The 56762-nt window shown below is 61.4% G+C and carries 52 protein-coding genes (1 of these 52 running past the window's edge); 30 read left to right on the top strand and 22 right to left on the bottom strand.

What is annotated here, in order from left to right:
- Nucleotides 1–144 precede the first annotated feature (144 nt).
- Complete coding sequence (xylA, locus tag AMK00_RS18830; protein ID WP_064811379.1) at nt 145–1455, top strand: xylose isomerase; 1311 nt, start codon at nt 145–147, stop codon at nt 1453–1455.
- A 56-nt stretch (nt 1456–1511) separates the two neighbouring features.
- Here xylA and AMK00_RS18825 read toward each other — a convergent pair whose 3' ends face one another.
- Complete coding sequence (locus AMK00_RS18825; protein WP_064805054.1) at nt 1512–2543, bottom strand: LacI family DNA-binding transcriptional regulator; 1032 nt, start codon at nt 2541–2543, stop codon at nt 1512–1514.
- Nucleotides 2544–2801: 258 nt separating this feature from the next.
- Here AMK00_RS18825 and AMK00_RS18820 point away from each other — a divergent pair, with 258 nt between their 5' ends.
- The 5 genes from AMK00_RS18820 (at nt 2802) to AMK00_RS18800 (ending at nt 9128) form a co-directional block, all read left to right on the top strand.
- Complete coding sequence (locus tag AMK00_RS18820) at nt 2802–4328, top strand: sugar ABC transporter ATP-binding protein (RefSeq protein WP_064811378.1); 1527 nt, start codon at nt 2802–2804, stop codon at nt 4326–4328.
- A 77-nt stretch (nt 4329–4405) separates the two neighbouring features.
- A complete protein-coding gene (locus tag AMK00_RS18815) occupies nt 4406–5410 on the top strand; it encodes an ABC transporter permease (protein ID WP_064805050.1) in 1005 nt (334 codons plus the stop codon).
- 86 nt (nt 5411–5496) lie between these two features.
- Nucleotides 5497–6444 carry a substrate-binding domain-containing protein gene (locus tag AMK00_RS18810; protein ID WP_011426857.1) on the top strand — a complete coding sequence of 316 codons (948 nt, stop codon included), beginning with the start codon at nt 5497–5499 and terminating at the stop codon, nt 6442–6444.
- Between the two features lie 249 nt (nt 6445–6693).
- A complete protein-coding gene (locus AMK00_RS18805; RefSeq protein ID WP_064811377.1) occupies nt 6694–7746 on the top strand; it encodes a sugar phosphate isomerase/epimerase family protein in 1053 nt (350 codons plus the stop codon).
- 194 nt (nt 7747–7940) lie between these two features.
- Entirely contained in the window at nt 7941–9128 is a 1188-nt protein-coding gene (locus AMK00_RS18800) for a Gfo/Idh/MocA family protein (RefSeq protein ID WP_064805046.1), read from the top strand.
- Between the two features lie 83 nt (nt 9129–9211).
- Here AMK00_RS18800 and AMK00_RS18795 read toward each other — a convergent pair whose 3' ends face one another.
- On the bottom strand, nt 9212–9613 hold the full coding sequence (locus AMK00_RS18795; RefSeq protein WP_064811376.1) for a DoxX family protein: 402 nt from the start codon (nt 9611–9613) through the stop codon (nt 9212–9214).
- 264 nt (nt 9614–9877) lie between these two features.
- Here AMK00_RS18795 and AMK00_RS18790 point away from each other — a divergent pair, with 264 nt between their 5' ends.
- Both AMK00_RS18790 and AMK00_RS18785 read left to right on the top strand, forming a co-directional pair.
- The gene (locus tag AMK00_RS18790; protein WP_064811375.1) at nt 9878–11272 is read left to right on the top strand and encodes a GH1 family beta-glucosidase; all 1395 of its coding nucleotides are present in this window, start codon (nt 9878–9880) and stop codon (nt 11270–11272) included.
- 81 nt (nt 11273–11353) lie between these two features.
- A complete protein-coding gene (locus AMK00_RS18785) occupies nt 11354–13567 on the top strand; it encodes a bifunctional diguanylate cyclase/phosphodiesterase (RefSeq protein ID WP_064805040.1) in 2214 nt (737 codons plus the stop codon).
- 27 nt (nt 13568–13594) lie between these two features.
- On the opposite strand, the gene trhO is transcribed toward AMK00_RS18785, so the two are convergent.
- The 3 genes from trhO to AMK00_RS18770 form a co-directional block, all read right to left on the bottom strand.
- Nucleotides 13595–14524, bottom strand: a complete 930-nt coding sequence (trhO, locus tag AMK00_RS18780) for an oxygen-dependent tRNA uridine(34) hydroxylase TrhO (protein WP_064811374.1) — start codon at nt 14522–14524, stop codon at nt 13595–13597.
- A gap of 85 nt (nt 14525–14609) precedes the next feature.
- Nucleotides 14610–15518 carry a CHAD domain-containing protein gene (locus tag AMK00_RS18775; protein WP_064811373.1) on the bottom strand — a complete coding sequence of 303 codons (909 nt, stop codon included), beginning with the start codon at nt 15516–15518 and terminating at the stop codon, nt 14610–14612.
- A complete protein-coding gene (locus AMK00_RS18770; protein WP_064806347.1) occupies nt 15496–15984 on the bottom strand; it encodes a CYTH domain-containing protein in 489 nt (162 codons plus the stop codon). The genes AMK00_RS18775 and AMK00_RS18770 overlap by 23 nt, the downstream gene beginning before the upstream one ends.
- Before the next feature lie 155 nt (nt 15985–16139).
- Here AMK00_RS18770 and AMK00_RS18765 point away from each other — a divergent pair, with 155 nt between their 5' ends.
- The 4 genes from AMK00_RS18765 to AMK00_RS18750 all read left to right on the top strand — a co-directional run bounded on the left by AMK00_RS18765 (nt 16140) and on the right by AMK00_RS18750 (nt 18623).
- On the top strand, nt 16140–16778 hold the full coding sequence (locus AMK00_RS18765) for a 2-dehydro-3-deoxy-phosphogluconate aldolase (RefSeq protein WP_064805034.1): 639 nt from the start codon (nt 16140–16142) through the stop codon (nt 16776–16778).
- Between the two features lie 109 nt (nt 16779–16887).
- Complete coding sequence (locus AMK00_RS18760; RefSeq protein WP_064811372.1) at nt 16888–17607, top strand: tellurite resistance TerB family protein; 720 nt, start codon at nt 16888–16890, stop codon at nt 17605–17607.
- 117 nt (nt 17608–17724) lie between these two features.
- Nucleotides 17725–18420, top strand: coding sequence for a GNAT family N-acetyltransferase (locus AMK00_RS18755; protein ID WP_064811371.1), 696 nt, complete (start codon nt 17725–17727; stop codon nt 18418–18420).
- Complete coding sequence (locus AMK00_RS18750) at nt 18417–18623, top strand: hypothetical protein (RefSeq protein WP_064805028.1); 207 nt, start codon at nt 18417–18419, stop codon at nt 18621–18623. The genes AMK00_RS18755 and AMK00_RS18750 overlap by 4 nt, the downstream gene beginning before the upstream one ends.
- 1 nt (nt 18624) lies before the next feature.
- Here the strand turns inward: AMK00_RS18750 and AMK00_RS18745 are convergent, their stop codons facing one another.
- The 3 genes from AMK00_RS18745 to AMK00_RS18735 form a co-directional block, all read right to left on the bottom strand.
- Complete coding sequence (locus AMK00_RS18745; protein WP_064811370.1) at nt 18625–19701, bottom strand: nickel/cobalt transporter; 1077 nt, start codon at nt 19699–19701, stop codon at nt 18625–18627.
- Entirely contained in the window at nt 19695–20336 is a 642-nt protein-coding gene (locus tag AMK00_RS18740; RefSeq protein ID WP_064811369.1) for a DUF1007 family protein, read from the bottom strand. Before AMK00_RS18740 ends, AMK00_RS18745 begins: the two co-directional genes overlap by 7 nt.
- A gap of 131 nt (nt 20337–20467) precedes the next feature.
- Entirely contained in the window at nt 20468–21361 is an 894-nt protein-coding gene (locus AMK00_RS18735; RefSeq protein ID WP_064811368.1) for a LysR family transcriptional regulator, read from the bottom strand.
- Between the two features lie 528 nt (nt 21362–21889).
- On the opposite strand from AMK00_RS18735, the gene odc2 reads away from it, so the two are divergent.
- The 4 genes from odc2 (at nt 21890) to AMK00_RS18715 (ending at nt 26220) form a co-directional block, all read left to right on the top strand.
- The gene (gene odc2 / locus AMK00_RS18730; protein WP_064811367.1) at nt 21890–23023 is read left to right on the top strand and encodes an ornithine/lysine decarboxylase; all 1134 of its coding nucleotides are present in this window, start codon (nt 21890–21892) and stop codon (nt 23021–23023) included.
- Nucleotides 23024–23119: 96 nt separating this feature from the next.
- Nucleotides 23120–23710 carry a GNAT family N-acetyltransferase gene (locus tag AMK00_RS18725; RefSeq protein ID WP_064811366.1) on the top strand — a complete coding sequence of 197 codons (591 nt, stop codon included), beginning with the start codon at nt 23120–23122 and terminating at the stop codon, nt 23708–23710.
- A gap of 220 nt (nt 23711–23930) precedes the next feature.
- A complete protein-coding gene (locus tag AMK00_RS18720) occupies nt 23931–24956 on the top strand; it encodes a serine hydrolase domain-containing protein (protein ID WP_064806345.1) in 1026 nt (341 codons plus the stop codon).
- Nucleotides 24957–25065: 109 nt separating this feature from the next.
- Complete coding sequence (locus tag AMK00_RS18715; RefSeq protein ID WP_064811365.1) at nt 25066–26220, top strand: GGDEF domain-containing protein; 1155 nt, start codon at nt 25066–25068, stop codon at nt 26218–26220.
- 28 nt (nt 26221–26248) lie between these two features.
- On the opposite strand, the gene cysE is transcribed toward AMK00_RS18715, so the two are convergent.
- From cysE to AMK00_RS18690, 5 genes are all read right to left on the bottom strand, one after another.
- The gene (gene cysE / locus AMK00_RS18710) at nt 26249–27067 is read right to left on the bottom strand and encodes a serine O-acetyltransferase (protein WP_064811364.1); all 819 of its coding nucleotides are present in this window, start codon (nt 27065–27067) and stop codon (nt 26249–26251) included.
- An 89-nt stretch (nt 27068–27156) separates the two neighbouring features.
- Entirely contained in the window at nt 27157–27651 is a 495-nt protein-coding gene (locus AMK00_RS18705; RefSeq protein ID WP_064811363.1) for a GNAT family N-acetyltransferase, read from the bottom strand.
- A 16-nt stretch (nt 27652–27667) separates the two neighbouring features.
- Nucleotides 27668–28657 carry a WD40 repeat domain-containing protein gene (locus tag AMK00_RS18700; RefSeq protein WP_064811362.1) on the bottom strand — a complete coding sequence of 330 codons (990 nt, stop codon included), beginning with the start codon at nt 28655–28657 and terminating at the stop codon, nt 27668–27670.
- Entirely contained in the window at nt 28657–29751 is a 1095-nt protein-coding gene (locus AMK00_RS18695) for a CobW family GTP-binding protein (RefSeq protein ID WP_064811361.1), read from the bottom strand. The genes AMK00_RS18700 and AMK00_RS18695 overlap by 1 nt, the downstream gene beginning before the upstream one ends.
- Nucleotides 29752–29896: 145 nt before the next feature.
- Nucleotides 29897–30685, bottom strand: coding sequence for a creatininase family protein (locus AMK00_RS18690; protein WP_064811360.1), 789 nt, complete (start codon nt 30683–30685; stop codon nt 29897–29899).
- An 85-nt stretch (nt 30686–30770) separates the two neighbouring features.
- Between AMK00_RS18690 and AMK00_RS18685 the strand changes: the two genes are divergently transcribed.
- The 3 genes from AMK00_RS18685 (at nt 30771) to AMK00_RS18675 (ending at nt 33416) form a co-directional block, all read left to right on the top strand.
- Nucleotides 30771–31283 carry a MarR family winged helix-turn-helix transcriptional regulator gene (locus AMK00_RS18685; protein WP_064811359.1) on the top strand — a complete coding sequence of 171 codons (513 nt, stop codon included), beginning with the start codon at nt 30771–30773 and terminating at the stop codon, nt 31281–31283.
- Nucleotides 31284–31401: 118 nt separating this feature from the next.
- Entirely contained in the window at nt 31402–32424 is a 1023-nt protein-coding gene (locus AMK00_RS18680; protein ID WP_064805004.1) for a LacI family DNA-binding transcriptional regulator, read from the top strand.
- 26 nt (nt 32425–32450) lie between these two features.
- Nucleotides 32451–33416 (top strand): 2-hydroxyacid dehydrogenase, encoded by a 966-nt coding sequence (locus tag AMK00_RS18675; RefSeq protein ID WP_064811358.1) that lies wholly within the window; start codon nt 32451–32453, stop codon nt 33414–33416.
- Between the two features lie 89 nt (nt 33417–33505).
- Here the strand turns inward: AMK00_RS18675 and AMK00_RS18670 are convergent, their stop codons facing one another.
- Nucleotides 33506–34285, bottom strand: a complete 780-nt coding sequence (locus AMK00_RS18670) for a gamma-glutamyl-gamma-aminobutyrate hydrolase family protein (RefSeq protein WP_064805000.1) — start codon at nt 34283–34285, stop codon at nt 33506–33508.
- Nucleotides 34286–34576: 291 nt separating this feature from the next.
- Here AMK00_RS18670 and AMK00_RS18665 point away from each other — a divergent pair, with 291 nt between their 5' ends.
- Nucleotides 34577–35683 carry a TRAP transporter substrate-binding protein gene (locus AMK00_RS18665; RefSeq protein ID WP_064804998.1) on the top strand — a complete coding sequence of 369 codons (1107 nt, stop codon included), beginning with the start codon at nt 34577–34579 and terminating at the stop codon, nt 35681–35683.
- A gap of 80 nt (nt 35684–35763) precedes the next feature.
- On the opposite strand, the gene AMK00_RS18660 is transcribed toward AMK00_RS18665, so the two are convergent.
- Together AMK00_RS18660 and AMK00_RS18655 are read right to left on the bottom strand one after the other, a co-directional pair.
- The gene (locus AMK00_RS18660) at nt 35764–37254 is read right to left on the bottom strand and encodes a TRAP transporter large permease (RefSeq protein ID WP_064811357.1); all 1491 of its coding nucleotides are present in this window, start codon (nt 37252–37254) and stop codon (nt 35764–35766) included.
- Between the two features lie 20 nt (nt 37255–37274).
- Complete coding sequence (locus AMK00_RS18655; protein ID WP_064811356.1) at nt 37275–37814, bottom strand: TRAP transporter small permease subunit; 540 nt, start codon at nt 37812–37814, stop codon at nt 37275–37277.
- A gap of 327 nt (nt 37815–38141) precedes the next feature.
- Between AMK00_RS18655 and AMK00_RS18650 the strand changes: the two genes are divergently transcribed.
- The 6 genes from AMK00_RS18650 to AMK00_RS18625 all read left to right on the top strand — a co-directional run bounded on the left by AMK00_RS18650 (nt 38142) and on the right by AMK00_RS18625 (nt 44941).
- Nucleotides 38142–40445 carry a putative bifunctional diguanylate cyclase/phosphodiesterase gene (locus tag AMK00_RS18650; RefSeq protein WP_064811355.1) on the top strand — a complete coding sequence of 768 codons (2304 nt, stop codon included), beginning with the start codon at nt 38142–38144 and terminating at the stop codon, nt 40443–40445.
- Nucleotides 40446–40584: 139 nt separating this feature from the next.
- On the top strand, nt 40585–41337 hold the full coding sequence (locus tag AMK00_RS18645) for an N-acyl amino acid synthase FeeM domain-containing protein (protein ID WP_064811354.1): 753 nt from the start codon (nt 40585–40587) through the stop codon (nt 41335–41337).
- Nucleotides 41338–41563: 226 nt separating this feature from the next.
- The gene (locus AMK00_RS18640; RefSeq protein WP_011426827.1) at nt 41564–41788 is read left to right on the top strand and encodes an aa3-type cytochrome c oxidase subunit IV; all 225 of its coding nucleotides are present in this window, start codon (nt 41564–41566) and stop codon (nt 41786–41788) included.
- Nucleotides 41789–41992: 204 nt separating this feature from the next.
- Nucleotides 41993–43141, top strand: coding sequence for a Re/Si-specific NAD(P)(+) transhydrogenase subunit alpha (locus AMK00_RS18635; protein ID WP_064811353.1), 1149 nt, complete (start codon nt 41993–41995; stop codon nt 43139–43141).
- Complete coding sequence (locus tag AMK00_RS18630) at nt 43141–43539, top strand: proton-translocating transhydrogenase family protein (RefSeq protein ID WP_003582338.1); 399 nt, start codon at nt 43141–43143, stop codon at nt 43537–43539. The genes AMK00_RS18635 and AMK00_RS18630 overlap by 1 nt, the downstream gene beginning before the upstream one ends.
- Nucleotides 43540–43546: 7 nt before the next feature.
- Nucleotides 43547–44941, top strand: a complete 1395-nt coding sequence (locus AMK00_RS18625) for an NAD(P)(+) transhydrogenase (Re/Si-specific) subunit beta (protein WP_064811352.1) — start codon at nt 43547–43549, stop codon at nt 44939–44941.
- Nucleotides 44942–44974: 33 nt separating this feature from the next.
- On the opposite strand, the gene AMK00_RS18620 is transcribed toward AMK00_RS18625, so the two are convergent.
- From AMK00_RS18620 to AMK00_RS18600, 5 genes are all read right to left on the bottom strand, one after another.
- A complete protein-coding gene (locus AMK00_RS18620) occupies nt 44975–45457 on the bottom strand; it encodes a DUF992 domain-containing protein (RefSeq protein WP_064804982.1) in 483 nt (160 codons plus the stop codon).
- A 58-nt stretch (nt 45458–45515) separates the two neighbouring features.
- Nucleotides 45516–47168 (bottom strand): sensor histidine kinase, encoded by a 1653-nt coding sequence (locus tag AMK00_RS18615; RefSeq protein WP_064811351.1) that lies wholly within the window; start codon nt 47166–47168, stop codon nt 45516–45518.
- Between the two features lie 426 nt (nt 47169–47594).
- Nucleotides 47595–48461: a tetratricopeptide repeat protein gene (locus AMK00_RS18610; RefSeq protein ID WP_064804978.1), complete on the bottom strand. Its 867-nt coding sequence runs from the start codon at nt 48459–48461 to the stop codon at nt 47595–47597.
- A gap of 135 nt (nt 48462–48596) precedes the next feature.
- Entirely contained in the window at nt 48597–48809 is a 213-nt protein-coding gene (rpsU, locus tag AMK00_RS18605) for a 30S ribosomal protein S21 (protein ID WP_003585885.1), read from the bottom strand.
- 156 nt (nt 48810–48965) lie between these two features.
- On the bottom strand, nt 48966–50516 hold the full coding sequence (locus AMK00_RS18600) for an adenylate/guanylate cyclase domain-containing protein (RefSeq protein WP_237350483.1): 1551 nt from the start codon (nt 50514–50516) through the stop codon (nt 48966–48968).
- Nucleotides 50517–50848: 332 nt separating this feature from the next.
- Here AMK00_RS18600 and AMK00_RS18590 point away from each other — a divergent pair, with 332 nt between their 5' ends.
- Entirely contained in the window at nt 50849–53020 is a 2172-nt protein-coding gene (locus AMK00_RS18590) for a CHASE2 domain-containing protein (protein ID WP_064811766.1), read from the top strand.
- A 5-nt stretch (nt 53021–53025) separates the two neighbouring features.
- Here the strand turns inward: AMK00_RS18590 and AMK00_RS18585 are convergent, their stop codons facing one another.
- Nucleotides 53026–54039 carry a FecR family protein gene (locus tag AMK00_RS18585; protein WP_064811348.1) on the bottom strand — a complete coding sequence of 338 codons (1014 nt, stop codon included), beginning with the start codon at nt 54037–54039 and terminating at the stop codon, nt 53026–53028.
- A gap of 289 nt (nt 54040–54328) precedes the next feature.
- Between AMK00_RS18585 and AMK00_RS18580 the strand changes: the two genes are divergently transcribed.
- From AMK00_RS18580 to AMK00_RS18570, 3 genes are all read left to right on the top strand, one after another.
- Nucleotides 54329–55582, top strand: a complete 1254-nt coding sequence (locus tag AMK00_RS18580; RefSeq protein ID WP_011426818.1) for a sarcosine oxidase subunit beta family protein — start codon at nt 54329–54331, stop codon at nt 55580–55582.
- Between the two features lie 109 nt (nt 55583–55691).
- Entirely contained in the window at nt 55692–56033 is a 342-nt protein-coding gene (locus AMK00_RS18575; RefSeq protein WP_064804970.1) for a sarcosine oxidase subunit delta, read from the top strand.
- Nucleotides 56030–56762: the 5' end (the start) of a sarcosine oxidase subunit alpha gene (locus tag AMK00_RS18570; protein WP_064811347.1), read on the top strand. It continues 2261 nt past the right edge of the window; only the first 733 of its 2994 coding nucleotides appear in the window; it begins with the start codon at nt 56030–56032; its stop codon lies beyond the right edge, outside the window. Before AMK00_RS18575 ends, AMK00_RS18570 begins: the two co-directional genes overlap by 4 nt.

Genomic DNA, 56762 nt, shown 5'->3' with positions numbered 1-56762 from the left:
CACCCTCTCCCCGAGGGGAGAAGAGACTCGCTGGAGCGCCCCATTCCCCTTCTCCCCTCAGGGAGAAGGTGGCCCGAAGGGTCGGATGAGGGGGCTGGTGGCACGAACGATAAGACTGAACGACGAACCCAAGGAGACCCCAACATGAGCACCGGATTTTTCGGCGATATCCAGAAGATCAAATATGAGGGCCCGGACAGCACCAATCCGCTGGCCTTCCGCTATTACAAGCCGGACGAGATCGTCCTCGGCAAGCGGATGGAAGACCATTTGCGTTTTGCGGTAGCCTACTGGCACACCTTCACCTGGCCGGGTGGCGACCCCTTCGGCGGCCAGACCTTCCTGCGTCCCTGGTTCGAAGATACGATGAAGGCGGCCAAACTCAAAGCCGATGTCGCTTTCGAATTCTTTTCGCTGCTGGGCGCACCCTACTATTGCTTCCATGACGCCGATGTGCGCCCGGAGGGCAAGAATTTTGCCGAAAACACCAGGAACCTCAATGAGATCGTCGATTATTTCGCCGAGAAGCAGGCGGCGACCGGCGCCAAGCTGCTCTGGGGTACGGCGAACCTGTTCTCCAACCGCCGCTACATGTCGGGTGCGGCGACCAACCCCGATCCAGACGTCTTTGCCTTCGCCGCTGCAACGGTCAAGACCTGCATCGACGCCACGCAGAAGCTCGGCGGCGAGAACTACGTGCTTTGGGGCGGCCGCGAAGGTTACGAGACGCTGCTCAACACCGATCTCAAGCGCGAGCTCGACCAGCTCGGCCGCTTCCTCAACCTCGTCGTCGAATACAAGCACAAGATCGGCTTCAAGGGCACGATCCTGATCGAGCCGAAGCCGCAGGAGCCGACCAAGCACCAGTATGATTACGACGTCGCGACCGTCTACGGCTTCCTCAAGAAGCACGGTCTCGAAAACGAGGTGAAGGTCAATATCGAGCAGGGCCATGCAATCCTTGCCGGCCATTCCTTCGAGCACGAGCTGGCGCTTGCCAATGCGCTTGGCATCTTCGGCTCGATCGACATGAACCGCAACGACTACCAGTCCGGCTGGGACACCGACCAGTTCCCGAACAATGTTCCGGAAATGGCGCTTGCCTATTACCACGTTCTGGCAGGCGGTGGCTTCAAGACCGGCGGCACCAACTTCGATGCGAAGCTGCGCCGCCAGTCACTCGACCCGGCGGACCTCCTGATCGGTCATATCGGCGGCATGGATTGCTGTGCCCGCGGCCTGAAGGCGGCTGCCAAGATGATCGAGGACAAGGCCCTGTCGCAGCCGCTCGCCGATCGTTACGCCGGCTGGGAATCGGCCGAGGCGCAGAAGCTCTTCCGCGGTGAGTATTCGCTGGATGAGATCACCAACTGGGTCGAGAGCCACGACGTGAACCCGCAGCCGAAATCCGGCAAGCAGGAACTGCTCGAAAACGTCGTCAACCGTTACGTTTGATAAAACGCGCCGGCGGCCAGCGGTCGCCGGCGTCACCCCTCTAAATTATTCCCGGCTCAGCGCTTCAACCAGTTGCGTGAGGGCGCGGAGACGGAGTTTCGCACCACCAGATCCGGCCTCAGCAGGATTTCCGTCTCGGCCGGGCGGCCGTCGGACAGAAGTTCCAATAGCAGCGCCATCGCCTGTTTGCCGATCGCGGTTCTCGGCTGGCGGATCGTCGTCAGCGATGGGGATATGAAGACGGCCTGCGGCACGTCGTCGAAGCCGGTCACCGAGAAATCTCGCGGAATATCATAGCCTCGCGCGCCGAGCCCGATCATGACGCCGATCGCCGTCTGATCGTTCACGCACATGAAGGCTGTGGGAAGCGTGTCGCGCATGAAAAGCTGCTCGACCGCGTGCCGGCCGCTTTCGATCGTGCCGTCGCCCTCGAGCACGATCCGCAAGTCGGGCGGAATGCCAGCAGCATCGAGACCGGCGTCGTACCCCATGCGGCGCCTGGCATAGGCGAGCCGGGTGCGGGAATCGCCGATGAAGGCGATCTTGCGATGCCCTTCCGCCAGCAGCAGGTCCACCGCTTTCCGAGCGCCCTCGGTATCGTCGACGCCGACATAGGGAATGCCCCCGTTGAAGACCGGTTCGAAAACCCCGACGCTCGGCGGCAGCCGCGCCGTCATGGTCTGATGACCGAAGGGCAGGATGCCGGTGAAGAGGATGAGTCCGGCCGCCTGGTTCGAGTTGAAGAATTTCAGATATTCCAGGCCGCGCTGGGCATCGTTCTGGGTGTGGCCGATCAGGACGCCGTAGCCGTGGGCGCGGGCCTCGTTCTCCAGTCCGACGAGAATATTGGAAAAATTGGGATCGCCGATATCGGGCGCCACCACGAGGATCATGTTGGAGCGGCCGAGCCTCAGGCTGCGCGCCATGGCATTGGTCGTATAACCGGTGATGGCGATCGCCTGGTTGACCTTGAGCCGCGTCGAGTTGGCGACCTTCTCCGGCGTGTGGATTGCCCGGGAAACCGTCGCGATGGAGACCTCGGCGATCCGGGCGACGTCTTCGATGGTTGCGGGCGTGGAATTCGACACTGCGCTCTGCCTTGGGGCTGTCTTCGCCGCGACACTACACAGACTTGCCGAGAGGTCAAAGGCAAGCGTCAACTGATCTGTGTTAATCCACGATGTAAACCTTTACATGCCTTATGTAAAGGTTTACATAAGGCTCGAAGCGGACGGGAGCCGCGTGCGCGTGCCTGTTTGAGGGCCTGAGGCGGTTTTCAGAAGGAAAATGTGCGCTAGTTCAAAACGGAGCGTTGCCGGAGTGCGGCGCTCTAGGGGGAGGGCATAATGACCGTGGAGATCGCCGACACCGCACCCGTGGTGCTGTCCGCCAGGCGCATATGCAAATCCTTCAGCGGCGTGCAGGTCCTCTTCAGCGTCAACTTCGATCTCCGCGCCGGCGAAATCCATGCGCTCATGGGTGAAAACGGCGCTGGCAAATCGACGCTCGTCAAGGTGCTCTCAGGTTTCGAACAGCCGAGTTCCGGCGAGATCCTGCTCGACGGCAAGCCTGTGGTGCTGCCGCCGAATGGTGCTGCGGAAGCGCTCGGCATCGTCATCATTCACCAGGAATTCAACCTCGCCGAACATCTGACCGTGACGGAGAGCCTTTTCCTCGGTCGCGAAGTGACGCGTCTCGGCGTGCTCGACCGCAAATATATGCGCGCCGAGACGCGCAAGGTTCTCGACGTGCTCGGTTCGCATGTCGATGAGAATGCTTTGATCAGCACGCTTTCCATCGCCGACAAACAAATGGTCGAGATCGCCAAGGCGATCAGCCGCGATGCGCGCGTCGTGTTCATGGACGAGCCGACCGCCGTGTTGTCGCGGGAAGAGACCAATATGCTGTTCAAGCAGGTCCGCAAACTGCGCGACCAGGGCACGAGCTTCGTCTTCGTGTCCCACAAGCTCGACGAGGTGATGGAACTGACCGATCGGGTGACGGTGCTGCGCGACGGCCAGTGGATCAAGACGTCGCCGACCTCCATTCTCGATGGGGAATCGATCGCACAGCTGATGGTCGGCCGCGAACTTTCCAGCCTCTATCCCGCCAAAGTCGAGCCCGATGTCGACGAGGAGGTCGTCTTGAGCGTTTCCTCGGTGTCGACGGGTTATGTCAGGGATGCAAGCTTCGAAGTACGCAAGGGCGAGATCATCGGGTTTTCCGGCCTGATCGGCTCCGGCCGTACCGAGTTGATGGAGGCGATTGCCGGGCTGCGGCCCCGCCTCGAGGGCGAGGTGGTCATCAAGGGGCAAGCGGTCCACTCCGGCGACGTGCACGCGGCCAATCGCTGCGGTCTTGCCTACATGACCAAGGATCGCAAGTCGAAGGGTCTATTGCTGCGCTCCGGCATGGCGACCAATCTGACGCTGCAATCGCTCGGAAGACATTCGCGCCACGGCTATCTCAGCCCGAGCAGCGAGGCGGCCGCACTGGCGAAAGCCAAGCGTCGTTTCGACATCAGAGTTCGCGACACCAATATCGTCGCCGGTCGCATGTCGGGCGGAAACCAGCAGAAGCTGCTGCTCGCCAAAGTCATGGAGACAGATCCTGACATCATCATCATCGACGAGCCCACGCGCGGCATCGACGTCGGCACCAAGCAGCAGATCTATCATTTCATCTCGGCGCTCGCCCGGGACGGCCGGTCAATCATCGTCGTTTCGTCGGAAATGCCCGAAGTTATCGGTCTCTGCACAAGAGTGGCCGTGATGCGCGAAGGACGGATTGTCGGCGTGCTCGAGGGCGACGAGATTTCTGAGCAGGAGATCATGCGTTACGCCGCCGGGCTCAAAAAGAAGGTGGCTGCGTGAGGCCGGAGCGAGACTTCGCCGACGCGGACAATAGATAGGATGCCCAGACGAACTGGGACGGGAGGTTGGTTTTGGACATGAGCATTAACGAGGAGACCAGGGCGATCCGGCGCAGGTCCTGGCGTGACGTTGATCTGCGCGCGGTTGCACCGTTTGCCGCCTTGGCCTTGCTCCTGATTGTCGGCGCACTGGTCAACCCTAATTTCATCGGCATCACCAATCTTGCCAACGTCGCGACACGCTGCGCTTTCATCGCCATTATCGCGGTCGGCGCCACCTTCGTGATCTCGGCCGGAGATCTCGATCTTTCCGTTGGCTCGATGGTCGCCTTCGTCGCCAGCCTGATGATCCTGCTCATCAATTCGGGCGTCATTGCCGATCCGGTGCTGATGCTGACGGCCGCGGTGGTGTTTACGGTGATTGCGGGGGCTCTTTGCGGCCTCGCAAACGGCCTCATCACCACCGTCGGCAAGATCGAGCCTTTCATCGCCACACTCGGTACAATGGGCATTTATCGCGGCTTGACCACCTGGCTGTCGCAGGGGGGCGCGATCACCTTGCGCTCGACTGAAATCCAGACGCTCTACCGTCCAGCCTATTTCGGCAATATTCTCGGTATTCCCGTGCCGATCGTGGTGATCCTCGTCGTCACCGCGATTGCAGCCTTCATCCTCTACCGCACCCGTTACGGCCGCCACGTCGTGGCTGTCGGTTCGAACAGTGACGTCGCGCGCTATTCGGGCATTGCCGTCAACCGCGTGCGCACCATTGCCTTCGTCATCCAGGGCCTCTGTGTGGCGATTGCCGTGCTGCTCTATGTGCCGCGTCTCGGATCCACTTCGGCAACGACCGGCATCCTGTGGGAGTTGCAGGCTATCACCGCCGTCGTCGTCGGCGGCACGGCTCTCAAGGGTGGCGCCGGCCGGGTCTGGGGCACCATCTGCGGCGCCTTCATTCTCGAACTCGTCGGCAACATCATGCTGCTTTCGAACTTCATCAGCGAATATCTCATCGGCGCGATCCAGGGTGCAATCATCATCATCGCCATGCTGGTGCAGCGGTCGCTGGTTCGCAAATCCTAAGGCAAAAAACTTCTCGGATTGGCCGGGCTTGACAGGGCACCCGGTTCGGATTGGACAAGTCCCTGATATTTTTGGGAGGAAATAGCATGCGCAAGCTCATGTTGGGTCTGGCGGTTGCGGGGGTGGCTTTTGCCGGTGCAGCCTACGCCCAGGACAAGAACTACACGATCGGTGTGTCCATTCCGGCCGCCGATCACGGCTGGACCTCCGGCGTCGTGTTCCATGCCGAGCGTATTGCCAAGAAGCTGATGGCCGAGCATCCGGGCCTGAACGTCATCGTCAAGACCTCGCCGGATGCCGCGACGCAGGCAAACGCCGTGCAGGACCTCGATACGCAAGGCATCGATGCACTCGTCATCCTGCCGTCGGATCCGGATCCGCTTGTCAACGCCATCAAGGAAGTCAAGGACAAGGGCAAGTTCGTCGCGCTTGTCGACCGCGCCCCGTCGAACAACGACAATTCCGTGCGCGATCTTTACGTTGCCGGCAACAACCCGGCGCTCGGCGAAGTCGCCGGCAAATATATTGCCGAAAAGACGCCGGAAGCCGAAGTTGTCGTTATCCGCGGTCTGCCGATCCCGATCGATCAGCAGCGCCAGGACGGCTTCGACAAGGGTATTGCCGGCTCCAAGGTCAAGGTTCTCGACCGCCAGTATGGCAACTGGAACCGCGACGACGCCTTCAAGGTGATGCAGGACTATCTGACGAAGTACCCGAAGATCGACGTCGTCTGGTGCCAGGACGATGATATGGCCGTCGGCGTTCTTCAAGCGATCGAGCAGGCCAAGCGCACCGACATTCAGTATGTCGTCGCCGGCGCCGGCTCCAAGGACATGGTCAAGAAGGTCATGGATGGCGACAAGCTGATCCCGGTCGACGTTCTCTATCCGCCGGCGATGGTCGGTACGGCAATGGAGTTGACAGCAGCGGCGCTCTACGACCAGGTCCCGGTTCACGGCAACTACATTCTCGACGCGACGCTCGTCACCAAAGAGAATGCCAAGAACTTCTACTTCCCGGATTCTCCGTTCTGATCACCCGATCAAGAGGGTGCGCCCATTCGCAAGGATGGGCGCATTTTTATGCCCTCACGCGGCGGACGGCGAAAATGCTGCACGTACCTCTTGCCCGCCACAGCCCATCATGATTAGGTCGCAGCCATACCGCATCTGGCCTCGCGCCAAATCCGGCCGCAAGTGCGAGGAGGCACCTTGCTCCCGCCGAAATGCGTGCTACAAGTTCTTCAGAAACGTTTACGGTCGATATTCAGGGAGGAATCTGACATGAAGACGATCAAGGGTCCCGGCCTTTTCCTTGGCCAGTTTGCAGGCGATACCGCGCCTTTCAATTCTTGGGACGCGATCACCAAATGGGCGGCCGACATCGGCTACAAGGGCGTTCAGGTTCCGACCTGGGCGAGCCAGCTGATCGATCTGAAAAAGGCCGCGACCTCCAAGGATTATTGCGACGAGTTCGCCGGCAAGGCCCGCGAAAACGGCATCGAAATCACCGAACTTTCGACCCATCTGCAAGGCCAGCTGGTTGCCGTTCACCCCGCCTATGACGAAGCATTCGACGGATTTGCGGCGCCCGAGGTGCGCGGCAATCCGAAAGCCCGTCAGGAGTGGGCGGTCGAGCAGGTCAAGATGGCGCTGACGGCATCGAAAAACCTCGGCCTCAAGGCGCATGCGACCTTCTCCGGCGCGCTTGCCTGGCCCTTCATCTATCCCTGGCCGCAGCGTCCCGCCGGTCTGGTGGAGACGGCCTTCGACGAGCTTGCCCGCCGCTGGACGCCGATCCTCAACCATGCCGATGAGAACGGCATCGATGTCTGCTACGAGATCCATCCGGGCGAGGACCTGCATGACGGCATCACCTTCGAGATGTTCCTGGAGCGCGTGAAGAACCATTCGCGCGCCAACATGCTCTACGATCCCTCGCATTACATCCTGCAATGCCTCGACTATCTCGAGAACATCGACATCTACAAGGACCGCATCAAGATGTTCCACGTCAAGGATGCTGAGTTCAATCCGACCGGGCGCCAGGGCGTCTACGGTGGTTACCAGGGCTGGGTGGAACGCGCCGGCCGCTTCCGATCGCTCGGTGACGGTCAGGTCGATTTCGGTGCGGTCTTCTCGAAGATGACGGCCAATAATTTCGACGGCTGGGCCGTGGTCGAATGGGAATGCGCGCTGAAACATCCGGAGGACGGCGCCCGCGAGGGGGCCGAATTCGTCGCCGCCCATATCATCCGCGTCACGGAAAAGGCTTTCGACGATTTTGCCGGCAGCGGCACCGATCAGGCGGCCAATCGGCGGATGCTCGGGCTTTAAATAAAAGGCGTGCCGTGAGGCTGCCCCTCACCCTAACCCTCTCCCCGTTTTGACGGGGAGAGGAACTTGCCACGCCGGGCGACGGAGTTGGCATCGACGTCGCCGCATATGCCTTCTCCCCGCGAGCGGGGAGAAGGTGGCGGCAGTCGGATGAGGGGCGCATCCGCGCCAAGATCAAATTCCAGGAGGACAAAATGGCAATCGAAGCATCATCCGAACAGACCCGCGAGCCGCGCATTCGGCTCGGCATGGTGGGCGGCGGCGCGGGCGCGTTCATCGGTGCGGTGCACCGCATCGCGGCCCGCATCGACGATCAGTACGATCTTATTGCAGGCGCGCTGTCGTCGACACCTGAGAAGGCGGTTCAGTCCGGACGCGATCTCGGGCTAGACCCGTCGCGGACCTATTCCAGCTATCGCGAGATGGCGATCCGGGAGGCGAAGCTGAAGAACGGCATCGAGGCGGTGGCGATCGTTACCCCGAACCATGTGCATTACGACGCGGCCAAGGAATTCCTGAAGCGCGGCATTCATGTCATCTGCGACAAGCCGCTGACGTCAAACCTGGCGGATGCGAAGAAGCTGAAAAAGGTGGCCGACGAGAGCGGCGCGCTGTTCGTGTTGACGCATAATTACACCGGTTACCCGATGGTTCGTCAGGCGCGCGAGATGATCGCGAACGGCGAACTTGGGGATATAAGAGTCGTCCAGGCCGAATATCCGCAGGATTGGCTGACGGAAGCGGTCGAGCAGACCGGCCAGAAACAGGCTGCCTGGCGCACTGATCCGGCCCAGTCCGGCGTCGGCGGGTCCACAGGCGATATCGGCACGCATGCGTATAATCTCGCCTCCTTCATCACCGGGCTGGAACTCGACAGCCTGGCCGCCGATCTCGACAGTTTCGTTCCCGGCCGCCGGCTGGATGATAATGCCCATGTCATGCTGCGCTTCAAGGCAAAGGGTTCGGAGAAGCCGGCCAAGGGCATGCTCTGGTGCAGCCAGGTGGCGCCGGGCCATGAGAACGGCCTGATGGTGCGTGTCTACGGCAGCAAGGGCGGGCTGGAATGGACCCAGAAGGACCCGAACTACCTCTGGTACACGCCGTTCGGCGAACCGAAGCGGCTGATCACCCGCGGCGGCGCCGGCGCCGGAGCGGCAGCCGGTCGTGTCTCGCGCGTGCCGTCGGGGCATCCGGAAGGTTACCTCGAGGCGTTCGCGACGATTTATACGGAAGCTGCGCATGCGATCAACGCCCGCAAGAAGGGCAAGGACGTGGACAAGGCAGTGGTCTACCCGACAGTCGACGATGGCGTGAAGGGCGTGGCCTTCGTCGAGGCCTGTGTTGCCTCGTCCAAGAAAAACGGCGCCTGGGTCAAGCTCTGAGCTTTGGCGATCGCGCCTCGATGGCGCGGAGTCGCGAGAAATGCCGAGGCAGTTTTGGGCCGCCTCGGCTTGTCCGTCATGCGTCAGGCCGTATCGCGGTTGCGCTGCATGAGCGCGTCGACGCTGAGCGGCCCGGCGCCTGCCGCCACCAAATAGAGAAACACGAAGCAGAACAGGATCGCGGCGACGCCGCCGTTCTGCGCGGGATATAAGCTCTTTCCCGCATGGCCGATGAAATAGGCGAAAGCCATCAGGCCCGAGAGCACGAAGGCTGCGATGCGCGTCTGGAATCCCACCAGGACGAGAAAGCCGAGAGTGAGTTCGATCAATCCGGCAATCCAGGAGAGCGAGCCCATCGGCGGCACGCTTGCCGCTGCCGGAAAGTGCAGGATCTTCTGCGTTCCATAGCTGAAAAGCACGAGCGACGAGACGATGCGCAGCAGGCTCAGCAGATGCGGCTTCAGCAGATGGATCGAAGACAGCATTGGATTCCTTTCATGCTTGCGAATATCTCCGCTGTGTAGTGATCATGGCCCCTGCAGCAAATCACGACTGCTGACATTCGCGTTATGAGAGCAATTGGAGGCGAAAAATGCTGTAGGTCGAGGCGGCTGACCTGCGCCGCCGCCGCTCGGCCGCCCATACTGTAACGTTGCAGTTTTTCTCCTGCCGGGCCTGTACTTTGCTTGCCGGCTTGGCTAAATCCGACCCCCACGGTCAATTCAGATGCTGAGAGACGGGATTTACAGATGATCGACGCGAAGACGCTTGCAAGCCGCTTTCCCGGTGATTTCACCTTCGGCGTTGCCACCGCCGCCTTCCAGATCGAAGGCGCCGGCAAGGCCGATGGCCGCAAGCCGTCCATCTGGGATGCCTTCTGCAATATGCCCGGCCGCGTCCATAACCGCGACAACGGCGACATTGCCTGCGACCACTATAACCGCCTGGAGCAGGACCTCGATCTCATCAAGGATATGGGAGTCGAGGCCTACCGTTTTTCCATTGCCTGGCCACGCATCATCCCGGAGGGCACTGGCCCGGTAAACGAGGCGGGCCTCGATTTCTATGATCGGCTTGTTGATGGCTGCAAGGCGCGCGGGATCAAGACCTTCGCGACGCTCTACCACTGGGACCTGCCCCTGCTGCTCGCCGGCGACGGCGGCTGGACGGCGCGTTCGACCGCTTATGCCTACCAGCGTTACGCCAAGACTGTCATGAGCCGCCTCGGCGATCGCCTCGACGCCGTCGCGACTTTCAACGAGCCCTGGTGCATCGTCTGGCTGAGCCATCTCTACGGCATCCATGCTCCCGGTGAGCGCAACATGCAGGCTGCCCTTCACGCCATGCATTATATGAACCTTGCCCATGGCCTCGGGGTTGAGGCAATCCGTTCGGAAGCTCCCAATGTGCCGGTCGGGCTCGTGCTCAACGCCGCCTCGGTCATCCCGGGCTCCGACAGCCCGGCTGATCTGGCGGCCGCCGAACGGGCGCATCAGTTCCACAACGGCGCCTTCTTTGATCCTGTCTTCAAGGGCGAGTATCCGAAGGAATTCGTCGAGGCGCTCGGTGACCGCATGCCCGTCATCGAGGATGGCGACCTGAAGCTGATCAGCCAGAAACTCGACTGGTGGGGCCTGAATTACTACACGCCCGAGCGCGTCACCGACGATGCCGAACGAAAGGGCGATTTCCCCTGGACGATGAAAGCTCCGCCGGCATGTGACGTCAAGACCGATATCGGCTGGGAAATCTATGCGCCGGGCTTGAAGCTCCTGGTCGAGAACCTCTATCGCCGCTATGACCTGCCGGAATGCTACATCACCGAAAACGGCGCCTGCGACAATAGCGGTGTTGTCGATGGCGAGGTCGATGATAGGATGCGCCTCGATTATCTCGGCGATCATCTCGATGTCGTGGCCGACCTCATCAAGAATGGCTACCCCCTGCGCGGCTATTTTGCCTGGAGCCTGATGGACAACTTCGAATGGGCGGAAGGCTATCGCATGCGCTTCGGTCTCGTCCATGTCGATTATGAGACGCAGCGGCGCACGGTGAAGAAGAGCGGCAAATGGTATCGCGAACTGGCGGCTGAATTTCCGAAAGGCAATCACACGCCGGCTCAGCATAGCAAACTCAAAAAATAGACCAGCGGAAAGCTGCGACAGGCGGTTGCTTAAACGTTTCTGAACCCTTGACTGGCAAACTCCGCTGGTCAGGGAGCCGGAATGCAAATACTCCAAAAATTGCAGGGCAGGGGATCGGGCATAGGCCGTCACATCACCGTCACGGGCGTGCTGTTCTCCTTTGCCGTCATCGTCGCCGTCGCCACCATCATGGTGTTGACGGCAATCGAACGCGTGGCTGAGAACGCCAATGTGCTTGATGACGAGCGCTCGCGCGAAACGACGATCGGCGCGTTGAAGACCTTCGAGGATCAGCTCGGTGCGACTCTCGACGATTACGCCGCCTGGGACGACGCCGCCGCCAATGTCTATGCGCCCGATGGCATGGCATGGACGGTCAGCAACTACGGCGAAATGTCGGTCAACAGCTCGCTGTTCGACATGGCGATTGTGATCGATGATGCGAAGAATTCGATCATCGCCTATCGCGACGGCAAGCCGATGGAGGAGCCGCTCGCGGATTTCTTCTCGCCGTCGCTCTGGAAATTGCTCGACGCGGTGAAGGCGGCCGGCCCGGCCGATACTCCGCAGGCGGTTGGTTTCATCACCACCAAACGCGGCATTGCCGCTGTCGGCGTGGCATTGGTGCGGAAGAAATCCGGCGCGCTTGATGCACCCGCCGGCCAGCACCGTTATCTCATTTTCGCCCGGCATCTCGATGACGACAGGGTGGCTGGACTCGGCCAGACCTATGTGATCGGCGGACTGAGGCTGGCGCCGCCGAGTTTCGCGGCCGAATATCTCGTCTCGATCGACGATCCGACGGGGGCAACGATCGGCAAGCTCGTCTGGAATTCGCGCTCACCCGGCAATATTGCCTACGCGCAGGTGCGGCCGATGGTCATTCAGGCACTCGGTCTCGTCGGGCTTTTCTTCGTGGTTCTGCTGGCCATCGGCTGGTTGGCCGGCCGACGCCTGAAGGCGGAGGAAAACAGCGCACGAGAAGAGGCGCTGCGCGACAGGCTGAGCGGCCTTTCCAATCGCGACGGCCTCGGCCTCGCCGTCGATCGTTATGTCCTCGAAGCACGCCAGAGCAAGCGCAACGTGCTGCTCCTCTATCTCGACCTCGACGGTTTCAAGGAAGTCAATGACAGCTATGGACATGGCACGGGCGATCAGTTGATCCGCGCGGTCGCGGCGGGCCTCAAGGTATTGATTCCGCAAGGCGCGGTTCTCGCCCGCATCGGCGGAGATGAATTTGCGATCGCCTTTCTCTCCGATGGCGAGAACGCCGCCGCCCTGCAGCTTGCTGAGCAGATCCTCGATTTTCTCGTCGAGCCGCTGGAGATCGGTCGCCGTGTCGTCGTCGTCGGCGCCAGCATCGGCATCGCCATGTCGCCTGCCGGCGCACTCGATCGCGAGGAGCTGGTGCGCCGTTCCGACCTTGCCATGTATAAGGCGAAGGAGGCGGGCCGTGCGCGCATGACGCTCTACGATCCGTCGATGGACGCGGACCGGCAGCAGCGCAATGCACTGGAGCTCGATCTCAGAATCGCCATCGAAAGCGGCGACCTGACGCTTGCCTATCAGCCGTTGGTCGATGCGGGCACGCATGCGCTGACCGGCGTCGAGGCGCTGGTGCGCTGGAACCGTCCGGGCCACGGCCCGGTTTCGCCCGAGGTGTTCATTCCGATCGCCGAGACCAGCGGCCTCATTGAATCGCTCGGCCTGTTCGTGCTGCGCAAGGCCTGCGAGACAGCCAAGCAGTGGCCGGAACTGAACGTCTCGGTCAATGTCTCGCCCGGCCAGTTCCGCAATCCCGCCTTCACCGACTATGTGCGCTACGTGTTGAAGCAGACGGAGATCGAGGCCAGCCGCATCACCCTCGAGATCACCGAAGGTTATATGATTCAGAATCCGCAGCGTACCCGCCAGTCGATCGAACGGCTGAAGGGGCTGGGGGTCAAGGTGGCGCTCGATGACTTCGGTTCCGGCTTCTCCTCGATCGGCTATCTCAGGCAGTTCGGCTTCGATCGCATCAAGATCGACCGCTCGCTGGTCATGGGCGTCAACGAAGACAAGCGCCAGCGCGAAATGCTGCAGGCGACGGTGGCGCTCGCCCGCTCGCTCGACATACCGGTGACGGCGGAAGGCATCGAGACCGAGGGGCAGGCGGTCGCCATGCGCCTGTTCGGCTGCGACTGTCTGCAGGGCTATTTGTTCGGAAAGCCTCTGGCGGCCGAACGAATTACCGAGATGCTCAACGAGCTTCGTACTGCGGAGCAGCCAACCCGGCGCCGCCTCGGCGCGGCCTGACGGCTAGATTCCCGGGGCGCGAGCTCATCAGCTGCCGATATGCCGTTGGCCGCGTTTTTTCGCCAGCGCGATCTGATGCTGCCGCTGACGGTAGCGCAGCCGGTCTTCCTCTGTCCGCATGTCATAACAGTGGCTGCAGGAAACGCCTTCTTCATAAAGCGGCGAGGCAATTTCCTCTGATGTGATCGGATTGCGGCAGGCGTGGCACAGCCGGTGCTCACCTTCCTTCAGGCCGTGTTCGACGGATACACGCTCATCGAACACGAAGCAGGCGCCCTCCCAAAGGCTTTGTTCCTGCGGCACTTCCTCCAGATATTTCAGGATGCCGCCCTTCAGATGATAGACCTCGTCGAAACCTTCGGCCTTCATGAAGGCCGTGGCCTTCTCGCAGCGGATGCCGCCGGTGCAGTACATGGCGATCTTCGGCTTGTTGTGCAGGCCGGAATTCTGACGCACCCAATCCGGAAATTCGCGGAACGTCTTCGTCTTCGGGTCGATCGCGCCGCGAAAGGTGCCGATTGCCGTTTCATAGTCGTTGCGGGTGTCGATGACGATCGTATCGGGATCGGAAATCAACGCGTTCCAGTCCTGAGGCGCCACATAGGTGCCGACCACCTTGTTGGGGTCGATGTCTTCGACGCCCATGGTGACGATTTCCTTTTTCAGCTTCACCTTCAGGCGCAGGAAAGGCATCTTCGAAGCGCGGCTTTCCTTGTGCTCCAGGCTCGCAAATTCCGGTTGGGCATGCAGGAAGGCGAGCACCGCGTGAATGCCGGCGTCCGATCCCGCGATCGTACCGTTGATGCCCTCATGCGCCAGAAGCAGCGTTCCCTTGACGCCGTTTTCCTCGCACAGCGCCTGCAGCGGGGCCTGCAAGCTGGCAAAGCGCGGCACGGATACGAAATGGTAGAGCGCCGCTACGAGGAACGGGCCGGTGTGTGTCAGGCTGTCGGTCATGGGCGGGAAATACAGAAAATTGACCGGTCGCGCAATTGCCTTCCGCGCAGGCGGCCGGCCGTCTCCAGGATCGCCCTGCTATCGCTCAATTTGCAGCCATCAGCCAGAGAAGCTCGATACGCTCCGATTCCTCGTCGGGATCATCGGCGAAGACGGTTTCGGCTTTGAGGAGGGCTTGCCGCCGGTCTTCCTGCTGGCGGAAGATGATCGCGTCAAGAAGATGCGCCAGATCGTCGTTGCGGGTGAAGAGCTGCGGCTCGGCTTCGACCAGTTCACAGAGCACGGCGAGGTCATGGATGTGGCCGAGATCCTCGACGAGCTCCTTGGCCGCATCGCGCTTGGCCTTCATCGCGCCCGGCCAGATGTCCCGCAAAAGACCGTGGTAGAGCCGATAATCGTAGGTGCGTTTGCGCAGATCATGGAAATCCCCGGCCGATGCATCGCCGTGGCACCTGGCAAGTGCAGCCTTGGCCTTGCGCGCGGTGCGGCGCCAGCTCTTCGCCAGCATGCGGGCATTCTTGCGGTGACTGCCATCGAAGGAAATGCCATCCAAAGCGGCGATCGCCTCCTTCAGTACGCCTGGGGTTTCCATCAGCCGCTGTCGCAGGCCGCTCTCGGCCTCCGCCATCCAGTCGCGGCGCCCCTCGAGAATGGTGACGATCCGGCCGAGCGCCTCGCTTTCCTCTTTCCCGCGGGCTGAATGCTGCAGATATTGCGCGGTGCCGATAAGCGCGGCGGCGTCGCGGATGGCCGAAAGCGAGCGCGCGGCATCGCGCAGCCTTGCATTTTCCTGCTCCTGGAAATCCGGCACCTCGCGCGCGACGAGCCGGTAGAGCGAGCGCAATCGCTTCAGGTTTTTTCGGAAGGAATGGATCGCCTCGTGCGTACCGTCCGGCCGCTCTTCGAGAAAGGTAATGGCGCCTTCCAGCTGCTCGGTCGCGATGCTCCGGAATGCCTCAGTGAAATCGACGTCAGGCCGAATGCGATAGGCCATGCCTGTCGTGCCCGTATTCTGTGGCAAGGGCCTGGTTGGAGTAGCGGAAATCGCCGGTCACTTCGCGGCCAAGCCAGGTGGGCAGGACGGGTTTGTCGGTTTCCGCCGTCATCTCCACTTCGGCAATCACCAGCCCGCGATGCTCGCCGGCAAAGACGTCGACTTCCCAGACGAAGCCTTGATGCGGAACGCGGTAGCGCGTCTTCTCGATGACGACGCCGATCGCGCTCTGCAACAGCTCCTCGGCATCGGCAATCGGGATGTCATATTCGAATTCGTCACGGGTGATGGCACTGCGGCCGATCTTGATCGTCAGCTTCGCTTTCCTGCCGTCGAGGATGCGAACGCGGACGGAACGGTCGTCCATCGAGGCGATGTAACCTTGCCTCAGGACAGACTTGCTCTCGACGGCGGAACGCCATCCATCGCCGCGTACAAGAAACTTCCGCTCGATCTCTTTCGCCATGTCGGTGAACCTTTTGTGACGATCGCCGCACGGTAGACCAATTTCCAGGCATTTCATACCCTTCTTCTCACGCAGCCGGGTTTTATCTCGACAAGGTTCGGCGAGGGCGTTATTCGGGATGCAAATTTCAATCGTTTCAAGGAGGTCGTGCGACCATGGGCGAGAAAACAGAGAAGCTCCTTTCCATCCTGAAACTCCAGCCAGTCGTTCCGGTCCTGATCGTTGACGATGCCAGGTCGGCGGTGCCGCTGGCCCGCGCCCTCGTCGCAGGCGGCCTGAAAGCAATCGAGATCACCATGCGCACGCCGGCGGCACTCGAGGCCGTGCGCGCCGTCGCCGCCGAGGTCGAGGGCGCCGAAGTCGGCGCCGGCACCATCCTGAATGCCGCCCATTGGGAAGCGGCTGTCGAGGCCGGCTCGAAGTTCATCGTCAGCCCGGGAACGACGCAGGAGCTGCTTGATGCCGCTGCCGATTCCGACGTGCCGCTGCTTCCGGGAGCTGCGACCGCCAGCGAAGTCATGGCGCTGCGTGAGGAAGGCTATCAGGTGTTGAAGTTCTTTCCGGCCGAGCAGGCCGGTGGCGCTGCTTATCTCAAGGCGCTCTCTTCGCCGCTCGCCGGCACGCTGTTCTGCCCGACCGGCAGCATTTCGCTGAAGAACGCCAGGGATTATCTTTCGCTGCCGAACGTCGTCTGTGTCGGCGGTTCGTGGGTTGCGCCGAAGGAACTGGTCGCAGCCGGCGACTGGGCTGGCATTACCAAGCTTGCGGCGGAGGCCGCCGCTCTGAAGGCCTGAGGTTGCATGGGCGGGGCATGGGCGCCAGGCAGCCCCACGCCCAATATTTGTATTTCAGCCGTCGCAAACCTATGTTCTCCTCCGGCCTCAAACAGGGAGACGACGAGGAATGTTCGACGCAAAGAAGCTTCTCGACCAGTTCTTGGGTTCGCAGGTGCCGGGTCTCGGCGGTTCAGTCCGCGACAGGGCGGGCGAGGCCATGCAGACGGCAAAGAACAATCCGATGAAGACCGGCGCGATCGCAGCCGTGCTTCTCGGCACCAAAACCGGCCGCAGTATTGCCGGCAATGCATTGGCGATCGGTGGTCTTGCCGCTATCGCCGGCCTTGGCTATCAGGCTTACAAGAACTATCAGGCGGGCCAAGCGCCCGCGGCCCCCTCGGATGCGCCGTCGGCTAACAATCCGGTACTCCTGCCGCCGCCTGTCGAATCCGGTTTCGGACCGGCATCGCCTGCCGGCAGCAACGAATTCGTGCTGGTGCTGATCCGGGCGATGATCGCCGCAGCCAAGGCCGACGGCCATATCGACGACGCCGAACGCGCCCTGATCATGGACAAGATCAAGGCCGCTGACGTCAGCGGCGAGGCCGCTGCTTTCATCGAGGGCGAACTTGCGTCACCGACGGACATCGATGCGCTCGTGGCTGCGGCGGTGACGGAAGAACAGCGCGTCGAGCTCTACACCGCCTCGCGGCTGACCATCGATCCGGATTCGCGCGCCGAGCGCGGCTATCTCGATCTGCTCGCCGGCCGGCTCGGCCTCGCCGATCAGCTGGTCGACCATATCGAGGCGACGGTGTCATCCGCCAAGACGACCTTGTCACAGTGACATCCAGGCTGGTTGCGTTTATCGGGCGACTGGCCTATCCACTCCCGGAGCCTTCCCCGGTTAAATTGAGGCTTTCGTCAATTTAACCGGGGAAGGCTCTGGAATAGGGGAGTGAACATGCGCGATCTTGCAAATTTCAAGGGCTGCCCGGCGCCGAAGCCGGTTACGCTGAAAGGCCGTTTCGTCACCGTCGAGCCCTATCGCCGCGAGGAACATCTCGAAGCGCTGTGGGACGGGCTCGGTGGCATGGGCATCAACCCACTGCTTCTTTATTTTTCGCAGGATGATTTCTCGGGCATCGAGGACTTCGCCAACTGGCTGGAAAACGTCTACACCAAATCCGGCTGGCTCACCCATATCTTTCGTGACAACGCCACCGGCAAGGTTGTCGGCATGGCGAACTACATGCGCGCCGACCCGGCAAATGGCGTCGTCGAAATCGGCGGCGTGGCTCATGGTCCCGACATGAGCCGTTCGCCGCTGTCCACCGAAGCGCACTACCTGATGGCCAAACATGTTTTCGAGGATCTCGGCTATCGCCGCTACGAATGGAAATGCGACAATAAGAACGAGGCGAGCAAGACGACGGCACTGCGCTACGGTTTCAGCTTCGAAGGGGTGTTCCGTCAGCACATGATCTCCAAGCATCGCAACCGCGACACCGCCTGGTTCTCGATGATCGACGCCGAATGGCCGCTGATTAACGATGCTTTCGAGGCCTGGCTTTCGCCCGAAAATTTCGACGCGGCCGGCAATCAGATCCGCCGCCTGCAGGATATTCGTGCGGATCTGGAGAAGGAAAGGCTGGCGTGAGCCCGGAAAGCCGCTCGCAGGCGATCGCCGCCGCTGTCATCCTGCTCGGCGCCGGCCTCGTCCTTTATTTTCTGCCGACCATCGTTCTCTGGGTCGGCAATTTCTCGCCGACGCTGGGGATCCTCGTCGGCATCTGCCTGATCATGGCGTTTTTTGCGGTTTTCTGGCTGCGGGCGCGCTATCAGCGTCGCAGAGGAAAATAGTCTATCCTTGCAGGGAGGCCCCGAGCAGGACGGCGCCCATCATGATGACGAGCAGGGCGCCGAGGATTTCAATGGCGTTGCCAACCCAGACCGAAGCCGTCGAGCCTCGTCCGGAGAGGCGGACTGCCGCGCCCTTGGCGGTGACGGCAAGCGTCGCGAGCACGGAAACGGTGATCGCCGTGCCGAGCGACATGGCGGCGACCGAAAGCGCGCCGCCGAGATAGAGGCCGTTCAGCAGCGAGAAAGTCATGACAAGCAAAGCCCCGGAGCAGGGTCGAAGGCCGACGGCTATGATCGCCGACCAAGCCTCGCGGACGCTGAACCTGTCGCCGGCGAGCAGGGCAGGATCAGGCACGTGCGTATTGCCGCAGGTCTCGCAGACCATGCCGGGAACGAAGCTGTGGCCGGCCTTCACGGCCTGCGCCTTGCCGTTGAAGGCATAGGACTGGCGTTCGGCTGCGTTATCTTTCCAATCCAGCATCATGGACACCGGACCGGCCGACGTCGCCACCAGCCGGCGGCGCGGCAGATTGCTTGCCATCGAACGCAGTTTGCGGAACAGCAGCCAGCCGCCGAAGAGGATCACCATGAGGAAGCTTATGATTTCCATGGCATGAGTGGCTGTCGTCAGCGTAATGCCGGTGCCGCGCAGCACCAGCCAGGCGCCGCCGACCAGCGCCACGGCAACGACGCCCTGGATGAAAGCCGAAATGAAGGAAATAACCACGCCGCGTTTCAGCTCGACCTCGTTGGCGATCATGTAGGAGGAGATCACCGCTTTGCCGTGGCCGGGGCCGGCGGCATGGAAGACGCCGTAGGCGAAGGAAAGGCCGACCAGCGATGTCAGCTGCCACGGATCCTCCCGCATTCCCTTCAACGCACCGGTCAGCGCCCGATAGAAGGCCTGCTGTTCATAGTTCACATAGAGCAAAAGCGGCGCGAAAGGCCCGCCCGTCGGTTGAAAACTCGGTTCGGCCGTGCCGATGCCGAGCGGCGATTGCGCGTGGGCGAGGCTTGCCGCCGTCAGGAGCGCGAGCAGTGCTGCGGAAAGGACGAGCGACGGGCGTTTTATCAGCATGTGAGCTCCAGCCGTGTGGCGAAGAGTTTGGACATGTTGGTGCCGGTGGGATCGTTGAAGAAGGCGTCCGTCAGCGACTGCTTGTTTTGCGAGATCACCTCGTCGGCATCCGGCCTTACCACCTGGTGTTTGCAGGCCTTTAAGCCGTCGCCCACCGTTGCCAGCTCGTTGTCTGTGGGAAAATCGATCGACGTATAGAGCGTCGGATCGTAGACGCCGAAGGTAAGCCTGCCCTTGAGCGGCATCTTCTCCGCCGGCTTGACCGCAAAGAACATCAGGAGCTGGCCGTTCTTATAGTCGACATGGATGATGTCCGGCTGCTGGACGGTGATGCTCTTCCCGTTGATCGTCAGGTTCATGTAATAGTCGTAATCGGCAAGCGACTGCTTCACCGTTTTCCCGACCTGCGCGAGTTCGTTCGGCTCCAGCTTCAGATCGGTGTTCTTGTCGAAATCCATGACGACCGAGGAGGAGAAGACCTCGTCGAAGCGCCAGACATTGCGCAGTTCCTCGACGCTGCCATCAGCGCCGGCCACGACTTCGAGCCGCGCCTCCACGAAGATGTGCGGATGCGCAAAGGCAACTGCCGGTGTGAGCGAAAGAAGTGCGGTCATCAATGCTATGGATTTGTTCATGCGTCCCGCTGCCATATTTGCTCGACCCGAGTTCTTGCCAGAAATTGGGACGGAATTGGGACCGGTTTGCCGGTTGAGTTCCGATCGGCTCCACTCCATCGTCCGGCCGGGCCGGTCTTGCCGTGCAGATCTCACGGATGCTTCTTGAACCAGTTGTGCAGGTAATCGACAAAGATCCTCACCTTAGCCGGCAGGTAGCGCCGGTGCGGGTAGACGGCATAGATGCCGCGGTCGGTCGGAATGTAATCGTTGAATAGCGTCACCAGCTCGCCGCTTTCGATCGGCTTACGGGCGATGAAATCGGGAATGAGCGCGATGCCGATGCCGGCGAGGGCAGCGCGGAGTGTCGCGTGCGGGCTGTTGACCTCGATCGGCCCCGAGACGGAGACGGCGAAGGTTGTGTTGTCAGGATTGTGGAAGCGGATGCTGCCCTGGGTGCGTGAATTGGTATCGACGATAAAGGGAAGATTGGAAATGTCGCTTGGATGCTCTAGATCGGGATGACGCTCGAGAAAATCCGGGGTGGCGCAGAGATGGACGCGGAAATCGGAGATCTTGCGGGCGATCATGCCGGAATCTTCGAGCTTGCTGATGCGGATCGCGACGTCAAAGCCTTCCTCGATCAGATCGACGAACCGGTCATCGGCGGCGATCTCCAGCGAAAGGTCCGGGTTTTCGCCGGCGAAATCGATCAGCGACTGGCCGACGTCGGCGTCGACGAAGGTGCGGGGAACGGAGACGCGCAACCGTCCCTTCAGCTGTGCATTGTTTTCGCGCACGAGATCCGCAAGGTTGTCGATCTCTTTCAAAATATCGGAGGCGCTGCGATAATAGGTGTGGCCGGCCTCCGTCATGGAGAACTGCCGGGTCGTGCGGTTGAGCAGCAACGCGCCGAGCTCGTCTTCCAGTTCGCGCACATATTTGGACAGCAGCGCCTTCGAGCGGCCGGTGCGCCGGGCGGCGGCGGAAAAGCCCTCAGCCTCGACGACATCGATGAAGGCGCGTATGCGGGTCAAGGTGTCCATGAAATCCCCACAGGTGTTTTGGAATATTGAACAAATCGGGCCGTTTTGTTCAATTATTTTTTGGCCGCAAGATGAAAAAAACGCTTGATTATGAAGGCGAATATTCTTATCTCCCAGTCAGCCCAAAGTCGCACGTGCCCATGGGTGTCCGCCGAACCCTCGAATTGGTGAGGAAATCGGTAAGGTACCTGGAATTAACCCCTCCAGTCGCTATTCCGGCCAACCGGAAAATGCGAGGACGCCTGAAGCAACGACGGTGCGGGCCTTTTTGTTCTCTCCCTGCTTTCCATCAGCGGGGGTTACTGAAGAGGCACACCATCATTGCCGGAAGTGCGGTTGGGACTCTCCCTCCAATCCATGGCAGACAAAGCCGAACTTACACCGCGTTTGCGGCGTTGGTTCATTATCCGCGCATCAAGCGCTTGCTATGGTTCCGGGGTCTCCACCGGCTGGTTCCAATGCGAGTTCTCGTATGCCCTTTGTCCTCCGGTTCATGCCGGAGCTCTGGAACTGGAAGAGGGAACTGATATGACCACCCAGCGCATCCGCGACTTTCTCGCAACCCGACGTCCCGACGGTCCCTGCCTCGTGGTTGACCTCGATGTTATCAGAGACAATTTCCACGCTTTCCGCCACGCCATGCCGGATAGCGCCATCTACTACGCCGTCAAGGCTAATCCGGCTCCTGAGGTGCTGAAGCTGCTCGCCGGCCTCGGTTCCAATTTCGATTGCGCATCCGTTGCCGAAATCGAAATGGCGCTGGAAGCCGGTGCGACCGCCGCCCGCATCTCCTATGGCAACACGATCAAGAAGGAGCGTAATGTCGCTCGCGCTCATGCGCTCGGCGTCAGCCTCTTTGCGGTCGACAGCCACGAGGAAGTCGAGAAGATCTCGCGCGCCGCTCCCGGCGCCCGTGTCTTCTGCCGCGTGCTCACCGATGGCGAAGGCGCCGAATGGCCGCTGTCGCGCAAGTTCGGCTGCGTTCCGCAGATGGCGGTCGACGTTCTCGTCTACGCCCACCAACTCGGCCTGCAGTCCTACGGCGTCTCGTTCCATGTCGGTTCGCAGATGACCAAGGTCGATGCCTGGGATTCGGCTCTTGCCGATGCCAAGCGTGTCTTCGTTCAGCTTGCCAAGCAGGGCATCCACCTGCAGATGGTCAACATGGGCGGCGGCTTCCCGACCAAGTATCTGCGTGACGTTCCGTCCGCGGAAGCTTACGGCAAGTCGATCTACCAGGCGCTGCGCACGCATTTCGGCAACCAGATCCCGCAGACGATCATCGAGCCGGGTCGTGGCATGGTCGGCAATGCCGGTGTCATCAAGGCGGAAGTCGTGCTGATCTCCAAGAAGTCGGACAATGACGACGCCCGTTGGGTCTTCCTCGACATCGGCAAGTTCGGTGGTCTCGCCGAAACCATGGACGAGGCCATCCGTTATCCGATCCGCACCGAGCGCGACGGCGATGAGATGGAGCCCTGCGTGATCGCTGGCCCGACCTGCGACTCGGCCGACGTGCTGTATGAAAAGAACCTCTATCCGCTGCCGCTGTCTCTGACGATCGGCGACGAGGTCCTGATCGAAGGCACCGGCGCCTATACGACGACCTACTCGGCAGTCGCTTTCAACGGCTTCGAGCCGCTGAAGGCCTACGTCATTTAAGGTCTTGTCTCTGCTAGTCCCGTAACCAGCCGGGGCGGCAAATCCACAATTCTCCGAAGTCACCGTCTGAAACGGTTTTGAGTGCGGGAGGCCACGATGGCCGCTGTTCTTGATTCTGTCCGCGCATTCTTTGCGCCCTCCATTTTCACCATCGACGCCGAAAATCCGTCGGATGTCGTCGCGCGTGAAAACCTGCTCGATCGCGTCATGGGCACTGACCGCCGCAAGAAGTCGTCGGAGAAAATCCGCCGCAACCGTATTCCGGCCGAAGGACTTGCGCTGGTCGCGCGTGACCGCGACGGCCATCTGATCGGCACGGTGCGGCTCTGGAACGTCGAGGCCGGCGTCAACGCCGAAGGCACGCCGATCAACGCGCTGCTGCTCGGTCCGCTGGCCGTCGATTGCCGTCACGGCGGCAAGGGCGTCGGCTCGGCCCTGATGCGCGCGGCGATCCTCGAGGCGAAGAACCGCGGGCATGGCGCCGTCCTGCTCGTCGGCGATGCCGCCTATTACGAGCGCTTCGGCTTCTTCGCTGAAAAGGCTCGCCATCTTGTCATGCCGGGTCCGTTCGAACGCTCGCGCTTTCTCGCGCTTGAGCTCACCGAAGGCTGGCTCGACGGCGCGGCTGGCATGATCGTCCCCTCGGGACGCATGCTGGCCAGCGCGCCGGTTCGCCGCGCAGCTTGAGCTGCGCGCCGCCGGCAAGTGGGGAATCTCTTTCCCAGGCCGGCGACGTCCGCGCCGCTTGATCATGCAGGCAGGCGGGTCTGCCATGGTTGCGGCGCGGATTGTCTTTCCGTGGCAGGGCGGTGAGGCGTGCGAATAATCGGCTCACCAGCAGACACGATCGCGTGAAAAGTGCCATGGGCACACGAAGATGTTGCGGCGATACCCTATCATGCGCCGCATGATCCGGATTTTTTCCCTTCTGCTTTTCTTCTGCCTGCCGTTTGGCGCAACAGGCCTGGCGTCCGCCCAGAGCACGGCGTCCGCCGCCGGGCTTGGTCCGCGTCTCGACCAAGCGGCGAGCGATCCGGCGCTGCGACCGCTCAAGACGGTGGTCGTCGCTCGCAACGGACGCGTTCTCACCGAACGCGGCTTCCACGGTCATTCGCCGTCGGAAACGACCAATATCAAATCCGCTTCGAAATCGATCATTTCGGCGCTTGTCGGTATCGCGATCGGCAAAGGACTGCTGGATGGGCCGGACCAGAAGATCGCGCCGATCCTGAAGGCCGATCTTCCCTCATCGCCTGATCCGCGCCTCAACGACATCAGCATCGGCAATCTTCTCTCCATGCAGGCGGGACTCGATCGCATGTCCGGACCGAATTATGGCCGCTGGGTCTCGTCGCGCAACTGGGTGCGCTTTGCCCTTTCGCAGCCTTTTGTCGATCAGCCCGGCGGAGAGATGCTCTATTCCACCGCATCCACGCATCTGCTTTCGGCCATTCTAACCAAGGTCAGCGGCAGGTCGACCCTGGCGCTGGCGCGCGATTGGCTCGGCCCAATCGAGGGTTTCCGCATCGGCGCATGGGAGCGCGACCCGCAGGGCATCTATCTCGGCGGCAATCAGATGGCGATGAGCGCACGCTCCCTGCTTGCTTTCGGCGAGCTTTATCGCAATGGCGGGCGCACAGCGGAGGGAGTGCAGGTGGTGCCCGCCGACTGGATCGTGCAATCCTGGCAGCGCCGCACCAATTCACGCTTCTCCGGCGACGAATATGGCTATGGCTGGTTCACACGTGAGATCGGCGGCGAGCAGGTGCATTTCGGCTGGGGTTATGGCGGCCAGATGCTTTACATCGTGCCGTCGCTCGATCTGACCGTCGTCATGACCTCGGAAGAGAGCGGTCCTTCGGCCCGAAACGGCTACCGCGATTTGCTGCACGGTCTGCTGGCCGACATTATCGGCACGGTGCGGGCGGCTTGACCACAGCGGCGCAGGGAAAACCGCCTTTCGTTCAATTCTTAACGAAGGCTCCAATCAAACCGCAAAATGCTTGCTGTAGGTTCCGCGACCAGAACCTCGGAAAAGCACCATGCTACTGGATCTCAGGACGATCTATTTCATTGTTGCCGTAAGCTGCTTCGTGCTGGGCATTCTCCAGCTTGCAGCCTATGCGACGGGGCGCTTCGAGAAGTGGCCGCTTTGGTGGGGCTTGAGCAACCTCTTCGTCGGTGTCGGTTCCTTCCTCGTCGCGCTGCGCAATCTCGTTCCCTATGCGGTTTCGGTCGACGGCGGCAACGTCGTCACCATCATCGGCTATATGCTGATGTTTTTTGCCGTGCGCGTCTTTTCAGGACGGGTTCTCGACCAGCGCACTTTCTGGCTTGCCATCGTTCTCGTCAGCGTGCCTGTCGTGCTTATCGTCAGCGATCCCGCAGCGGTCTCGGCAAGGCTCCTCTACGTCTCCGTCAACTGCTGCCTTTGCGATCTTGCGGTCGCAAGGGAGGCGATCAGCATCGTCTGCCGCGAGAAGCTCTATTCAGCCGGTCTGCTCGTCGGCCTCTATGTCTGCACCGCCATGATCTTTGCGGTGCGCAGCATGCTCGCGGCAACCGGTGAGATCGGCGGGCCGGATCCATTCGGCGGCAGCGTGGTCCATAGCTGGATGGCGGTATCGGCGGTGGCTTTCATCATGCTGCGCAGCATGGCCATGGTGCTGATGGCGGCCGAGCGCAGCCGCAATCAGCTGACCGAACTCGCCCATCACGATTTGCTGACCGGCGCGCTCAATCGGGGCGGCCTTGCCCAGCATTTACCCGCTCTCGCTTCCCAGCCGATATCACTGCTGATCATCGATATCGATCATTTCAAGCAGCTGAACGACAGGCACGGCCACGCCGCTGGTGATGACATCCTGCGGCTTTTTGCCAGCCTTTCCAAGGGCATCATGCGCTCAAGCGATCTGCTCGCCCGCCAAGGCGGGGACGAGTTCCTGGCGGTGCTGAAAAACATCTCACAGGAAGATGCGATGGCTATTGCCGAGCGCATCCGTCTCGACTTCGCCGCCGCCGCCATGCAGTGGCCGGATCTCGCCGTCTTTCCGACGCTCAGCATCGGCGTCGCCACGCGGGAAGGCGGCGGAGATTTCGAACGGCTCGTGCACAAGGCCGATGAGGCGCTCTATCGCTCGAAGCGCGAAGGCCGAAATCGCGTTGAAGCCTTTTGGGAAAACCAGCAAGCGGCATAGCGCGTGGGCGCGACCCTGTAGGGATTACCTAAATATTCTGATCCATCGTCTCGGCCGGGATTTCGTCGCTACGGTGGATACGAACGACGGCGGCCGGCACGCCGGCGACCGTGCAATGTTCGGGGACCGGCTTCAGCACGACACTGCCGGCGGCGATTTTGCTGAAGGCGCCGATTTCGATGTTGCCGAGGATCTTGGCGCCCGCGCCGATCATGACGCCGTGGCGGATCTTCGGATGACGGTCGCCCGTCTCCTTGCCGGTGCCGCCGAGCGTGACGTTCTGCAGGATCGATACTTCGTCTTCGATCACCGCCGTTTCGCCGATGACGATGCCCGAGCCATGGTCGAGCATGATGGCGGCGCCGATCTGGGCTGCCGGATGGATATCCGGGCCGAAGACCAGCGAGGCCAGATTGGCGAGCCATGTGGCGATTTCCGGGCGGCCGCCGTTCCAGAGCGCATGGGCGATGCGATGGGTCTGCAGCGCATGGAAGCCCTTGAGGTTCAGAAGCGCGTGCAGAAACGTCGTGCAGGCGGGATCACGCTCGCGCACGGCAGCGAGATCTGCCTCGACTTTCCGCATGATGTCGTCATCAAGCGTGGACAGGATGAGGTCGAACAAATCGCCCGTTTCAACTTGCGGCACCGAAAGCCGCGCGGTCAGCACACGGGCGAGGATCTCATGGCTGCCGGCAGCGTCCGTCACCTGCTCGGCAAGCAGTCGCTGCAATATCGGCTCGCGCACGGCAAGCTCGCCCGCCTCGGCGCGGATCACGGCCCAGATGGATACGCCGCCCGAGGATTGCGGCTGTTGCTCGGCCAAGCCGAGGCCGGTCGATTTCGGCATTGACGTTTCCTCTGTCAGCCACGGCGCAGGCAATGCCCGCGTGGATTTTCATGTTTCGCCCGGCCAAGGCATTTGGCAAGCCCGATCTTCTAATCGGACGGTTTCAGGCTGAGCGTCGGTTTGGGAAGACGGCGCCAATGATAGAGCACGTCAGGCTCTTTTTCCTCGTTGTCGGCGCCGTCGGTCTCTTCCTCGGCGGTGAAGCCATGCCGCTCGTAGAAAGCGCGTGCGCCCGTATTGCGCTGGAATGTCCAGAGCCGGATCTCATTCATCTCCTCCCTGGCGCAGCCGAGGAGGAGGGAGCCGATGCCCATGGCCTGGAAGTCGGGGAGAACGTAAAACTGCTCTATCCAGTTATCGCCATGGGCGATGACGCCGACGAGTTTGTTTGCCATGGCGGCGCCGAGGATCGTGCAGTTCGGCAGGAGATGCATGCGCCAATACTGCTCTTCTTCCTCAGGCGTGTGCAGAACGGGCAGCCAGGGCAGGCGCTGCCAGAGCGCCACGCGCCTGATCTCAACCGCAGCCCGCATGTGGTCGGCGCCGAGCGTCACGAGTTCGGGTTCCGTCAAGGCGCCATCCATTGCCGGCAAGGCGACCTCAGGCCGAAATGTCGACGACGCCGCAATCGCCGGCTTCCGAGGCGAAAGCAAGCAGCTTGCCGTCCCTGCTCCAGCTCATCGCCGTGATCGCGCCCTTGCCGGGGCGGCGCAGCAGCGCTTCCTTGTTGTCGGCAACGCGCACAGCGAGGATCATGCCGTCAACGAAGCCGATGGCGAGGATATCTTCCAGCGGATGGAATTTCACCGAGGTCGCCATGATGTTGGCGCGGGTGCCGAGTTCCAGCGGCGCCTTGCCCATCGGCCCGTCCTTGCCCTGGAAAGGCCAGACGATGGCCGCCGGCGCGCCCGAGGAGGCGAGCCATTTGCCCTTGACCGACCAAGAGAGGGATTTCACCTTGGCGGGATAGCCGGTCATGCGCATGTGGCGGGCTTCGGCGCCGGGCTTGCTATCGAGCTTCCAGCCGTGCAGCGCGTTTTCCTGCATCGAGGTGACGAGGAAATTACCATCCGGCGAGAAGGTGACGCCGGTATGCGCGCCCTTCCATTCGAGATCGACCGGTTTAGCGCTCATACCGACCCAATGCAGCGACACGCCGTTGTAACGGGCAGCGGCGATGCGTAGACCCTTCGGCGCGAAGGCGAGGCCTTCGACGGTGCGCTCCTCGGGAAATTCCTTGGTCGTGCCGTCGGCAAGGCGCACGAGCGAACTTTTGCCGTAAGAATAAGCGATGGCGCCTTGCGGGCCGGCCGCGACCTGCGAAATCCATTTGCGCGGTGCGGTCGCGAGTTCGCTGACGCTGCCGTCGGCGGCGATGCGCAGGACCTTGCCGTCCTCGCCGCCGGAGATCAGGCTGTCGGTATAAGGATCGCGGATCGCGGTGAGCATGCCCAGATGGGCTTCTGAAACCCTCTCGCCGCCGTCCAGCCGGTGAAACGTGCCGTTTGCGTTTGCGAAGAAGGGAACATCACCTAAAAATTCGACGGCCAGAATGTGGCCGTCGAGATCAAGCGGCGCAACTGTCGGCATCAGGCGGCTGCCTCGCAGGCCTTGAACGAAGCCTCGAGTTTTTCGCGGTCGAGATCGCGGCCGATGAAGACGAGACGGCTTTCATGCTTCTCGCCATCCTTCCACGGCCGCTGGTGATCACCCTCGATGATCATGTGCACGCCCTGGACGACGTAACGCTGGGGATCGTCTTTGAAGGCGATGATGCCCTTGAGGCGAAGAATGTTCGGGCCCTGCACCTGGGTGACTTTCTGAATCCACGGGAAGAAGCGCTCGGGATTCATCTCGCCGCCGCGCAGCGACACCGACTGCACCGTCACATCATGGATCGCGGACATCGCGCCATGATGATGGTCGTGCCCATGATGATCGTGATCATGGCCATGATGGTGGTGGTCGTGATCATGGTGATCATGATCGCAATCCGGGCCGCAGACGTGGTCGTCATGGCCATGTTCCAGAAAATGCGGATCGTTTTCGAGGGCGCGCTCCAGGTTGAAGGCGCCCTGATCGAGCACGCGGGCGAGATCGACGCCGGAGCGGCTGGTCTTGTAGACGCGGGCAGCCGGGTTGATGGCGCGGACGATGTCTTCGATCACATCCAGTTCGTCCGGGGTCACGAGGTCGCTCTTGTTGATGACGACGACGTCGGCGAAGGCGATCTGGTCTTCGGCCTCGCGGCTGTCCTTCAGGCGCAGCGGCAAGTGCTTGGCGTCGACGAGGGCGATGACGGCGTCGAGCTCGGTCTTGGCGCGAACGTCATCGTCCATGAAGAAGGTCTGGGCGACCGGTACCGGATCGGCAAGGCCGGTCGTCTCGACGATGATGCCGTCGAAACGGCCGGGGCGGCGCATCAGGCCTTCGACGACGCGGATCAGGTCGCCGCGCACCGTGCAACAGACGCAGCCGTTATTCATCTCGTAGATTTCTTCATCCGACTCGACGATCAGGTCGTTGTCGATGCCGATTTCGCCGAACTCGTTGACGATGACCGCATATTTTTTGCCGTGGTTTTCGGAGAGGATGCGGTTGAGCAAGGTCGTCTTTCCGGCACCGAGATAACCGGTGAGCACGGTGACGGGAATAGGCTTCTGGGTGGAGATCGCGTCGGTCATGAGAACCTCTAAATTAGGCGTACGGCCGAACGGCGTAGGATCGGCCGCTTGAGCGGTTGGTCTCATATAATGGCATGGGCACGGCAGTTCAAAGGATTTTATATGTTATAAGATCACATCGCCGCGCGATGCGGATGATCGCTTTTCAACGGAGCTCACCGAGGTCGAATACATCGACATCCTCCAGAAGTTCCACCAGCCCCTTCACCGCATGGGCAATCAGCGCCTCGCCCTTTTCGGCCGTCGCAACCGCGGCATTGCCTGCGACGCCCGATTTATTGAGATCCGACATCTTCCAGCCGAAGGCATGCGGGCCGTAGGCGCGCAGGTGCTTGAAGCGGGTGGCGAATTCCGTCTGCCGCGAGGGAAAATCCTCAGCCTTTGCCATGTCTACCTTGTCGGGGTGAAGCGCCAGCATGACGGAGGTCTCGATATCGCCGCCATGGATACCGATCGCCTTTTCCTCCGGTGCAATCACGCCATCCGGCAAGCCGAAACGGGTCCAGCTCGTCGCCACAGCCAGCATGGCAAAGCGGACCCGCGCCTCGGTCGCGACGACTGATATCAGAGGCGAATTGCCGCCATGGGCGTTCAGCATCACGAATTTGCGAATGTCTCTCTTCGCCAGCCTTTCGGCAATGCCGAGCCACCGGTTGACCGCTTCGTCGAAGGCGAGCGTCTTCGTTCCTTCAACATCCATGTGCTCTATGGAATAGCCGACCGATTCGGCGGGCAGGAAGGTGACCGGCAGGCCGGCGGGCAGGGCCGCCTTCAATCGTCCGGCGATGCCTTCGGCAATCAGCGTGTCGGTTTCGAAGGGCAGGTGAGGGCCGTGCTGCTCATGGGCGCCGAGCGGCAGCACGGCGATCGGGCGGCGTGCGCCGGGGGCGCGAACCGCGCCGCTGTCGTCGAAGCGGGGCGAAGGCGTCATCATCCGGTCGTTGCCTCTTGTTTATGACGAGATCATGGGCAATGTCATATCGCAGCGGCGTCGGGGCTTAAAGATCAAAGGGATGGCTATGGGAAAGAAGCATAAGGACGGCAAGAAGAGCAAGTCCAAGAAGAAGGACCAGACGGAGTACACGCTTGTCGATCTTTCTCCGGCGCTCACCCAGGCGGCCCGTTCCATGCGCACGGTGCTCTCGCGCAACCTGTTCGAAAGCGGTCTCTATGCCGGCCAGGACGGCGTCATTCTCTCGCTTGCCGAGAGCGATGGCATGACGGCGGGCGGTCTTGCGCAAAAGCTCGGCGTCAAGGCGCCGACGATGACACGGACGATTGGCCGCATGGAGGCGCAGGGCTTTCTCGAGCGCAAGCCCGATGCCGAGGATGCGCGCCTCACCAAGGTCTATCTCACTGCGCTCGGCCGTGAGAGCGTGCGGGCGATCGAGATGGCGGCCTCGGCCTGCGACAGGCTGGCGACGCAGGAATTTTCAGAAAAGGAAATCCGCAATCTGGTTCGCCTGCTGAAGGCGATCGACGCCAATCTGCAGGCCGAAGCGCATGCCATCGAAGAGCCGGACGAAGACTGAAATTTCTCCTGAAAGACGAATTGCGTCCGCCGGTTAAATCTTTTAATTAAACAGTTTAAGGGTCGCGCCGGTTTTCGGCGTGGTCTTGCTGTCTTGCGTGCTGCCTGGAGGAGGACACGTGGCCCAGAAGATCAAGCTTTCGACAATTGCCGAGACGCTCGGCATTTCAACGGCGACCGTGTCGCTCGCCTTGCGCGACAGTCCGCTGGTTGCCGGCAATACGCGGGAGAAGATCAAGGAGCAGGCGCGCGCGCTCGGCTACATCTACAATCGCCGTGCCGCCAGCCTGCGTACCTCGCGCTCCGGCATCATCGGCGTCGTTGTCCACGACATCATGAATCCGTTCTACGGTGAGATTCTGAAGGCGATTGAAAGCGAGCTCGATCGCAGCCGCCACACCTTCATCCTTTCCAATCACTACGACAATGTCGAGAAACAGCGCACCTTCATCGAGACGCTCCTGCAGCTCGGCGGCGACGGCGTCATCATGTCGCCGGCGATCGGCACGCCGCCTGAGGACGTGCAACTGGCGGAAGAAAACGGTATGCCGGCGATCCTCGTTGCCCGCTCGATGGAAGGGCAGGACCTGCCGACCTATCGCGGCGACGACAGCTACGGCATCTCGCTTGCCACCAACCACCTGATCGGCCTCGGCCACCGCTCGATCGCCATGATCGGCGGTACGGACCAGACATCCACCGGCCGCGACCGCTACCAGGGCTATGTCAACGCCCTGCGCAAGGCGGGCATCGAAGTCGATCCGAATCTGCGCATTCCGGGACCCCGCTCGAAGCAGGGCGGTTTCGAGGCGGCGGTGCATTTCCTCTCGCTGCCGCAGAAGCCGACGGCGGCCGTTTGCTGGAACGATCTCGTCGCGATCGGCCTGATGAACGGCATTGCCCGCGCCGGCCTGGTGCCGGGCCGGGATATCTCCGTCACCGGTTATGACGATCTCGAGGAGGCCTCGATTGCCACGCCGGCGCTGACAACCGTCTGGAACGGCCAGACCGAAGTCGGCCGTCTGGCCGCGCGCGCGCTTCTCGACCGTCTTGCCGGCAGCCACGAACCGGACGGCATGCATTTGATCAAACCGGAAATGCGCATCCGCCAGTCGACCAGTCCCCATCGGCCCCGCGCCTGAACCAGACTCTGTCCAAGAGGAAAGCCATGTCCCGCATCGCCATTCTCGTTCCCGGGAAGATACACGAACGTGTTCTCGAAAGGCTGAAGGATCGTTTTGAAATCATCGCTGTCGCCCGCGAGGAAAAGCTGGCGCTCGACAGCGACACCGCCGGCCGCATCCGCGGCGTCGCCGTCTCCGGCGCTTTTCCCGGCACCTGGATGGACCAGTTGCCTGGTGTCGAGGTGATCGCCAGTTTCGGCGTCGGTTATGACGGCATGGATGTGAAGCGTGCGGCCGAAAAGGGCATCGTCGTCACCAATACGCCAGACGTTTTGAACGACGAGGTTGCCGATACGGCGATCGGCCTGCTCCTGAACACGGTCCGCGAATTGCCGCGGGCCGAAGCCTGGCTGCGTGCCGGCAACTGGAAGCCGGGCACGGCTTATCCGCTGTCGCGGTTCTCCCTCAAGGGCCGTCATGTCGGGCTCTACGGCCTTGGCCGCATCGGGCTCGAGATCGCCAGGCGGCTGGAGCCGTTCAAGGTGAAGATCAGTTATCACACACGTTCGCGCCATGCGGACGCGCCCTACGATTATCACCCGACGTTGAAGGGATTGGCGGAGGCGGTGGACACGCTGATCGCCATTGTTCCGAAGACGCCGCAGACGCATAAGACGATCGATGCCGATATCCTGGCCGCTCTCGGTCCGAACGGAATTCTCGTCAATGTCGGCCGCGGCTGGACGGTTGATGAAGAAGCGCTGAGTGCCGCCCTCGCGTCAGGCGCGCTCGGTGCTGCCGGCCTCGACGTCTTTTACGAAGAGCCGAGCGTGCCGTCCGGACTGTTGGAGCCGGCCAACGCCGTGCTGCTGCCGCACGTTGCCTCGGCCTCCGTGCCAACGCGCATGGCGATGGCCGACCTGGTCGCCGACAATCTTATCGCCTGGTTCGAGAGGGGGGCGGCGCTGACGCCGGTGCCGGAAACGCCGCAAAAGTTCGACCGAGACTGAGTTCAGCGGCCTCCGAGACCGTCGTGCGTCCCTGAGGACGCACAAAGGACGCTTGTTCTTTCCGGAAATCGGCACCGATGTTCGATGCGCTAGGCGATCGCCTGCGCGGCGACAGCCGCCAGTTTGCCGGCCGCGTAGCCGCGGACGGCGTCGCCGAAGGCGGCAAACAGCCGGTTCGACGCCTTGTCGGTTTCGGCCCAATATTCCGGATGCCATTGTACGCCGACGGCGAAGGCCCCGGCATCGATGACGGAAACGGCCTCCACCGTGCCGTCTTCGGCGGTCGCTTCCACCTGCAGGCGCGGCGCGGTTCTGGCGATCGCCTGGCGATGCAGCGAATTCACGCGGATATCGCCCGGGCCGAGAATGCCTGATATGCAGGAGCCTTCCTTGACATGGACGGTCTGGCGGATGGCGTACATGCCGTCGCGGTCGACGCCCTCCGGCCGGCGATGGTCCCAGACTCCGGGCTGCTCGTGGATCTCGCTTGCCAGCGAACCGCCGAGAGCGACGTTCAGTTCCTGAATGCCGCGACAGATGGCGAGCAGCGGGATGGCGCGGTCGATGGCGCGGCGAATGAGCGGCAGGCTGGTGGCATCGCGGGCCGGGTCGAAGGGGCCGTCCCGGTCGGTCGCCTCGGCGCCGTAAAGCGAGGGATGCACATTGCTGGCTGAGCCCGATACGAGCAGACCATCGACGCGGTCGAGCACCGCGTCGGGATCGTAGCCTGCCTCGAAGGCAGGGATCATGAAGGCCATGACGCCGGCCGCATTCAATGCGGCACTGAGATATTGATGCTGGACGGCATGCCAGGTCGCGCCGTCGAAGCTGCGGATATCGGCAGGAATGGCAACGATCGGTTTCGTCATGTTTGCACCGGTAAAATCTTCTGCTCGTCGTTTTTGCCGCCAGAACCACCGTGAAGTCAACGTCTGGTTTTGTCCGATGACCCATTGCGCCGCAAACGACGCCGCGGCTCCGGGGCTCGCGCTAAGCTGCTGATTTTGATGGGCGCCTCGCGCACTCCCTATTGCTATCCTGATGCCAAAGGCTAATAGACTAAAGCTTGAATCGCGGCCCCCTCCATGCTTAGCTCTGCCCTCGCTGCGGGTAGGGATGAAGATTGGCCGCGCAGTGCCATCTATACGGGAGGTTTTTTGATGGATCGTCGTTCGTTTTTCAAGAAGGCGGGAACCGCCAGTGCCGGCGCGGTTGCCGCAACGGCGCTGGCAGCGCCTGCGATCGCGCAAGAGAATCCAAAGATCGCGTGGCGCATGACGTCGTCGTTTCCGAAGAGCTTGGATACGATCTATGGCGGTGCCGAAGACATCGCCAAGCATGTTGCCGCCGCGACCGACGGCAATTTCACCATCCAGCCTTTCGCGGCCGGTGAAGTCGTGCCGGGCCTGCAGGCTGTCGATGCGGTGGCCGCCGGGACCGTCGAGGCAGCCCACACCACCTCCTATTATTTCGTCGGCAAGGATCCGGCCTATGCCTTCGGAACAGCCATCCCGTTTGGATTGAACAGCCGCCTGACCAACGCCTGGTTCTACGAAGGCAACGGCAATACGCTGATGAACGAGTTCTACGCCACGCAGGGCATGTATGCCCTGCCGGCCGGCAATACCGGCGCACAGATGGGCGGCTGGTTCCGCAAGGAAATCAATACGCTTGACGATCTGAAGGGCGTGAAGATGCGCATTGCCGGCCTTGCCGGACGCATCATGGAGAAGGTCGGCGTCGTCCCGCAGCAGATCGCCGGCGGCGACATCTACCCGGCGCTTGAAAAGGGAACGATCGATGCGGCTGAGTTCGTCGGTCCCTATGACGACCTGAAGCTCGGCTTCCACAAAGTGGCGAAATACTACTATTACCCGGGCTGGTGGGAAGGCGGCCCGACGGTGCATGCCTTCTTCAATCTGGATAAATGGAGCAACCTGCCGAAGCATTATCAGGCAGCGCTCACCGACGCCTGCGCCTTCGCCAACACCAACATGCTGGCGAAATACGACATGAAGAACCCGACGGCGCTAAAACAGCTCGTTGCGGAGGGTGCGACGTTGCGCCCGTTCAGCCAGGAGATCATGGAAGCCTGCTTCCAGGCGGCAATGGGCATCTACGGCGAAATCTCGGCCAACAACCAGTATTTCAAGAAGATCTACGAGGATCAGACCGCCTTCAAGCGCGACGCCTATCTGTGGATGCAGCTTTCGGAATACACCTTCGATACGTTCATGATGATTCAGCAGCGGGCCGGAAAGCTCTAGGCTTTCCGCGACCGGCATCGACGCTTTAGGCGAATGCAAGCAAAAACCCCGGATCGTTGATCCGGGGTTTTTTTGTTTGGCTATTTGCCAGGCGCCGGTGTTGCTCCGGGAAGGCCGTTCAGCGGCGGCAGGGTGAGGCCCGGTATCTGCGGCGAGCCGTTGCCGCCGCCCACCGGCGGCAGGCCGAGCTGGCCGCCGAAGCCGGGCACTTCGATCTTGATCGAGTTCGGATCGACCTTCGGGCCATGGTCCAGCCAGTAGGTGACCGATTGCGGCCAGAAGATCACGATCGCAACCAGGATGATCTGCATGCCGACCCAGGGCAGGGCGCCCATGTAGATATCCGAGGTCTTGACGTCCTTGCTGGCGATCGAGCGGAGGTAGAACAGCGCAAAGCCGAAGGGCGGATGCATGAAGCTGGTCTGCATGTTGACGCAGATCAGGACGCCGAACCAGATCAGGTCGATCCCAAGGCTGGAGGCAACGGGGGCGAGCATCGGAATGACGATGAAAGCGATCTCGAAAAAATCGAGGAAGAAGGCAAGCACGAAGATGAAGATGTTGACGAAGATCAGGAAACCGACCGGGCCGCCGGGAATGCCCGACAGCATGTGCTCGATCCAGCGCGAACCATCCATGCCCTGGAAGACGAGGCTGAAACAGGTGGAGCCGATCAGGATCATCACCACCATTGACGTAATATGGGTGGTCGATGTCATTGCTTCGCGGATCAGCGGCCAGGTGAGACGGCGGTTCATGGCTGCCAGCGCCATGGCGCCGACGACGCCGAGCGCGCCGGCTTCCGTTGGCGTGGCAAGGCCCATAAAAATCGTACCGAGCACGAGGAAGATCAGCACGATCGAGGGCACCATGCCCATCAGCACTTTCGCCAAAAGCGCCCAGTTGAAATCGCCGCGCACCTCTTTCGGCAGCGGCGGCATCGATTTCGGCTGGATGATCGACATCACCAGGATGAAGAGCACGAAAATCGTCACCTGCAGGATCGAGGGGCCGATGGCGCCGAGATACATGTCGCCGACCGATCTGCCCAGCTGGTCGGCGAGAACGACGAGCACGAGCGAGGGTGGGATCACCTGGGTTATGGTGCCGGAAGCGGCGATGACGCCGGTGGCAAGGCGCGGGCTGTAGCCGTAGCGCAGCATGATCGGCAGCGAGATCACCCCCATGGTGATGACGGAGGCGGCTACCGTGCCGGTGATGGCGCCGAGCACGGCGCCGACGAGGATGACGGCATAGGCGAGGCCGCCGGGAATGCCGCCGAAGAGCTTGCCGGTGCCTTCGAGCAGATCCTCGGCAAGGCCGCAGCGTTCTAATATCGCTCCCATGAAGGTGAAGAAGGGAATGGCGAGCAAGAGGTCGTTGGAGACGATGCCGAAAAAGCGCAGCGGCAGCGCTTGCAGAAAGGCTTCGCTGAAATGGCCGGTAACGATGCCGATGATGCCGAAGAACATACCGACGGCGGCAAGCGAAAATGCGACCGGAAAGCCGTAGAGCATGAAAATGACCATGCCCAGGAACATGGCCGGCGGAATGATGCCGAAATCAAACAAAACCGTTCCCCCCAGGCGCGCTACTGCAGCGGCTTTTCGTATTTGGTGTCGATGCTGATTTGGCCGGTCAGCGCTGCGATCCGCTTGATCAGCTCGGAAACGCCCTGAAGGGAAAGCAGTGCGAAGCCGGCGACGAGGATCAGCTTGACGGGCCAGCGGATCAGCCCACCGGCATTGCCCGATATTTCCCCCTGCCGGTAGGAAAGCGCGAAGAAGGGCCAGCAGAGCCAGGTCAGGAAGACGCAGACGGGGATGAGGAACAGGATGAGGCCGACGATGTCGATCCAGATCTTCGCCTTCTCGGACACTGCGCCATAAATCAGGTCGACACGAACGTGCTCATTGTTGCGCAGCGCATGCGAGGCGCCGAGCATGACGGCGAAGGCGAAGAGGTACCACTGGATCTCAAGCCAACCGTTCGAACTGTAGTTGAAGGTGTAGCGGACGATGGCATTACCGGCGCTGATGAGACAGCAGAACAGGATCATATATTCGGAAAGTTCGCCCATGATCCGACTGACCGAATCAATCAGCCGGCTTGCCGCCAGAAGTCTCGACATTCGTTTCCCTTATTTTTGTCCTGCCGTTTTTCGGCAGCTTTCCCTCTTTGGAATCGGTGTAGACCACGGCTTTTGAAATTGGAAGGATAAATGCCTCGCGTTGGAGCATAGTCTAAGTCGCAACAGGCAGCCTCTATGGTCTGCCAATGTTTTAACAACCCAAGCGTGGATAAATTATTTTCTGATTCTCGCCAGTAGGATGCATTATCTCGCGTAAGCTGTGGTGTTCATCCGCTGGTTTTAGAAAATTTGCCCAAATGTTTGATTCGATTGAAATCAATTTTTAAAGGGTTGGGCTTAGAATCCCCGCGCACAGGGAAAGTGTGGATGAAGCCAGATAACCCGAACAGGGTCCCTATTGATGTGTATTTGTCGTTTGTGAGCTCCCTTTCCGGGAACCGCATGACGCTTCTCGTCGGCGTGATCGTCCATGTCGCGACATGCCTTGCGGTGGCTGCCAAGACGCAGTACTCCATCTACATCCTGCTGTCGGTCGCCTTCCTTCTGGTCTTCAGCGCTCGCATGGCCATCTTCCGGCAGTTCGATCGTGTCGACAAACAAAGCCTGTCGCGCGCCGGAATCGAGCGTTGGGAGCGGGTTCTCGTTGCCGCTGGATCGTGCACCACCGCTCTTCTCGGCTTCGCCAGCGGCTACGCCATCTTCGTCGTGCATGATTCCTTTGCGGAGCTTGCCTGCATTTCCGTCACCATGGCGACGATGGTTTCCGTTGTCGGGCGCAACTACGGCTCGCGCTTCGCAGTCGACCTCCAGACGTTCTTCTGCTGCCTGCCGATGATCGTCTGCAGCCTGCTGGCGCTGGATTTCTATCGCGGCGTCCTGTCGATCTTTCTCATCCCCTTCTGGCTGACGACGCGGGCGATGGCGAACGGCGTGCGCGAATTCCTGTATGAGAATGTTATCGCGCGCCGGGAAATCACCATCATCGCCGACCGTTTCGACACGGCGCTCAACAACATGCCGCATGGCCTCGTCATGGTCGATGCCGAAAACCGCATCCAGGTTGTCAACCGCAAGGCCTGCGAACTGCTGAAAATCGGTGCGCCGGAGCGGCTGAAGGATCGCGATCTTGGCGCCGTGCTGCGCTATGGCGCACGCTACAGCTTCATGGACGCCTCACAGCCGGAGCTCATCCTGCGCCAGCTCACCCAGGTGGCCGAAGGCAACCTGTCGCGCACGCTCGTTCATTTTCCCGAGAGCCTGTCGCTCGAATTCTCAGCCAGCCGCAGGGCCGACGGTGGCGCGGTGCTGATCTTCGAAGACGTATCCAGCCGTGTGAAGGCCGAGCAGAAGATCATGCACATGGTCCGCTTCGATGCGCTGACCGGCCTGCCGAACCGCGAATATTTCGGCCAGCTGGTGCAGGAGTATCTCGCCAAACATTCGAGGAAATCGGGGCCACTCGGCTTTATGGTCCTCGATATCGATGAGTTCAAACATGTCAACGACATGCGCGGTCACGTCACTGGCGACCATCTGCTTTGCGCCATCGCCGCCCGCATCAAACAGGTCTGTGGCAACGCGATCCTCGGCCGGCTGATGGGCGACCAGTTCATCCTGTTCTTCCCGCATGCGAAGGAGCCGGCCTCACTCGACCTCGAGATCCGCCGCGTGCACGCTGCGATCCAAGGCCATTATGAGGTCGATGAGCTGACCTTCCTCATTTCGCTCAGTGCTGGTTACGCCATTCTCGAAAGTTCCGCTTTCGCGATGGACGAATGGAGCGTCAAGGCGGATCTTGCGCTGTTCGAGAGCAAGTCGCGCTTCAGGGGCGGCATATCAGGCTTCGAGCGCGAGATGGACGGGCGCTATATCGAGCAGCAGAAGCTGAAAGCAGACCTTCGCGAGGCGGTCTCTGCCCAGGCGCTGCATCTCGTCTTCCAGCCAATGTTCCGAGCCGACGGCTCGCGCATCGAATGCGCCGAGGCGTTGGCGCGTTGGGTGCATCCGGAGAAGGGCTCGATTCCGCCTGATGTCTTCATTCGGCTCGCCGAGGATATGGGCATCATCTCCGACATCACCCGTTTCGTGCTGTTCAAGGCCTGCAGCGAATGCATGACCTGGCCGGAGCACATCGCCGTCTCAGTCAACCTCTCGGCGCGAGATTTGCGCGATGCCGACATTCTGTCGGTGGTCGCCGACGCGCTTGCCCATTCCGGGCTCGACGCGGCGCGGCTGCATCTCGAAGTCACCGAAAGCTGCCTCATCGACGAGCCGCAGGCTGTGCGCGCCATCCTGGCGGAACTCAGAGCCCGCGGCATCACCATCGCGATCGACGATTTCGGCACCGGCTTCTCCAGCCTCAGCTACCTCGACACGCTGCCGCTCGATATCGTCAAGATCGACCGTTCCTTCGTGCGCAATATCGTCGAGGATACCCGTCGCCTCAAGCTCTTGCGCGGCACGGTCAATCTTGCGCGCGAGCTCGGCCTCAAGATCGTCATCGAGGGGGTCGAGACCGAGGAGCAGCTCGCTCTGCTCAACAAGCACCGCAGCACCGATCTGGTGCAGGGCTATGTTTTCTCGCAGCCGGTGCCTTCCCAGAACATCCCGCTCCTGCAACAGGGCGTCGGCCGCCGCGCCGTCCAACGTCGCCGCAACAAGGTCGCCTGAGCACTCGGCAGCCGCCGATTTTCCTCGTGACGCCCCCGCCGTTAACCTTAATAGTTTATAAACGGTCCGAATTACCGGATTTCCTTGCCTAAATTTCGCTGCTGTATGATTAATGATCCGTTAACGAGTGGATCAAAATATGTCAGACACACTGTTCACGCGTAGTGATTTCAGTACGAAAATTTTGGAAATTCTGGATCATGTCGAATATCGCCGTGTCGAAAGCAGCGAAGACATGGAGGAGGTGGAGCGGCTGCGCTACAAGGCCTACAAGGCCCACGGCGCGCTGTCGCTTGCCCCGGAAGGCCTATTGGACGATGTCGATTTCGACAGCCATGCCTATATCTTCGGTCTCTACTATTATGGCGAACTGGTCAGTACGATCCGAATTCATTATGTGACGCCGGAGCATCGTATCAGCCGGTCCGGAGAGGCCTTTCCCGAGGCGATGGATGAGCTTTTGGACGCCGGGCTGACCTTGATCGACCCGGCGCGTTTCGCGGCCGATCCGGAGCTCACCGCCAACATGCCATGGGTCCCCTATCTGACGCTGAGACCCGCCATCGTCGCGGCAGCGTATTTCCGGGCTGACCGCGTCATTCAGTCCGTCCGGCCCCCGCATGCCGCCTTCTACAAGCGGGTCTTCTATGCCGATACGATCGTGCCCGGCCGACTGGCGGAGAGTTACGGGGTTGATGTGACGCTGATGGCGACGAATGTGGTGGAGGTCGGGCGCAAGCTGTTGACGCGCTATCCCTTCTTCATCTCCAGCGCCAGCGAACAGCGCATGATGTTTTCGCGCACTCCCCACGATACGCTGCCGCCGCTTACCATCATTCCGACGGCGCGCTTCGTGCCGCAAGGTGAACTCGGCACCGACCTGCCGCTGTAATTTCTCCTGCTCTGCGAATGAGGAGAGGTTATGCAGCGGTGACGAGATCCGCAGCCGGCGCCCTCACGTATTTTTCCTTGCGGAAGAAGGTGGTTTGGAACCGCGGGCTGCGGCATTCTCATGCATTGCGCTTTCGCCTGTCATTGTGTAATTCCTGCAGGCAGGGACTTCCCTCGGCCTAAGAGGGAATCAGGCAGCGCAAGAGCATTTCAGGGAGACGATATTTATGGCCGAACATCATACCGGACCGGTCGAGACCGGCGCGCCGATGGATTACAAGGAACATGAGCAGACCTACAACATGTTCATTGCCGGCACGAAATACGGCACGATGCTTCTCGTTGTTCTCCTGCTCGCGATGACCGCCGGTTTCTTCGGCGGCGCCGGCCTTCTCGGTGGGCTCTTCGTCTTCATCGTTCTTCTCGCCGCCGGCATCTTCCTGTTCCGCTGATCGGCTGGCGCATCGGCCCTGAAAATCGCAATCGATTTTCGGCAAACACGATGTGTCTATTCAGGGAGTTGGAGCGTCTTTGTGCGTCCGGGGGGACGCAGGCGCTCTAAGGGGAGGGGAGGCTTCTCCGAAGCCTTCTGAATTAGATGCTTGGCCTGCGCAGGCGAGCCTGCGGCGGTCTGGCTGACCCGGAGGAGGGGGCAGTTGGGCAATATTGTTTTCGTTGCAAAGGAAGTCACGGACGGGGAGGCGCGTGTGGCGGCCTCCACCGAGACCGTGAAGAAGATGAAGGGCTTCGGCTTCGACATCATCGTGGAGGCGGGCGCCGGTGCGGCTTCGCGCATTCCGGACGCTGAGTTCGAGGCCGTAGGCGCCAGGATCGGCAGTTTTGCCGATGCAGCCTCCGCCGACGTGGTGCTCAAGGTGCGCCGCCCGAGCCCATCGGAAATCGCGGGCTATAAGAGCGGCGCTGTTGTCATCGCGATCATGGACCCCTACGGCAATGACGAGGCGATTGCCGCACTCGCAAATGCCGGGCTTTCGGCTTTCGCCATGGAGCTGATGCCGCGCATCACCCGCGCCCAGTCGATGGACGTGCTCTCCTCTCAGGCCAATCTCGCCGGCTACCAGGCCGTCATCGAGGCGGCCGCGGTCTATGACCGCGCCATGCCGATGATGATGACGGCGGCAGGCACCGTGCCGGCTGCCAAGGTCTTCGTCATGGGTGCCGGCGTCGCCGGTCTGCAAGCGATCGCCACGGCGCGGCGCCTCGGTGCTGCGGTCTCGGCCACCGACGTTCGCCCGGCCGCCAAGGAGCAGGTTGCCTCGCTCGGCGCCAAGTTCATCGCCGTCGAGGACGAGGAGTTCAAGGCGGCGGAAACGGCCGGCGGTTATGCCAAGGAAATGTCGGCCGATTATCAGGCGAAGCAGGCGGCGCTCGTCGCCGAACACATCGCCAAGCAGGATATCGTCATCACCACCGCTCTTATTCCCGGCCGGCCGGCGCCGCGGCTCGTTTCGCGCGCCATGCTTTCCTCGATGAAGCCGGGTGCGGTCGCCGTCGACCTCGCGGTCGAGCGCGGCGGCAATATCGAGGGCGTCGTTACCGGCGAGATCGCGGATGTCGAAGGCGTCAGCGTGATCGGCTTCGCCAATATGCCTGGCCGGGTCGCGGCCAGCGCCTCGGCGCTTTACGCCAAGAACCTCGTCACCTTCCTCGAGACGATGGTCAACAAGGAAACGAAGGCTGTCGTCGTCAACCTCGATGACGAGCTCGTCAAGGCAACGATGCTGACCTATGCCGGCGACGTGGTGCATCCCGCCTTCGGCGGCGCGAAGAAGGGAGACATGTGATGGCCAGTGAAGCAATGGACAGAGCGCTGCAGCAGTTGAACGACGCCGTGACGGCCGTCGCCACCGCAGCCGCGCATGCCCCCGAAGCGGCAAGTGCGGCAACGGGCGGGGCGATCGATCCCTTCGTCTTCCAGCTGGCGATCTTCGTCTTGTCGATTTTCGTCGGCTATTACGTCGTCTGGTCAGTGACACCGGCGCTGCATACGCCGCTGATGGCGGTGACCAACGCGATCTCCTCGGTCATCGTCGTCGGCGCGCTTCTGGCGGTCGGCATCTCCACGAGCGGGCTTGCGACCGGCTTCGGCTTCGTTGCCCTGGTGCTGGTCTCGGTCAACATCTTCGGCGGCTTCCTGGTCACTCAGCGCATGCTTTCGATGTACCGCAAGAAGGACCGGTGAGGGATCGATGACCAATATCGCAGCTTTCCTCTACCTCGTTTCCGGCGTGCTCTTCATCCTGGCGCTGCGCGGCCTGTCGCATCCGGCCACCAGCCGCAAGGGCAATCTCTACGGCATGATCGGCATGGGGATCGCCATCCTGACGACGCTGGTGTTGGCGACCCCGAACTTCGGCGGCTTCGTGCTGATCATCCTCGGCCTTGCCATCGGCGGCAGCGTCGGCGCCTATGTCGCTCGCACCATCGCCATGACCTCGATGCCGCAGCTCGTCGCCGGTTTCCACTCACTGGTCGGCCTCGCCGCCGTGCTGGTGGCCGCCTCCGCGCTCTATACGCCCGCCTCCTTCGGCATCGGCGAGATCGGCCATATCCACACCGAGGCGCGCATCGAAATGGCGCTGGGCGTCGCGATCGGGGCGCTCACCTTCACCGGCTCGATCATCGCCTTCCTGAAGCTCGACGGGCGCATGTCCGGCAAGCCGATCCTGCTGCCCTACCGGCATTTGATCAATGCAACCCTGCTGGCGCTGATCGTGCTCTTCATCATCGGCCTTGCCGCTACCGAAAGCCATTTCGACTTCTGGGCCGTCGTGGCGCTGTCGCTGGCGCTCGGTGTCCTGCTGATCGTGCCGATCGGCGGCGCCGACATGCCCGTCGTTGTCTCCATGCTGAACTCCTATTCCGGCTGGGCTGCGGCCGGCATCGGCTTCACCCTCGGCAATCTGGCGCTGATCATCACCGGCGCGCTTGTCGGCTCCTCCGGCGCCATTCTCTCCTACATCATGTGCAAGGGCATGAACCGGTCCTTCGTCTCGGTCATTCTCGGCGGCTTCGGCGGCGAGACGGCATCCGGCGGGCCGGACACATCAGACAAGACGGTCAAGCTCGGCTCCGCCGAGGATGCGGCCTATCTGATGGCGAATGCCTCGAAGGTCATCATCGTGCCGGGTTATGGCATGGCGGTCGCCCAGGCCCAGCATGCGCTGCGCGAACTTGCCGACAATCTGAAGAAGAACGGCGTCGAGGTGAAATATGCGATCCACCCGGTCGCAGGCCGCATGCCCGGCCATATGAATGTGCTGCTGGCCGAAGCCAATGTTCCCTATGACGAGGTCTTCGAGCTCGAAGACATCAATTCGGAGTTCGCCCAGGCCGATGTTGCCTATGTCATCGGCGCCAATGACGTCACCAATCCGGCGGCGCGCGACGACAAGACCTCGCCGATCTACGGCATGCCGATCCTCGATGTCGATCGGGCGAAGACCTGCCTGTTCGTCAAGCGCTCGCTTGGTTCGGGTTATGCCGGCATCGACAACACGCTGTTCTACAAGGACGGCACGATGATGCTGCTCGGGGACGCCAAGAAAATGACCGAAGACATTAATAAGGCGATCGCGCATTGAGCCGATGAGCCGCCCCTTTTTGGGCGGCTTTTCTCATATCTCGCCCGGCGCCAGCGTCATCTTCTCGACGCCGATCGCCAGGTTCAGCCCTTCCTGCGCCTGGACATTCAGCGGCTGCAGCATGAAAGCCTTATTGGTGCCGCCGGCGATCACTTTGGCGCCGGCGCCCGCACCGATGCTCGCATCGGCGCCGACACCGTAATATTCGCCGGCAAGGGCGAATTGCGGCATATCGGTGCCGGTCTTTGCCAGGACCTGCCAGATCATCACGCTCTTGCCCGTCTGGCCGATGTCGAGGCCGAACTTCTCGATTTTTCCGGCATAGACGGCCTTGGCGCCGCCGGATGCCGGCGTATAGGTGCAGATGAGGTTCTTCTGCGAGGTGACGATCAGGCCCTGACCGCCATCCGATCCGCAGACCAGACGGCCAAGCGTCACATAACTTTCCGCACTCGCCGGGCTTGCCAAGGCAGCGGCAACCAGTGCCGCGGCGGCGATCATCGTTTGCTTGAACATGGTCCTTCTCCTTGGAACGACCTGTTCGAAACGGGTTGCGGTGGCGATTGTTCCTGGGTTATTCCCGCTCCAGCGCGGCGCGCTGGGCTATCAGCACCCATAACAGGCCTTCGGGCCGGAAATCGACCTGAACCGCGCCTCGGAAGGCGGAAGCGGCATGCGCCTTGATGACGGTCGTGCCGAAGCCAGAGCGCGAGGGCTCTGTGACCGGCGGGCCGCCGCGCTCTTCCCAGGTGAAGCGGAGCAGGGCATCCGCCTTGTCTTCGTCCCTGACATCGTGCCAGTTGAAGCGGACGCGGCCCTGCGGGACGGAGAGCGCACCATATTTCACAGAATTGGTGGCGAGCTCATGCAGGGCAAGGCCGAGATTCTGCACTGCATCCGGCTTCAGGACGAAATCATCGCCGGTGATTTCGATCTGTTCGCGCGATTGCGGGAAGGCCTGCAGATGGATGTCAACGACCCGCCGGAGCGACACGCCTCCCCATTGCTCGCTGGTCAGAAGCTCGATCGAACGCACCAGGCCCTCAAGGCGGTCGGCGACGGCGGCTTGAAAGGTTTCGACGCTGTCGGCCTGTTTGGCGAGCTGGCGCATCATGGCCTGAGCAAGCGTGAGAAGGTTCTTGGTGCGGTGGACGAGTTCATGCATGACGAAGCGCAACCGGTCTTCGGTCTGGCTGCGATCGAATGAGGCATTCGAAAGAGCGATCGCCACCTGGTTCGCCTCGATGACGCTCGTTTCAACGGGTGAGACGATATGGCCCTGGCCCATGCGGTTCGCCATGTCGGCGATCTCGCGGATGGTGGTGCGGACCTGTCTCGCGACGGCATAGGCGGCCAGCACCGCGACGAGCACGAGCGCGACGCCGCCGATGATGAGGAAACGCCAGGTGCTGAGAATCGAAGCCTGCGCCACCGGCCCCCAGATCACCGTCTTCCAAGACCAGCCGGGAATTTGTGCATAACCGAGAAGCATGTGCGGCAGGATCGACTTATCTTCGAAGACCCCTCGGGAAAAACCAAGCGCCGGCAGGATGCGCGGATCGAAGGGGGTGCCGGGCTTGAGGGCGGCGGGACCTGCGGCAACGACCACGTGGCCGCTTTGGTCGAGAACGGCGGCCGACCAACCGGGGGCAAGACCCTGGGTCGTCACCAGCCGGCCGAGATCCCTGGCGTCCTGGGTGATGATGAGGGCGGCGACAGGATCGCCCTCTCTTGGCAAAGTGACGTTGTAGACCCACTCGCCGCTGGTTCTGCCGCGAAAAACATCGGACGCCTCGATTTGGCCGGATCTCATTGCGGCATCGAGGGCGGCGATGTTTGCCGTCTTTCCGAGCGGAGTGCCGAAGGGCCGGCGCGTGTTCAGCAGTTGCTGACCATTGCGGTCGACGGCGAGGACATAGAACGCATTGTTCCGCAGAGCCGTTTCTGTGCGTTCGTGGAAGGAGGCGAGGTCGCCGTTTTCGAGCTCCGGGGAGCTCGACAGCAGCCGTAACGTCGTCGCCATGTCCTGAAGCTGGCGATCGATGATGCGCGAAAGGGCAAGCGCGTCCTGCGCCGTCTCGCGCTTCAGCGTCGAGCGCTGGTTGTCCTCCAGCTGCAGCAGAAGCAGCGCCACGAAGGCGAAGATCGGCAGCGCGATCGCCACCGCCATGGCGACCAGATAGGTGCCGATCGAGGCTTTGGGAAAAAACAGTGCGACGATCTTCATTTATTGCGCGCCGCCGCTACAAGTCCCGGTATTGCCGCGTCCTTTGTGCGTCCTGAAAGACGCGCGGCGCTGCTGTGCGCGCTGTCCGCAACAGTTTTCGTCTGCGGTCAGGAAAGCAAAGATCCGCATCTCTCGCAAACCGCCCTCAACGTGTTTTCGCACACCCCGATAGCGGGCTATCGAAGCAGCCGCATGTTAGGGGGAGCAAAAGCAGGTTGCAACATCGTATGACATGCCATCGAAGACCGCAGCGGGGTTTTCCGCCCCTCTTTTCAAAGCGATGCGGCCGCCTTCATGACGGCACGCTCCCGCTGTCCGTTGTTGCGCGCGCACCGGCCCGGTCATCGATTAAGCGGTTGCCGGAGATTTTCTTGCAATGCCAAGGTTCTGGGGCGTCCGATGTTCCGGCCGCCCCAATTCACATCCTTAGCCGGCTGGAGCGCCGACTCGGGCGAGACCATCACGGGCCGGCTGGTATTTCGGGTCAAGCCCGACCGCATGGCGATAGGAGCGGGCAGCCTTGGCCTTGTCGCCGCGGCGTTCGTAGACAAGAGCCTGGTTGGCCCAGGATTCGGCGATGTTGCCGTTGAGATCGATTGCGTGATTGAAATCGGCAAACGCGTTGTCGTCGTCATTCAGCGCGATGTAGGAGATGCCGCGGCCATTATAGGGCTCGGGCGAATTCGGCGCGAGCGAGATGGCCTTCGAGAAATCATCGATGGCCTTGTCTTGCTGATTGCGCTTCTGGTAGATCAGGCCACGATTGTGATAGGCGCGGCCATCGGTCGTGCCGAGCTGGATCGCCTTGCTGAAATCATTGAAAGCTGCATCGTCCTGGCCGGCCATGCGATAGACATTGCCGCGGCCGATATAGGCGACGTCGTAGCTCGGATTGATCTGCAGGGCGGCATTGTAGTCGGCAATCGCCTGTTGCTGCTGGCCCATGTTGCGATAGACGAGCGCGCGATTGGCGTAGGCCTGGAAGAAGCGCGGATTGATCTGCAATGCCGTGTTGAAATCGTTCAGCGCCTGGCGGAACTGGCCGCCACGGCCGTAGGCGGAACCGCGGACATTATACCCTTCGGGATCCCTCGGATTGGCGTTGATAACAGCCGTCAGCGACGCGATGTTTTCTTCCGAGCCCTGCGCCTTGTCGATGCGGATTACGGCATCCGTCGTATTGGTCGTCTCGCAGCCGGCGAGACCGACCATGGCCGCCAGCGTCAAAGCCGGCAGGAATGCGGTTTTCTGAAAGCGCCAGGCGCGGGACGGATTGAAGGTGGTATCAGCCATTCGGGCTCGCTTTCCCCATGCGGCATATCCAACACTGGGATATGCTGATCTTCAGCGGCAAACTAAAAAGGCGGCGGCGAACCCATCGCCCCCGCCACAATGCATCTGAAAACGTCGAAAAAACGACGGCAACGCTTAGCGTGCGACCAGACCTTCGCGCTGGGCGCGCTTGCGGGCCAGCTTGCGAACGCGGCGAACAGCCTCGGCCTTTTCGCGAGCACGCTTCTGCGACGGCTTCTCGTAATAGTCGCGCATCTTCATTTCGCGGAAAATGCCTTCGCGCTGCATCTTCTTCTTGAGAGCGCGGAGAGCCTGATCGACATTGTTATCGCGGACAAGTACCTGCACGAGAATCACGTTCCTTTGGTTTGGTTGATGCCTGAGGCAGCGCAGCGCCAGGGGCAAAAATATAACGTTCGCGCGGCCGCGGCCTTGCGATTGGTGATGCGGGATAGCAGATCGAGTAGGGGAAGTCCAGATGGATATCGGAGGCAGCTGGAAAAATCACATCTGCCCGGCATCCTGTCTCAAGCGAGCCGCTTCCGGCAGGGCGTCGTCCAGGGCGGCGATTGCCTCCTTGAGCGCCGTTCTGACCCGGAGTCGATCGGCAGGCTCCAGCCGGCTCATATCCAGATGCAGGTCGAGACCCGAGAGATGTTCGCTCAGAACCCGGCTCTTGTGGTCGGCGCCGAGCGTCAGTCCATCGACGGCATAGGGCACGACCTCGCGCTGGATGCCCTTCATGGTGATCGGCGGCAAAGGGTGAGCGTCGACGATCTCGTTCACCAGCGCATAGGTTTCGTAGCTGATGACGATTTCTCCGCCCTGGGCGATCGACTGCAGCCTTGCCGCGAGATTGGCCTCCGCGCCGATGATCGTATAGTCCATGCGATCGCTGCTGCCGAAATTGCCGACGTTGCAATAACCGCTGTTAATTCCCATGCGCACGACGAAAGGCTCCTCGGTGCCGTTTCTGCGCCATCTGTCTTTGAGCTCCCCGAGGCGGCGCTGCATGTCGACGGCCATTCGCAGGCAGGCTTTCGCATCTTCCTCCGGACCCTTCGTTTCCGGGTCGCCGAAGAAGACCAGCATGGCATCGCCGATGAACTTGTCCACTGTGCCGCCATGGGCGAGGGCAATGTTCGACATTTCGGTCAGATATTCGTTGAGCATTTCCGTCAACGCTTCCGGCTGCAGCCGCTCGGTGGTCGCGGTGAAATCCTTGATGTCGGAGAAAAAAATCGTCAGGCGCTTGCGTTCGGTATGGACGACGACGTCTTTCTGTCCGCTGAAGATGCTTTTGTAGATCTGCGGCGAGAGATAACGCGAAATCTTCAGGGAAACGCTCGCCAGAAATTCATTCGCCGCTTCGAGATCGCGATTGGCGCCGTGGATCGCGCGGGCCTGCTGGCGCTGCAACAGAATGAAGCTGAGGCCGATGATAGCGACAAAAAGAAAATAGCAGAGCAGATATTTGAAGGCGAAGACGTTGCTTGCGTAGGGCTGCTTGATGACCACTTCCTGAATGCCGCGCACATCGCCGACCTTCCAATCGGTCTTCGGACTTTCCGGGTGGCTGTTGTGACAGGCAACGCAGGCCTGGCCCATGACGACGGGCGTGATGAACCGCAAGGTATCGGTCAATCCGACGCGGTTGAGGTCGCTCAACGTCTGCTGCGGATTGGCGCGCAACGCGGCAAGCGCTCGTTTCTCGAAATCGTCGAGCTCGTGGGAAGCGCGGCTTTTGAACGGCAGATCGGAGACGAAGCGGTATGTGATGTTGGCCTGCTGCTCCTTGATGACGTCGCCGAGTTCCAGCGAAAGTGTTGCCGGCAGTGGGATGGCGCCTGGGATATTGGTGTAGTTGTGAGAGACGACCGTGCCTGCGGTCGCGCCGCTGGCGTGCGCGGCCAGAACGCGTCCGACGACATTGGCGGAATAATAGGAGCGGATGCTCGATATCAGCGAGCTCATATCGCGTGCTTGGCGTCTGAGGGTATTTCCGGAGAGATCGCTGATGTCGAGCCAGACGGCAAGCGGCAGTCCTGCAAGCATCGCCAGCACGACGACGATCAGCCAATAGCCGCTGCGGCGCACGGCGGTTTCGGAAATCACGGGAGCCCCTCACTCTTCCATCTAAAAGCATTCGCGCTTCGCGCCGTTACAAGAACATTTCACCGCGCGCCCGGCAAGATCGAAGCCATGTCGTCCAAGCAAAAGCGTGGCCGAACAGACGGCGTCGCCGAATTTGAAGGCGCCGTTGCGCCGACCGGCGGGAAGCGGGAGGCTGGAAAGCGAAAAGAAGCGCCGCAAGCGCATGGGCGAATGGCGTTCGGATAGAAAGCGGCGTAGCCTGTCGATTGGCAGGGGGGACACCGGTTGGGATGATGACGCGCGTGCAGCAAATCGGTGTCGTTATCGGTCTGGTGATCGTGGCTGCCCTGACGATGCTGCGGGCAGACGATCCCGGGATCTTCAAGCTGATCCGTGGCGTGACCTTCGACGAGTATCAGCGCCTGCTTCCGAGAACATTCGAGCCCATGCCGGTCCGCGTGATCGATATCGACGAGGCGTCGTTGCGTGAATTCGGTCAATGGCCGTGGCCACGGGATCGGTTGGCTCTGCTGGTGGACCGGCTTTCTGACATGGGCGCGGCGGCCATCGCCTTCGATGTCCTCTTTTCAGAGCCGGACCGGCTGTCGCCGCGCAACGTGGTGCGCGAGGTCGCGGGGGTTGATCCATCCCTGGCCGAGAAGTTTCCCGACAATGACGAGATCTTTGCCCGCTCGATCTCCGGCAAACCCGTCGTGCTCGGCTTCGGGCTTTCCAACGAGGGCAGTTACCGGCCGCCTGTCAAAGCGGGCTTTGCTTTCACCGGGGAAAGCCCGGTCTCGGCTCCGCCCTACCTTGCCGCATCGACGCCGCTCAGGCCGCAACTGGAAGCCAATGCCGCAGGGCTCGGCCACATCAGCCTCAATCCCGGCAATCCTTCGCCGGTGGTGCGGGCGGTGCCGTTGTTCCTGACCGACGGCGTGCAGCTCTATCCCAATCTCGCGGTGGAAGCGCTGCGCGTCGCGCAGGGTGTATCGACGTATGTATTGACCGGGGCGCCCGATCGCGCCGGCGTGATGACATCGGCAAAGATCGGCGATTTCGTCGTGCCGCTGACGGCGGCGGGCGAATTCTGGCTCTATGTCAGCCCCGACCGGGCCGAGCGCTATATCTCCGCCCGCAAGGTGCTCGCCGCCGGAGGCGCCTCTCCCGAGGTCGCTGCCGCCATTGACGGCAGCATCGTCTTCGTCGGCACCTCGGCGGCAGGCCTGCAGGACATCCGTGTCACGGCGCTCGGCGAGAATGTTCCCGGCGTTTCGATGCATGCGCAGGCCGTCGAACAGATTCTCTCCGGCCGTTTCCTGTCGCGGCCCGATTGGGCGGACGGGCTGGAAATCCTCACGATCGCGGTGCTCGGATGCCTACTCGTCGTGGTGACAACCTTCGTCAGTCCCGCCGTCGCATTGGTCTGCGGCCTGCTCATTACCGCAATGGCGCTCGTGGCCTCCTGGTTCTCCTTCCTCTATGCGGGGCTTCTTCTCGATCCGTTGGCTCCGATCATCAGCGGATCGATCACCCATTTTGCGGCAACCTCGTTCCGCATTCTGGTGATCGACCGGGAAAGGCGCGAGGTGCGGCGCGCCTTCGGACATTATCTTTCTCCGTCACTGCTCCATCGCATTGAGCATAACCGCGATGCCTTGCGCCTCGGTGGAGATGACCGGGAGCTGACGGTGATGTTCGTCGACGTCAGGAACTTCACCGAGATCAGCGAACGGCTGGCGCCGACTGATGTCGTTGCCTTCCTGAATACATTGCTCGACGCGCTGAGCCGTCATGTCGTGGCTAACGAAGGTACTCTCGACAAGTTTATCGGCGATTCGATCATGGCATTCTGGAATGCGCCGGTTGATGTTGCGGATCACGAAACCAAGGCGGTTCGCACGGCGCTCGCCATGCGTGAGACACTCGCCGAACTGAACGCCAGCGACGCCTTCGGCTTCGGACCCGGTCAGGAGGTCGGCATCGGCATCGGCATCCATACCGGCGTTGCTTGCGTCGGCAATATGGGCGCCAAGACCCGCTTCAACTATTCGGCAGTCGGAGATGCGGTCAACGTCGCAGCCCGCATTGAATCGTCCTGCAAGGAAGTCGGCTTCGATATTCTCATCTCCGACAGCACCGCACGGTCAGTGCAGGGAATGGCGCTGATCGAAGCGGGCGCCCTTGCGCTCAAGGGGAAGAGCAGCCGGACACAGATCCTTGCCGTCGTCGGCGATGAACGGGTGGCGGTATCCCAAGAATTCGCCGCGCTTGAGGTCGTTCACCGGCAGCTTATGCAGGCCCTGCAATCGCATTCCAGGAACAGCCGGAAGCTTATCGGTACGGCAAAGCTCAGGGCAGTGCAGGTGATCGGCGGTTTGTCGGAATTCTACCAGCGCATATCTGGCAGGACTGATCATTTCCGCGAAGTGCCAGAGGGGATCGAAAAGAGCGCTGCAGACTGACGGCCTCAGCGCCCGCGATTGAAATTCCGATCCCTGTCGTGGTTGCGATCGTTGTCGTGATCATGATCATGATTGTGATCGCGATGTCCATGATGATCGCGGTCGTGCCCGCGATGATCCTCGCCGTGATTTCCGGGCTTGCCGTCATTGTCATGCCGGCCATGGCCATCATGTTTGTCCGGTCTATCCGGCTTGTCATGATGGGGCCTGTCATGGTCATGATGGGGCTTATCGGGCTTGCTCGGTCGCTCCTTTTGCGGCTCGGCCTGTCTCTGCGGCGGATCCTGTCTTTGTGGAGCTGGGGCAATTGCCGGCGGAGGTCGCAATCTGTCTTTTCTTTCCGGTGCAACCGAGGCCATATTGCAGCCGCCGAGCATGCCGATGCCGCCTGCAAGCCGCTGGTTGCCGGAGAGGAAGGGGAGGGCGCGGGGATTTCCGAGCGTATCGAGAACGCTCGGATCGACCCGGCGGGCCGGCGACATATCGCCGTTCGGCTTGGCGACGACGCAATCGCAGCGCTGCTGCAACTGGCGGCAGCCGCCCGGGCCGCAGAAGCTGGCCGCACCGTTCAGCAAGACGACGGCGGTGGTGCCGTCTTGGCCCACGTAGAAATCGAATGCGGTGCCGCGCACGCCGATTGTGCCGGCGGGCGTCAGAATCTGGTAGGCCGAGGATTGGGAATTGCCGCTGACCCAGCGAAAGGTACCTTTCGCTGCCTTAATGGTGAGTTTCTTGACGGATTGTGAATCGTCGAAGATATATTTGTCGATGACGACCGAAGAGCCCCAGCCGACCGCCAGCTTGGTACCGTCGCGAAACAGGAATTGGCCGAGTCCGGATTGCGATGTCCGGATACGCTCGTCGCGGTGAACGCTGGTGTTGACCTCAATCGGCCCGCCTTGTCCCGTCACCTCCGTCCTGATGACGACAGCCTGGCCGACCGGTTCTGCGGCAGGCGCCGGCAGCGCGCTGGGAAGCACGATGCAAAGCGCCGCGAGTAATGTACGCCGACCCCACATGATACATGTACCCCGGGAACACCGGGTGAATTAACATTTTAGCAACTGCATGTCTTCTCGCCCACTTGGGCTAGGGCGGCGGCGATCGACCGACGTGCGGCTTTTGCGTCATCTTCCGACGTCGGCTGAGATCCGCAGAATGGCTCCCGAAATGGCGCAGTTTCGGCATCATGTCGCATAGTGTCAAAACCAAAGCTCTTGCGCGTCGCAAAAGAGCCGTTGTGCCGCATTTGGATTTGCGATTTGTATGGGCGCGAGAACAGCCCTTGCCCGAAGGAGAAGAAGGCGGATGCGGAAATATTCGGTTTTTGCCGTGGCGCGGGAGGCCCTTCGCGGCCACAGAGGTTGGGAGAAGCAGTGGACTTCGCCGGAGCCGCGCGCTGAATACGACGTCGTTATCATCGGCGCTGGCGGACATGGCTTGGGAGCCGCCTATTACCTTGCCAAGGAGCACGGCATCACCAATGTGGCGGTGATCGAGAAGGGTTGGCTCGGCGGCGGTAATACCGGGCGCAATACCACCATTATCCGCTCGAACTATCTCTATGAAGAGAGCATGCACATTTACGAGCATTCGATGAAGCTCTGGGAAGGGCTTTCACAGGAGCTCAACTACAATGTGATGTATTCGCCGCGCGGCGTGATGATGCTCTCGCACAATATTCACGACCAGCAGTCCTTCAAGCGACACATCCACGCCAACCGGCTCTACGGCATCGACAATGAATGGCTGACGCCGGAGCAGGCCAAGGCCTATTGTCCGCCGCTCGACATCTCCGCCAGCGCGCGCTATCCGATCAACGGTGCGGCGCTGCAGCGGCGCGGCGGCACGGCGCGGCACGATGCGGTGGCCTGGGGATATGCGCGGGCAGCCTCCGATCGAGGCGTGCACATCATTCAGAACTGCGAAGTGACCGGCATCCGGCGCGGTCCGGACGGACGGGTGACCGGGGTCGAGACCTCGCGCGGCTTCATCGGCGCCAGAAAGGTCGGCGTATCGGCCGCGGGCCATACATCGACAATCATGAAGATGGCGGATGTGCGCGTGCCGCTGCAATCGAGCCCGCTGCAGGCGCTGGTCTCCGAGCCGCTGAAGCCGATCTTCCCCTGCGTCGTCATGTCGAACACGGTGCATGCCTATATCTCGCAGTCCGACAAGGGCGAACTCGTCATCGGCGCCGGTACCGACCAGTATAATTCCTATTCCCAGACCGGCGGGTTGCAGATCATCACGCATACGCTCGACGCCATCTGCGAACTCTTTCCGATGTTCCGGCGCGTCAAGATGATGCGGCAATGGGGCGGCATCGTCGACAATACGCCGGACCGTTCGGCGATCCAGTCGAAGACGCCGGTACCCGGGCTTTACGTCAATTGCGGCTGGGGCACCGGCGGCTTCAAGGCGACGCCCGGCTCGGCCAATCTCTTTGCGCACCTGATCGCCCGCGATGAAGCGCACAAGTTCAATGCCGGCCTGACGCTGGAACGCTTCCGCAGCGGCCGGCTGATCGATGAAGCGGCGGCTGCGGCGGTGGCGCACTGATGATGAACGTGTTCGCTCAAATGCCCCCTCCTTTCGGTATTCACGCCCTCATCCGCCTTGAACGTACCTTCTTCCTGCTCGGGAGAAGGGGAGGAGAAGGAAATCTCACATGCTGCTGATCCATTGCCCTTATTGTCAGGAAGAGCGTTCCGAGCTCGAATTCCGCGGCGCGGGTGACGCGCATATCGTGCGGCCGGCCGATATCGCCTCGATCTCGGACGAGGAATTCGAAGAGTATTTCTTTCTGCGCGACAACCCGAAGGGGCTGATCTTCGAGCGCTGGCGGCATATTCACGGATGCGGCCGCTTCTTCAACGCGGCGCGCGATACGGTGAGCGACAAGTTCATCATGACCTATAAGGCAGGCGAACCGAAGCCGCGGATCGGTGCCGAGGCCGAACAGCACGGGCCTGTCGAGACCTATGAAGCCGTGGAAGGAGAGGCGCAATGAGCGGCGCAAATCGTATCGTCGGCAAGGGGCGTCTGACGCCTGCAAAGACCGCGCGCTTCAGCTTCGACGGCCAGAGCTATACCGCGCTCGAAGGCGATACCGTGGCCTCGGCGCTGATCGCCAATGGCATTCATCTCGTCGGCCGTTCGTTCAAATATCACCGGGCGCGCGGCATCCTCTCGGCAGGGGCCGAAGAGCCGAACGCGCTGATCGACGTCGCCCGCGACAAGGCGCGCAAGCAGCCGAACGTGCGCGCCACGGTGCAGGAAATCTTCGACGGCATGATCGTCCAGTCGCAGAACCGCTGGCCCTCGCTGGCCTACGATGTCGGTGCGGTCAACAATCTGATGTCGCCGTTCTTCGCTGCCGGCTTCTACTACAAGACCTTCATGTGGCCGCGCGCGGCCTGGAAACACGTCTACGAGCCGTTCATTCGCCGCGCTGCCGGTCTCGGCGTCGCGCCGACGGAGGAGGATCCGGACCATTATGCCAGCCGCTACGCCCATTGCGACGTGCTGGTGGTCGGCGCCGGTGTTGCCGGGCTTTCGGCGGCGCTGGCCGCGGCCGAGACCGGAGCGAAGGTGATCCTTTGCGACGAGCAGGCGGAAGCCGGCGGTGCGCTGCGCTACGATGCCGGCGTCAGGATCGACGGACAGGATGGTTACGCCTGGGCGCAGAAAACCGTGGCGCGGCTGAAGGCAATGGACAATGTCGAGGTGCTCATCCGCA

This window comes from Rhizobium sp. N621 (assembly GCF_001664325.1).
GTDB lineage: Bacteria > Pseudomonadota > Alphaproteobacteria > Rhizobiales > Rhizobiaceae > Rhizobium > Rhizobium esperanzae.
Note: the sequence above shows the minus strand (reverse complement) of the source record. Positions and strands in the feature narration are given on the sequence as shown.

Excerpts from the sequence above, each read along its gene's own strand:
- xylA (WP_064811379.1), top strand. The coding sequence starts at position 145 with ATGAGCACCGGATTTTTCGGCGATATCCAGAAGATCAAATATGAGGGC.
- AMK00_RS18820 (WP_064811378.1), top strand. The coding sequence starts at position 2,802 with ATGACCGTGGAGATCGCCGACACCGCACCCGTGGTGCTGTCCGCCAGG.
- AMK00_RS18815 (WP_064805050.1), top strand. The coding sequence starts at position 4,406 with ATGAGCATTAACGAGGAGACCAGGGCGATCCGGCGCAGGTCCTGGCGT.
- AMK00_RS18810 (WP_011426857.1), top strand. The coding sequence starts at position 5,497 with ATGCGCAAGCTCATGTTGGGTCTGGCGGTTGCGGGGGTGGCTTTTGCC.
- AMK00_RS18805 (WP_064811377.1), top strand. The coding sequence starts at position 6,694 with ATGAAGACGATCAAGGGTCCCGGCCTTTTCCTTGGCCAGTTTGCAGGC.
- AMK00_RS18800 (WP_064805046.1), top strand. The coding sequence starts at position 7,941 with ATGGCAATCGAAGCATCATCCGAACAGACCCGCGAGCCGCGCATTCGG.
- AMK00_RS18795 (WP_064811376.1), bottom strand. The coding sequence starts at position 9,613 with ATGCTGTCTTCGATCCATCTGCTGAAGCCGCATCTGCTGAGCCTGCTG.
- AMK00_RS18790 (WP_064811375.1), top strand. The coding sequence starts at position 9,878 with ATGATCGACGCGAAGACGCTTGCAAGCCGCTTTCCCGGTGATTTCACC.
- AMK00_RS18785 (WP_064805040.1), top strand. The coding sequence starts at position 11,354 with ATGCAAATACTCCAAAAATTGCAGGGCAGGGGATCGGGCATAGGCCGT.
- trhO (WP_064811374.1), bottom strand. The coding sequence starts at position 14,524 with ATGACCGACAGCCTGACACACACCGGCCCGTTCCTCGTAGCGGCGCTC.
- AMK00_RS18775 (WP_064811373.1), bottom strand. The coding sequence starts at position 15,518 with ATGGCCTATCGCATTCGGCCTGACGTCGATTTCACTGAGGCATTCCGG.
- AMK00_RS18770 (WP_064806347.1), bottom strand. The coding sequence starts at position 15,984 with ATGGCGAAAGAGATCGAGCGGAAGTTTCTTGTACGCGGCGATGGATGG.
- AMK00_RS18765 (WP_064805034.1), top strand. The coding sequence starts at position 16,140 with ATGGGCGAGAAAACAGAGAAGCTCCTTTCCATCCTGAAACTCCAGCCA.
- AMK00_RS18760 (WP_064811372.1), top strand. The coding sequence starts at position 16,888 with ATGTTCGACGCAAAGAAGCTTCTCGACCAGTTCTTGGGTTCGCAGGTG.
- AMK00_RS18755 (WP_064811371.1), top strand. The coding sequence starts at position 17,725 with ATGCGCGATCTTGCAAATTTCAAGGGCTGCCCGGCGCCGAAGCCGGTT.
- AMK00_RS18745 (WP_064811370.1), bottom strand. The coding sequence starts at position 19,701 with ATGCTGATAAAACGCCCGTCGCTCGTCCTTTCCGCAGCACTGCTCGCG.
- AMK00_RS18740 (WP_064811369.1), bottom strand. The coding sequence starts at position 20,336 with ATGAACAAATCCATAGCATTGATGACCGCACTTCTTTCGCTCACACCG.
- AMK00_RS18735 (WP_064811368.1), bottom strand. The coding sequence starts at position 21,361 with ATGGACACCTTGACCCGCATACGCGCCTTCATCGATGTCGTCGAGGCT.
- odc2 (WP_064811367.1), top strand. The coding sequence starts at position 21,890 with ATGACCACCCAGCGCATCCGCGACTTTCTCGCAACCCGACGTCCCGAC.
- AMK00_RS18725 (WP_064811366.1), top strand. The coding sequence starts at position 23,120 with ATGGCCGCTGTTCTTGATTCTGTCCGCGCATTCTTTGCGCCCTCCATT.
- AMK00_RS18720 (WP_064806345.1), top strand. The coding sequence starts at position 23,931 with ATGATCCGGATTTTTTCCCTTCTGCTTTTCTTCTGCCTGCCGTTTGGC.
- AMK00_RS18715 (WP_064811365.1), top strand. The coding sequence starts at position 25,066 with ATGCTACTGGATCTCAGGACGATCTATTTCATTGTTGCCGTAAGCTGC.
- cysE (WP_064811364.1), bottom strand. The coding sequence starts at position 27,067 with ATGCCGAAATCGACCGGCCTCGGCTTGGCCGAGCAACAGCCGCAATCC.
- AMK00_RS18705 (WP_064811363.1), bottom strand. The coding sequence starts at position 27,651 with ATGGATGGCGCCTTGACGGAACCCGAACTCGTGACGCTCGGCGCCGAC.
- AMK00_RS18700 (WP_064811362.1), bottom strand. The coding sequence starts at position 28,657 with ATGCCGACAGTTGCGCCGCTTGATCTCGACGGCCACATTCTGGCCGTC.
- AMK00_RS18695 (WP_064811361.1), bottom strand. The coding sequence starts at position 29,751 with ATGACCGACGCGATCTCCACCCAGAAGCCTATTCCCGTCACCGTGCTC.
- AMK00_RS18690 (WP_064811360.1), bottom strand. The coding sequence starts at position 30,685 with ATGATGACGCCTTCGCCCCGCTTCGACGACAGCGGCGCGGTTCGCGCC.
- AMK00_RS18685 (WP_064811359.1), top strand. The coding sequence starts at position 30,771 with ATGGGAAAGAAGCATAAGGACGGCAAGAAGAGCAAGTCCAAGAAGAAG.
- AMK00_RS18675 (WP_064811358.1), top strand. The coding sequence starts at position 32,451 with ATGTCCCGCATCGCCATTCTCGTTCCCGGGAAGATACACGAACGTGTT.
- AMK00_RS18670 (WP_064805000.1), bottom strand. The coding sequence starts at position 34,285 with ATGACGAAACCGATCGTTGCCATTCCTGCCGATATCCGCAGCTTCGAC.
- AMK00_RS18665 (WP_064804998.1), top strand. The coding sequence starts at position 34,577 with ATGGATCGTCGTTCGTTTTTCAAGAAGGCGGGAACCGCCAGTGCCGGC.
- AMK00_RS18655 (WP_064811356.1), bottom strand. The coding sequence starts at position 37,814 with ATGTCGAGACTTCTGGCGGCAAGCCGGCTGATTGATTCGGTCAGTCGG.
- AMK00_RS18650 (WP_064811355.1), top strand. The coding sequence starts at position 38,142 with ATGAAGCCAGATAACCCGAACAGGGTCCCTATTGATGTGTATTTGTCG.
- AMK00_RS18645 (WP_064811354.1), top strand. The coding sequence starts at position 40,585 with ATGTCAGACACACTGTTCACGCGTAGTGATTTCAGTACGAAAATTTTG.
- AMK00_RS18640 (WP_011426827.1), top strand. The coding sequence starts at position 41,564 with ATGGCCGAACATCATACCGGACCGGTCGAGACCGGCGCGCCGATGGAT.
- AMK00_RS18630 (WP_003582338.1), top strand. The coding sequence starts at position 43,141 with ATGGCCAGTGAAGCAATGGACAGAGCGCTGCAGCAGTTGAACGACGCC.
- AMK00_RS18625 (WP_064811352.1), top strand. The coding sequence starts at position 43,547 with ATGACCAATATCGCAGCTTTCCTCTACCTCGTTTCCGGCGTGCTCTTC.
- AMK00_RS18620 (WP_064804982.1), bottom strand. The coding sequence starts at position 45,457 with ATGTTCAAGCAAACGATGATCGCCGCCGCGGCACTGGTTGCCGCTGCC.
- AMK00_RS18615 (WP_064811351.1), bottom strand. The coding sequence starts at position 47,168 with ATGAAGATCGTCGCACTGTTTTTTCCCAAAGCCTCGATCGGCACCTAT.
- AMK00_RS18610 (WP_064804978.1), bottom strand. The coding sequence starts at position 48,461 with ATGGCTGATACCACCTTCAATCCGTCCCGCGCCTGGCGCTTTCAGAAA.
- AMK00_RS18600 (WP_237350483.1), bottom strand. The coding sequence starts at position 50,516 with ATGCTTGCAGGACTGCCGCTTGCCGTCTGGCTCGACATCAGCGATCTC.
- AMK00_RS18590 (WP_064811766.1), top strand. The coding sequence starts at position 50,849 with ATGACGCGCGTGCAGCAAATCGGTGTCGTTATCGGTCTGGTGATCGTG.
- AMK00_RS18585 (WP_064811348.1), bottom strand. The coding sequence starts at position 54,039 with ATGTGGGGTCGGCGTACATTACTCGCGGCGCTTTGCATCGTGCTTCCC.
- AMK00_RS18580 (WP_011426818.1), top strand. The coding sequence starts at position 54,329 with ATGCGGAAATATTCGGTTTTTGCCGTGGCGCGGGAGGCCCTTCGCGGC.
- AMK00_RS18575 (WP_064804970.1), top strand. The coding sequence starts at position 55,692 with ATGCTGCTGATCCATTGCCCTTATTGTCAGGAAGAGCGTTCCGAGCTC.